General features: G+C 37.8%; 44 protein-coding genes, 1 pseudogene and 1 other annotated feature (1 of these 46 only partly in view). Of the genes and pseudogenes, 43 read left to right on the top strand and 2 right to left on the bottom strand.

The features are described from left to right. The 25 genes and pseudogenes from GZA11_RS16590 to pyrE all read left to right on the top strand — a co-directional run. Positions 1-157, top strand: a pseudogene (locus GZA11_RS16590) (group II intron reverse transcriptase/maturase); the annotation flags it as partial. A gap of 440 nt (positions 158-597) precedes the next feature. Beyond that, a complete protein-coding gene (gene spoIIGA / locus GZA11_RS03375) occupies positions 598-1,536 on the top strand; it encodes a sigma-E processing peptidase SpoIIGA (protein WP_038540909.1) in 939 nt (312 codons plus the stop codon). Positions 1,537-1,581: 45 nt separating this feature from the next. Beyond that, complete coding sequence (gene sigE, locus GZA11_RS03370) at positions 1,582-2,301, top strand: RNA polymerase sporulation sigma factor SigE (RefSeq protein WP_038540911.1); 720 nt, start codon at positions 1,582-1,584, stop codon at positions 2,299-2,301. Between the two features lie 164 nt (positions 2,302-2,465). Further along, complete coding sequence (sigG, locus tag GZA11_RS03365; RefSeq protein ID WP_163182882.1) at positions 2,466-3,245, top strand: RNA polymerase sporulation sigma factor SigG; 780 nt, start codon at positions 2,466-2,468, stop codon at positions 3,243-3,245. A 222-nt stretch (positions 3,246-3,467) separates the two neighbouring features. Beyond that, positions 3,468-3,728, top strand: a complete 261-nt coding sequence (locus tag GZA11_RS03360) for a YlmC/YmxH family sporulation protein (protein WP_038540921.1) — start codon at positions 3,468-3,470, stop codon at positions 3,726-3,728. 81 nt (positions 3,729-3,809) lie between these two features. Beyond that, the gene (pgeF, locus tag GZA11_RS03355) at positions 3,810-4,628 is read left to right on the top strand and encodes a peptidoglycan editing factor PgeF (RefSeq protein WP_163182879.1); all 819 of its coding nucleotides are present in this window, start codon (positions 3,810-3,812) and stop codon (positions 4,626-4,628) included. Between the two features lie 8 nt (positions 4,629-4,636). Continuing rightward, on the top strand, positions 4,637-5,314 hold the full coding sequence (locus GZA11_RS03350) for a YggS family pyridoxal phosphate-dependent enzyme (protein WP_038540927.1): 678 nt from the start codon (positions 4,637-4,639) through the stop codon (positions 5,312-5,314). Positions 5,315-5,325: 11 nt separating this feature from the next. Beyond that, positions 5,326-5,775, top strand: coding sequence for a cell division protein SepF (locus tag GZA11_RS03345; RefSeq protein ID WP_038540930.1), 450 nt, complete (start codon positions 5,326-5,328; stop codon positions 5,773-5,775). A gap of 5 nt (positions 5,776-5,780) precedes the next feature. After that, positions 5,781-6,044: a YggT family protein gene (locus GZA11_RS03340; protein ID WP_038540934.1), complete on the top strand. Its 264-nt coding sequence runs from the start codon at positions 5,781-5,783 to the stop codon at positions 6,042-6,044. A 25-nt stretch (positions 6,045-6,069) separates the two neighbouring features. Next, positions 6,070-6,843 (top strand): YlmH family RNA-binding protein, encoded by a 774-nt coding sequence (locus GZA11_RS03335; protein WP_163182877.1) that lies wholly within the window; start codon positions 6,070-6,072, stop codon positions 6,841-6,843. Positions 6,844-6,926: 83 nt separating this feature from the next. Continuing rightward, on the top strand, positions 6,927-7,442 hold the full coding sequence (locus tag GZA11_RS03330; protein WP_038540940.1) for a DivIVA domain-containing protein: 516 nt from the start codon (positions 6,927-6,929) through the stop codon (positions 7,440-7,442). Between the two features lie 48 nt (positions 7,443-7,490). Next, positions 7,491-7,723, top strand: a binding site (T-box leader). A gap of 72 nt (positions 7,724-7,795) precedes the next feature. Continuing rightward, positions 7,796-10,567, top strand: coding sequence for an isoleucine--tRNA ligase (ileS, locus tag GZA11_RS03325; protein ID WP_163182875.1), 2,772 nt, complete (start codon positions 7,796-7,798; stop codon positions 10,565-10,567). 140 nt (positions 10,568-10,707) lie between these two features. Then, on the top strand, positions 10,708-10,998 hold the full coding sequence (locus tag GZA11_RS03320; protein WP_038540946.1) for a hypothetical protein: 291 nt from the start codon (positions 10,708-10,710) through the stop codon (positions 10,996-10,998). An 80-nt stretch (positions 10,999-11,078) separates the two neighbouring features. Further along, a complete protein-coding gene (lspA, locus tag GZA11_RS03315; protein ID WP_163182873.1) occupies positions 11,079-11,570 on the top strand; it encodes a signal peptidase II in 492 nt (163 codons plus the stop codon). Beyond that, positions 11,542-12,453 (top strand): RluA family pseudouridine synthase, encoded by a 912-nt coding sequence (locus GZA11_RS03310; RefSeq protein ID WP_163182871.1) that lies wholly within the window; start codon positions 11,542-11,544, stop codon positions 12,451-12,453. Before lspA ends, GZA11_RS03310 begins: the two co-directional genes overlap by 29 nt. Positions 12,454-12,636: 183 nt before the next feature. Beyond that, entirely contained in the window at positions 12,637-13,179 is a 543-nt protein-coding gene (gene pyrR, locus GZA11_RS03305) for a bifunctional pyr operon transcriptional regulator/uracil phosphoribosyltransferase PyrR (RefSeq protein WP_163182869.1), read from the top strand. A 166-nt stretch (positions 13,180-13,345) separates the two neighbouring features. Further along, the gene (locus GZA11_RS03300) at positions 13,346-14,650 is read left to right on the top strand and encodes a solute carrier family 23 protein (protein WP_163182867.1); all 1,305 of its coding nucleotides are present in this window, start codon (positions 13,346-13,348) and stop codon (positions 14,648-14,650) included. Positions 14,651-14,816: 166 nt separating this feature from the next. After that, positions 14,817-15,758, top strand: coding sequence for an aspartate carbamoyltransferase catalytic subunit (locus GZA11_RS03295; protein ID WP_038542253.1), 942 nt, complete (start codon positions 14,817-14,819; stop codon positions 15,756-15,758). Further along, positions 15,718-17,004 carry a dihydroorotase gene (locus GZA11_RS03290; protein ID WP_038540959.1) on the top strand — a complete coding sequence of 429 codons (1,287 nt, stop codon included), beginning with the start codon at positions 15,718-15,720 and terminating at the stop codon, positions 17,002-17,004. Before GZA11_RS03295 ends, GZA11_RS03290 begins: the two co-directional genes overlap by 41 nt. After that, positions 17,001-18,092, top strand: a complete 1,092-nt coding sequence (locus tag GZA11_RS03285; protein ID WP_038540962.1) for a carbamoyl phosphate synthase small subunit — start codon at positions 17,001-17,003, stop codon at positions 18,090-18,092. Before GZA11_RS03290 ends, GZA11_RS03285 begins: the two co-directional genes overlap by 4 nt. After that, the gene (gene carB, locus GZA11_RS03280; RefSeq protein WP_163182865.1) at positions 18,085-21,291 is read left to right on the top strand and encodes a carbamoyl-phosphate synthase large subunit; all 3,207 of its coding nucleotides are present in this window, start codon (positions 18,085-18,087) and stop codon (positions 21,289-21,291) included. Before GZA11_RS03285 ends, carB begins: the two co-directional genes overlap by 8 nt. After that, positions 21,288-22,061, top strand: a complete 774-nt coding sequence (locus GZA11_RS03275; protein WP_163182863.1) for a dihydroorotate dehydrogenase electron transfer subunit — start codon at positions 21,288-21,290, stop codon at positions 22,059-22,061. The genes carB and GZA11_RS03275 overlap by 4 nt, the downstream gene beginning before the upstream one ends. Beyond that, positions 22,058-22,999 (top strand): dihydroorotate dehydrogenase, encoded by a 942-nt coding sequence (locus GZA11_RS03270; protein ID WP_163182861.1) that lies wholly within the window; start codon positions 22,058-22,060, stop codon positions 22,997-22,999. The genes GZA11_RS03275 and GZA11_RS03270 overlap by 4 nt, the downstream gene beginning before the upstream one ends. Then, the gene (gene pyrF, locus GZA11_RS03265; protein ID WP_163182860.1) at positions 22,971-23,687 is read left to right on the top strand and encodes an orotidine-5'-phosphate decarboxylase; all 717 of its coding nucleotides are present in this window, start codon (positions 22,971-22,973) and stop codon (positions 23,685-23,687) included. Before GZA11_RS03270 ends, pyrF begins: the two co-directional genes overlap by 29 nt. Then, positions 23,684-24,316: an orotate phosphoribosyltransferase gene (gene pyrE, locus GZA11_RS03260; protein ID WP_163182858.1), complete on the top strand. Its 633-nt coding sequence runs from the start codon at positions 23,684-23,686 to the stop codon at positions 24,314-24,316. The genes pyrF and pyrE overlap by 4 nt, the downstream gene beginning before the upstream one ends. A 35-nt stretch (positions 24,317-24,351) precedes the next feature. Here pyrE and GZA11_RS03255 read toward each other — a convergent pair whose 3' ends face one another. Beyond that, complete coding sequence (locus tag GZA11_RS03255) at positions 24,352-26,064, bottom strand: Rqc2 family fibronectin-binding protein (RefSeq protein ID WP_163182856.1); 1,713 nt, start codon at positions 26,062-26,064, stop codon at positions 24,352-24,354. A 191-nt stretch (positions 26,065-26,255) separates the two neighbouring features. Here GZA11_RS03255 and GZA11_RS03250 point away from each other — a divergent pair, with 191 nt between their 5' ends. From GZA11_RS03250 to spoVM, 17 genes are all read left to right on the top strand, one after another. Then, positions 26,256-28,934 (top strand): calcium-translocating P-type ATPase, SERCA-type, encoded by a 2,679-nt coding sequence (locus tag GZA11_RS03250; RefSeq protein ID WP_163182854.1) that lies wholly within the window; start codon positions 26,256-26,258, stop codon positions 28,932-28,934. Between the two features lie 85 nt (positions 28,935-29,019). Next, positions 29,020-29,895: a YicC/YloC family endoribonuclease gene (locus tag GZA11_RS03245; protein WP_038540983.1), complete on the top strand. Its 876-nt coding sequence runs from the start codon at positions 29,020-29,022 to the stop codon at positions 29,893-29,895. Between the two features lie 61 nt (positions 29,896-29,956). Further along, positions 29,957-30,220, top strand: coding sequence for an extracellular matrix/biofilm regulator RemA (gene remA, locus GZA11_RS03240; RefSeq protein WP_038540987.1), 264 nt, complete (start codon positions 29,957-29,959; stop codon positions 30,218-30,220). Between the two features lie 12 nt (positions 30,221-30,232). Next, positions 30,233-30,847: a guanylate kinase gene (gmk, locus tag GZA11_RS03235; RefSeq protein ID WP_038540990.1), complete on the top strand. Its 615-nt coding sequence runs from the start codon at positions 30,233-30,235 to the stop codon at positions 30,845-30,847. Position 30,848: 1 nt separating this feature from the next. After that, positions 30,849-31,067, top strand: a complete 219-nt coding sequence (gene rpoZ / locus GZA11_RS03230; protein WP_038540992.1) for a DNA-directed RNA polymerase subunit omega — start codon at positions 30,849-30,851, stop codon at positions 31,065-31,067. A 142-nt stretch (positions 31,068-31,209) separates the two neighbouring features. Beyond that, entirely contained in the window at positions 31,210-32,424 is a 1,215-nt protein-coding gene (gene coaBC / locus GZA11_RS03225; RefSeq protein ID WP_038540995.1) for a bifunctional phosphopantothenoylcysteine decarboxylase/phosphopantothenate--cysteine ligase CoaBC, read from the top strand. Next, positions 32,421-34,835, top strand: coding sequence for a primosomal protein N' (gene priA, locus GZA11_RS03220; RefSeq protein ID WP_163182852.1), 2,415 nt, complete (start codon positions 32,421-32,423; stop codon positions 34,833-34,835). Before coaBC ends, priA begins: the two co-directional genes overlap by 4 nt. A 54-nt stretch (positions 34,836-34,889) precedes the next feature. After that, positions 34,890-35,372, top strand: coding sequence for a peptide deformylase (gene def / locus GZA11_RS03215; RefSeq protein ID WP_163182851.1), 483 nt, complete (start codon positions 34,890-34,892; stop codon positions 35,370-35,372). Further along, positions 35,373-36,317, top strand: coding sequence for a methionyl-tRNA formyltransferase (gene fmt, locus GZA11_RS03210; RefSeq protein WP_163182848.1), 945 nt, complete (start codon positions 35,373-35,375; stop codon positions 36,315-36,317). It abuts the gene before it with no gap. Position 36,318: 1 nt separating this feature from the next. Next, a complete protein-coding gene (gene rsmB, locus GZA11_RS03205) occupies positions 36,319-37,671 on the top strand; it encodes a 16S rRNA (cytosine(967)-C(5))-methyltransferase RsmB (protein WP_163182846.1) in 1,353 nt (450 codons plus the stop codon). Between the two features lie 15 nt (positions 37,672-37,686). Beyond that, positions 37,687-38,763 (top strand): 23S rRNA (adenine(2503)-C(2))-methyltransferase RlmN, encoded by a 1,077-nt coding sequence (gene rlmN / locus GZA11_RS03200; protein WP_163182884.1) that lies wholly within the window; start codon positions 37,687-37,689, stop codon positions 38,761-38,763. Positions 38,764-38,767: 4 nt separating this feature from the next. Continuing rightward, on the top strand, positions 38,768-39,523 hold the full coding sequence (locus tag GZA11_RS03195) for a Stp1/IreP family PP2C-type Ser/Thr phosphatase (RefSeq protein WP_163182845.1): 756 nt from the start codon (positions 38,768-38,770) through the stop codon (positions 39,521-39,523). Beyond that, on the top strand, positions 39,520-41,493 hold the full coding sequence (gene pknB, locus GZA11_RS03190; protein WP_038541013.1) for a Stk1 family PASTA domain-containing Ser/Thr kinase: 1,974 nt from the start codon (positions 39,520-39,522) through the stop codon (positions 41,491-41,493). The genes GZA11_RS03195 and pknB overlap by 4 nt, the downstream gene beginning before the upstream one ends. Positions 41,494-41,528: 35 nt before the next feature. Next, positions 41,529-42,410 (top strand): ribosome small subunit-dependent GTPase A, encoded by an 882-nt coding sequence (gene rsgA / locus GZA11_RS03185; protein ID WP_038541016.1) that lies wholly within the window; start codon positions 41,529-41,531, stop codon positions 42,408-42,410. Positions 42,411-42,416: 6 nt separating this feature from the next. Further along, a complete protein-coding gene (gene rpe / locus GZA11_RS03180; protein WP_038541019.1) occupies positions 42,417-43,061 on the top strand; it encodes a ribulose-phosphate 3-epimerase in 645 nt (214 codons plus the stop codon). Positions 43,062-43,112: 51 nt separating this feature from the next. Further along, positions 43,113-43,760, top strand: coding sequence for a thiamine diphosphokinase (locus GZA11_RS03175; protein ID WP_038541022.1), 648 nt, complete (start codon positions 43,113-43,115; stop codon positions 43,758-43,760). Between the two features lie 110 nt (positions 43,761-43,870). Continuing rightward, complete coding sequence (spoVM, locus tag GZA11_RS03170; protein ID WP_038541024.1) at positions 43,871-43,954, top strand: stage V sporulation protein SpoVM; 84 nt, start codon at positions 43,871-43,873, stop codon at positions 43,952-43,954. Between the two features lie 268 nt (positions 43,955-44,222). On the opposite strand, the gene rpmB is transcribed toward spoVM, so the two are convergent. Further along, a complete protein-coding gene (rpmB, locus tag GZA11_RS03165; RefSeq protein WP_038541027.1) occupies positions 44,223-44,411 on the bottom strand; it encodes a 50S ribosomal protein L28 in 189 nt (62 codons plus the stop codon). Between the two features lie 281 nt (positions 44,412-44,692). On the opposite strand from rpmB, the gene GZA11_RS03160 reads away from it, so the two are divergent. Then, positions 44,693-44,897: the 5' portion of an Asp23/Gls24 family envelope stress response protein gene (locus GZA11_RS03160; RefSeq protein ID WP_038541030.1), read on the top strand. Its footprint extends 158 nt past the window's final position; 205 of the gene's 363 nt are visible here — the first part of the coding sequence; it begins with the start codon at positions 44,693-44,695; the stop codon falls past the right edge of the window.

Raw genomic sequence — 44,897 nt, 5'->3', positions numbered from 1 at the left:
TGAATGGAAAGCTTATGAATGGGGGAACAGTCGTAAAGGTTATTGGCGAATCTCAAAAAGTCCCATATTACACAGAACCCTTGGAAACTCCTATTGGAGTAACCAAGGGCTTAAAAGTCTACAGAAACGTTATGAATTCTTGCGTCATTTATCTTGATTGAACCGCCGTATACGGAACCGTACGTACGGTGGTGTGAGAGGACGGGGGTTAATCACCCCCTCCTACTCGATTTATAAGAATAGAAAGTATATTTTTATTTAAAGAAGGGTATAGATCAAGCCCCCCCTGACAAGGAGCCAATTTCACACCTTTTCCTTCAATGCATAGTTCCTATTTCTCAGTTGGAGCGCATGACAAAGGAGTTACGGTAGATTAGATATGTTGGACCAAAAGTTGGGAGGATGTGATACGGGGGGAGGCCATTATACTAACGCATTATTAGATTGGAAAATTTTTGACAAATTCTATTGTAAATAGAGAAAATTTCTGTTTTTTTGATTACAGAAAGTGACACACTTCAGCCGATCAACTAAGGTATACTTTTCCGTAACAGAAAGTAGAAGCATGAGGAGCCTTATTATAAAGGGGGAAACTAGTTGACGGTTTATTTGGATGTAATTTGGGCTCTAAATTTTTTATTTGATAGTCTACTTCTCTACTTAACCGGTATATTTCTAAAAAGGGATATTCGGATTTGGCGCATTCTAATAGGGGGATTTATTGGTTCGCTGATTATTTTATTATCATTTACTTCATTTCAAGTTTATTCTGGGCATCCGATTTCAAAGCTATTATTTTCCGTATTGATGATATTAACAGTATTTGGATTCAAGCGAGTTTCATTTTTTATAAAAGCTTTAATGACCTTTTATGTCTCGACTTTCATCATTGGTGGGGCATTAATCGGTATTCACTATTTTATTCAATATGACTCTGTTTTAACGACTAAAGTACTTATGGCAAGTGTAAAAGGATTTGGTGATCCAATTAGTTGGGGGTTCGTACTTATCGGGTTTCCAATCGCATGGCATTTTTCCAGGAAAAATATAGAAAGTATGGAAATGACAAAGATTAAGTATGACCAGTTAGTAGAAGTAAACATTGAAATTGAAAATGAACTTCTTACATTTAAGGGGTTAATTGATAGTGGAAACCAGCTATATGACCCAATTTCTAAGCTTCCAGTTATGATTGTTTCTATAAAAAATCAAATAGATGCTGTTTCTGAACCAATACAAAAATTGGCATCTTCTCCTGAACCTCTCATTAATGGAAATATCGAATTTCCAGTTGAATGGGAATCCAGGATGAGAGTTATTCCTTATAAAGTTGTTGGTCATAACCATCAATTGATTATCGCGATAAAACCAGATCGTATCATCATTAAACATGATGGAATTGGGTATCTGTGTGAAAAAGGGCTAATATCCTTCACTATGCAGCAGCTCTCTGCTGATGATACATATGAGTGTATTGTTCATCCGAAGATGTTGACAGGACAAAGGTTGCAAGGAGAATCAGTGAAGGTAAGCTAATAATACTATACTCAAAAAAGCAAAATTTTAGAAGGAGGAATACAAATGAAAAAATGGAAACTTCGCTTATCCTACTATTGGTATAAACTATTAATGAAGTTAGGTCTTAAAACCGATGAAGTATTTTATATTGGTGGAAGCGAAGCCCTGCCACCTCCTTTAAGCAAAGAAGAAGAAGAAATACTCCTACAAAAACTTCCTGCAGGTGATAAAGCGGCAAGATCAATATTAATTGAAAGAAACTTGCGGCTTGTAGTTTATATTGCACGCAAGTTTGAGAATACAGGAATCAATATTGAGGATTTAATCAGCATTGGCACTATTGGTTTAATTAAGGCTGTTAATACCTTTAATCCCGAAAAAAAGATCAAATTGGCTACATATGCATCTAGATGTATTGAAAATGAGATACTTATGTACTTAAGGCGAAATAATAAAATTAGATCAGAAGTCTCATTTGATGAGCCGCTTAACATTGATTGGGATGGAAATGAACTTTTGCTGTCAGATGTGTTAGGGACTGAAGATGATATTATTACAAAGGATTTAGAAGCCAATGTAGATCGAAAGCTATTAACAAAAGCACTCCATCAGCTTTCGGATCGAGAGAAACAAATTATGGAGCTTCGTTTCGGTCTATCAAACGGTGAGGAAAAAACGCAAAAGGATGTTGCTGATATGCTAGGGATATCACAGTCCTATATTTCTAGGTTAGAAAAACGAATTATCAAAAGATTAAGAAAAGAGTTTAATAAAATGGTTTAAAAGAAAAAAAGAAAATTTTTTCCATAAAAAAACTATTGATTTTATTGTTATCATCGCATTTCAGATAATATGCACCTATCTCTGAAAAAAGGATAGGTGCATATTTTTCCTTCCCAAGGAGATACTGTTTTTTGTACAGCAGCTCTCTCGAGGAGGGAAAAGAATTGACTCGAAATAAAGTTGAAATATGCGGTGTAGACACATCAAAACTTCCTGTTCTTAAGAACGAAGAAATGAGAGTACTTTTTAAGCAAATGCAAGAAGGAGACCTTAATGCAAGGGAAAAGTTGGTAAATGGAAATTTGCGTCTTGTATTGAGTGTCATTCAACGATTTAATAACAGGGGCGAGTTTGTTGATGACTTGTTTCAGGTTGGCTGTATTGGACTGATGAAATCGATTGATAATTTTGATTTAAGTCAGAATGTAAAGTTTTCAACTTATGCGGTGCCTATGATTATAGGAGAAATTAGAAGGTATTTACGTGATAATAATCCTATTCGTGTATCCCGCTCCCTAAGAGACATTGCCTATAAAGCATTACAAGTAAGGGAAAAATTGATGAGTGAAACTTCACGTGAACCTACAGCTGAGGAAATTGCCAAAGTTTTGGAAGTACCTCATGAAGAAATTGTGTTTGCGCTGGATGCCATACAAGATCCTGTATCCCTATTTGAGCCTATATATAATGATGGCGGAGATCCTATTTATGTAATGGATCAATTGAGCGATGAAAAAAATAAAGATGTACATTGGATCGAAGAAATCGCTTTAAAAGAGGGGATGCGAAGATTAAATGAACGCGAAAAATTAATTTTAAGGAAACGGTTTTTCCAGGGGAAAACCCAAATGGAGGTTGCCGATGAAATTGGTATCTCCCAAGCACAAGTTTCCCGACTCGAAAAAGCAGCAATTAGACAAATGAATAAAAATATACAAAGTTAACAGCTGTCCAATTGGACAGCTTATTTTTATTTAAGAATGTAACTTAGGTAGATACACTATCCTTCAATCTTTATACGATAAGCCATCCAAACGCCTATGGCAGCAAACCATTATGCATCGCTATCCAGCGCTTGCTCTTTTCTAATGGATTTATCCCCTTATACTATTTAGTTGGATACATACATATATTTTTTATAGAACATGTTACAGGGAGTGGTATCGGTGGTCACAATCTCTGAGTTTCAAATTAAAGATGTCGTTAATGTATTTGATGGAAAAAGGTTAGGTAACATTGGGGATATTGAAATTAATTTAACAACTGGAAAAATTGAAGCAATCGTCATTTCAGGAACCAGTAAAGTTCTTGGCTTTTTTGGGAAAGATGAAGAGATTATCATTCCATGGAAAAACATCATCAAAATTGGTCAGGATGTTATTTTAGTAAGATACAAAGGCGTGGAAGATCAACATATTGAAGAGTGATAAAATGTTCTAAATTCAATTCTTCCGATGAACATTTTATTTTTTCATGGTAAACTAAAGAAAAAAATAAGAGGTAGAGTAATGGAACCTTTTGTAAAGAAAAATCAATCCTATTTTTCTATTGAAAGCTGGATGAGCCAATTCCCTGGACTGATTGCCGGGATGACTACCAAATTAGGAGGTGTTAGTAAAGCGGAGTTGGCATCTTTAAATATGGGCTTTCATGTTGGAGATGATAAGGAAGCAGTATGTACAAATCGCGAAAGAGTTTCAACACTTCTGCAATTCCCATTAAATCATTGGGTAGGAGCTGAGCAAACACACGATACAGTGATTAGAAAAATATCTAAACATGATCGTGGTAGAGGAGCCAGTGCATATGAAACTTCCTTTAAAGGAACTGATGGGTTTTATACAAATGAAACGGGTATTCTTTTAACGCTTTGCTATGCTGACTGTGTTCCTCTCTATTTTATCGCTCCAGAAAATAACATGATTGGAGTGGCACATGCTGGCTGGAAAGGAACGGTTTCCCAAATTGGGAGAAAAATGATTGACTTGTGGGTAGAAGAGGGAATACGACCAGATCAGATTTCTGTAGGAATAGGACCATCAATCTGCGAAAAATGTTATATTGTGGATAATCTTGTCATAAAGTTAGTTGAAAATATACTAGAAGATGTCGACGTAAAACCATATAATTTAATTAATGAGAATCAATATTCATTGGATTTACGTATGTTAAACCGACTGATACTTCTAAAGGCTGGTGTACCTGATAAAAATATAAGTGTAACTAATTTTTGTACCAGCTGTCATGACGATGTGTTTTTTTCTCATCGTCGGGATCAGGGGAAGACTGGAAGAATGTTAAGTTATATTGGCTGGAAGGAGTATTAGATTCTGTTATGAAAGTTGCAACAAAGTATGAACACATAAAAAAGCAAATAAATGAGGCATGCCGGAAAGTTGGAAGAGATCCGCATGATATTACAGTTATAGCAGTTACGAAATATGTCAGTACAGAAAGGGCAATAGAAGCAATAGAAGCCGGAATAGAACATCTTGGGGAAAATAGGGACACTGGTCTTCTAGAAAAGTGGAATATTTTAAAAGACAAGCCTTGCTGGCATTTTATCGGAACACTTCAAACACGAAAGGTGAAAAATATTATTGATAAAGTGGATTATATTCATTCACTTGATCGCCTTTCATTGGCTGAAGAAATTAACAAAAGAGCCAATCATAAAATAAAATGTTTCGTACAAGTGAATGTTTCAAAAGAGGAGTCCAAACATGGATTAGCTCCTAAAAATGTAGTGGATTTCATTCAATCTCTTCGTCCGTTTGAAAACATTATTGTTGAGGGATTGATGACTATGGCTCCGTTTACGGATGATGAGAAGGTTCTTCGAAAATGTTTTAAAGAATTAAGAGAACTTCGCAATCAAGTTCAAGCTTGTCAGTTGGATTTCGCTCCATGTACAGAACTATCGATGGGAATGTCCAATGATTTCATGATTGCCATCGAGGAAGGAGCCACGATGGTAAGAATAGGAACAGCACTTGTTGGTGAAGATGGTTAGGAGAGAAAAAAATGACGATCAAATCTAAAATAAAAACGTTTTTCATGTTAGAAGATGAATTTGAAGATAATGAAGCTGTAAAAGAGCCTGTAGAATTAGTAAAACCAAAAAAAACACCTGTAAAGCCTCAAAATGTAGTTAATTTGCAAACTGTGCAAAAGGTTTCAAATACCAATAAGCCTTCTAAAGTTGTGTTAGTAGAACCACATTCCACTTCAGAGGCTACTGAAATTGCTGATCATATAAAAAATCGCCGAGCTGTTGTAGTAAATTTACAGAGGATTGATAGTGAATCAGGCAGGCAAATCGTTGATTTTTTAGGCGGGGTTGTTTATGCACTTAATGGTGAAATTTCAAAAATAGGGACAAGTACTTTTTTATGCACCCCGGATAATGTTGAGATTTCTGGCAATATCTCGGACATGTTTCCTGAGCGGGAACAATTAAACACGAGGTGGTAGTAGATATGGGCTTTGTTATTGGTATCTTACAGCAAATATTATATATTTATTCATGGGCATTAATTATTTATATTTTAATGTCCTGGTTTCCAAATGCTAGAGAATCGACGGTTGGACAGTTTTTGGCAAGGATTTGCGAACCATATTTAGAACCATTTAGAAGATTTATACCTCCAATCGGAATGATTGATATTTCACCAATTGTAGCTTTTCTTGTGCTCAATTTCGCTAGCAGAGGGCTTGGTAGTTTGGCCGTTTGGCTTTCATAAAAATTGATTAGATAGGAACATCTTTATGAATATTTATCAACATTTCCGCCCAGAAGAGCGAGAGTTCATAGACTTAGTATTACAATGGAAAAGTTTTGTTGAATTTAATTATGCGCCAAAATTAACCGATTTTTTGGATCCTAGGGAGCAACATATTTTAAAATTAATTATTGGTGAACATGGTGAAGTAAAATATCATTTTTTTGGCGGATACGATCAAGCGGAGAGAAAGAGAGCTTTATTATATCCAGAATATTTCACACCAAGTGAGGATGAATTTCAAATCAGTTTATTTGAAATTCATTATCCTAAGAAATTTGTTAAAATTGAACACCCACAAGTGTTAGGTACACTTATGTCATTAGGATTGAAACGTGGGAAATTTGGCGATATCTTGATTAATGATGAACAAATTCAATTTTTTACAGCTAAAGAAGTGAGCTTCTATGTTAGTAGTAATATCGAAACAATTGGACGCACTGGCGTAAAATTATCCGAGCAGCCATTTGAAAACGTGATTGCGTCAAATGAGAAATGGGAGGAAAATGATTTAACAGTATCTTCTTTACGTTTGGATACTGTTATTTCAGGTGTTTATCATATATCTCGTCAAAAAGCACAGGATTTAATTCAACATAATTTTGTTAAGGTAAATTGGACTTTGACAGAAAACACTTCTTTTCTTTGTGAAATAGGTGATATGATTTCTGTTCGAGGATTTGGTAGAGTCAAATTGATTAGAATTGACGGAAAAACAAAAAAAGAAAAGTGGCGAATAACAGTAGCGAAACAAAAATGATTGAATTTTTTGCAGGAAATTCGATGAACTTGTCGAATTATACCTAATACATATTGCAGTACAGTTTGTATGGAGGTGGCTTTATGCCGTTAACGCCGTTAGATATTCATAATAAAGAATTTAATAAAGGTTTTAGAGGATATGATGAGGATGAAGTAAATGAATTCCTTGATCAGGTAATCAAGGACTATGAATTAGTACTTCGTGAAAAAAAAGAATTAGAAGAACGTTTACAAGAAATGCAAGAACGTTTAAATCACTTTTCAAATATCGAAGAGACATTAAACAAATCAATCGTAATTGCACAAGAAGCTGGTGAAGAAGTAAAGCGTAATGCACAGAAAGAAGCAAAATTAATCATTAAAGAAGCGGAAAAAAATGCAGATCGAATTGTGAATGAATCTTTATCAAAAGCCAGAAAAATTGCTTTGGAAATTGAAGATTTAAAGAAACAATCAAAGATTTTTCGCACTCGTTTTAAAATGTTAATTGAAGCTCAGCTCGATATGTTAAATACGGATGATTGGGATCACTTATTAGAATATGAAGTAGATGCAAGTGATTTAATATTGCAGAAAGAAGAAGATTCACTAGCTTGACGAATTGTGTCTAGTAGCATATAATTTCATAACAAGTTATATAGAGCGGAATTGACGATGAAAGGGACAGTACAATTTTCAAAGGAGTTTTAAGCAGCGAGCCAGGGATGGTGGAAGCCTGGTAAAGCTCGAAAATTGGAAAATCACCCTTGAGTTCTGAGGTCGAACTTCTAAAGAAAAGTAGACTGATGCGTGTAATTCACGTTACGAATGATAAAGAGGATGGAATGAAGTTCCATCTATCAGGGTGGTACCGCGGGAAAAACCTTCTCGTCCCTATATTGGGATGAGAAGGTTTTTTATTTGATTTAAAGTCATTCTGTTCAATAAAAATAATGGAGGAAAAGAAGAAAATGGAATACAAAGACACACTATTGATGCCGCAAACAGATTTTCCGATGCGCGGCAATCTTCCAAAAAGAGAACCAGAAATCCAGGCAAAATGGGATGAAATGAATATTTATCAAAAAGTACAGGAGCGTACAAAACAGCGTCCTATTTTCGTCCTTCATGATGGACCACCATATGCCAATGGAGATATCCATATTGGGCATGCCTTAAATAAAATTTTAAAGGATTTTATTGTCCGCTATAAATCCATGAGTGGCTATCATGCACCTTATGTACCCGGCTGGGATACCCACGGACTTCCAATTGAACAAGCTCTAACCAACAAGGGAGTCAAACGTAAGGAAATGTCTGTTGCTGAATTTCGTAAGCTTTGTGCGGAATATGCTCTTGAACAAATTGATAACCAAAGAACCCAATTTAAGCGTCTTGGTGTTCGTGGAGATTGGCAAAATCCTTATATTACACTTAAGTCAGAGTATGAGGCGCAACAGATTAAGGTCTTCGGAGAAATGGCGAAGAAAGGTTATATTTACAAAGGACTTAAGCCTGTTTATTGGTCTCCATCTAGTGAATCTGCACTTGCGGAAGCTGAAATTGAATATAAAGATAAACGCTCACCATCTATTTATGTTGGTTTTAAGGTAAAAGACGGGAAAAATGTACTAGATCAAGATACTCAAATTGTAATCTGGACAACAACACCTTGGACCATTCCGGCAAACCTTGGTATTTCTGTACATCCAGACCTTACTTATGTGGTTGTTTCAGTAAATAATCAAAAATATGTTGTAGCCGAAGCTTTACTAGAAGCAGTGAAAAAAGAAATCGGCTGGGAAGAAACAACTATTGTTAAGAAACTTAAAGGTACTGATTTAGAGTATGTGGTTGCGGCCCATCCTTTATATGACCGCGACTCTCTTGTAATGCTTGGGGAACATGTAACGACTGATGCCGGTACTGGATGTGTTCATACAGCTCCTGGTCATGGGGAAGATGACTTCCTTGTAGGTCAAAAATATGGATTAGATGTCTTGAATCCAGTGGATGATAAAGGATATATGACAAGTGAAGCACCAGGGTTTGAAGGGTTATTCTATGATGAAGCAAATAAACCTATCACACAGGCGTTGGAAGAAGCAGGTGCTCTGCTTAAGCTATCCTTTATTACTCACTCCTATCCACATGACTGGAGAACAAAAAAACCGGTTATTTTTAGAGCAACTGCTCAATGGTTTGCATCGATTAAAGACTTCAGAAATGAACTGTTAGATGCTATTAAGGAAACAAAATTTGTACCTGCATGGGGAGAAATTCGCCTGTTTAACATGGTTCGCGATCGCGGGGATTGGTGTATTTCTCGCCAGCGTGTTTGGGGAGTTCCGATTCCTGTATTTTATGCGGAAAATGGAGAAGCAATTATTACTGATGAAACAATTAACCATGTTTCTGACCTATTCCGTCAATATGGTTCAAATGTATGGTTTGAACGGGAAGCTAAGGACCTATTACCGGAAGGCTTTACCCATCCTGGAAGTCCGAATGGCATATTTACAAAAGAAACAGATATTATGGACGTATGGTTTGACTCTGGTTCCTCTCATCAGGCTGTTTTGCATGAAAGAAGCGATCTCGTCCGACCTGCCGATCTTTACTTGGAAGGTTCTGACCAATACCGCGGCTGGTTTAACTCTTCGCTTTCAACAGCTGTAGCGGTGACAGGTAAGGCACCATATAAAGGTGTTTTAAGTCATGGTTTTGTTCTCGATGGCGAGGGTCGAAAAATGAGTAAATCTTTAGGAAATGTCGTCGTCCCTGCAAAGGTTATGAATCAATTAGGAGCAGATATTTTACGCCTATGGGTTGCATCAGTTGATTATCAAGCAGATGTTCGTGTTTCTGATGCCATTCTTAAACAAGTGGCTGAAGTGTATCGGAAAATCCGTAATACCTTCCGTTTCTTATTAGGTAACTTGGCAGACTTTGATCCAACTAAAGATAAGGTCTCTTACGAAAATTTACGTGAAGTCGATCAATTCATGCTTGTTAAACTGAACAAACTTATTAAAACTGTACGTAATGCTTATGAAAAATATGAGTTTGCCGGCATTTATCATGCAGTAAATAATTTCTGTACTTTGGATTTAAGTGCTTTCTACTTAGATTTTGCAAAAGATGTCCTATATATTGAAGCTGTTGACCATCCGGAACGCCGTGCAATTCAAACAGTTTTATATGAATCATTACTTGCATTAACCAAATTAGTTTCACCTATTCTTCCTCATACAGCTGATGAGGTATGGAGTTATATTCCTCATGTGGAAGAAGAAAGTGTTCAATTAACCGATTTTCCTGAATACCAAGAGCTTGAAGGTGCTCAGCAGTTAGAAGAAAAATGGACAGCATTTATGAAACTTCGGGATGATGTGTTAAAAGCACTAGAAGAAGCTAGAAATGCGAAATTAATTGGAAAATCTTTAACTGCAAAGGTAACACTATATGTGAATGAAAAAACGAAAGCACTTTTAGATTCCATTAATGAGAATTTACAACAACTCTTTATCGTTTCAGGCTTTGAAGTAGCAGGTTCTTATGATGAAGCACCTGAAAATGCGTCTAAATTAGATACAGCTGCGATTGTAGTTACGAAAGCCGAAGGGGAAACTTGCGAACGATGCTGGGTAGTTACTCCAGATGTTGGCCATGATAAGGATCATCCAACACTTTGTCCTCGCTGTGCCCGTGTGGTAAAAGAAAATTATAGTCATTTAGCCTAATTTCAAGCCCTGTACCTATGTACAGGGCTATGATATTTTTTGCATGGCAATAGTTGAGATTGATGTTAAATGTTGTCCAGAGTCACATACAGGGCTAGGGGAATAATAAGATCAATATCTCAAGCGGAGGGAGTAACACTATGAATGCCATGCAGGAAAAGCTGTTTCTTGAACTCCGTCAAAACAAAGAAGAAATTGAACAATCGTTGGCAAACAAAAACGAAAAGGACTGGTTGACTGATATATTAAAGGATGAGTTACGGGATATAGAAGTAGCATTGAGAAAGCTTAAAGAAGGAAATTTTGGTCAATGTGAAATTTCTGGAGAATTACTACCCGAAAAATTATTAACAATGATTCCTACACTAAGGTCGAAAAGAGATTCAGATTTCTTGGAGTATTTTTGGAAAAAGTCGATACCACTATCTTAAATAATTGTTCGTTGTCGCATAGCGGTTAAGTATGCTAAAATGCTAGGAGTAAATAATGACTTATGTGGGGGTATTTTTTAGTGTTTTATTACTTAACCGCGCTTTTCATTATCATTTTAGATCAAATTACAAAATGGCTTATTGTTAAAAATATGTATATTGGTGAAAGTATACCAGTCATCGATGATTTTTTATACATAACATCTCATCGGAATCGTGGTGCTGCGTGGGGTATCCTCCAAGGTCAAATGTGGTTCTTTTATGTGATAACAGTAATTGTCATAATTGGTCTTATTTATTATCTTCATAAAGCAGCGAAGGGTAAAATGCTGTTGGGTATTTCATTAGCTTTCATGCTTGGGGGAGCAATAGGTAATTTTATTGATCGTGTTTTTCGTAAAGAAGTCGTGGATTTTATACATTCGTATATTTTTAGCTATAATTTCCCGGTATTTAATATTGCCGATTCTGCATTAGTAATAGGAGTTGGCTTATTAATGATTCAAATGATACGTGAAGAAAGACAATCGAAGGAGAAAACATATGGAGAAAATGGAACACACCATTCTTGAGGCGCAAAAAGGAGATCGAATAGATAAAGTTATCTCCGGGTTAAATAATGAATGGTCCAGAACTCAAGTTCAACAATGGATTAAAAATGGACAAATTCTTGTGAATGGTCAAGAGGTAAAGACAAATTATAAGTGCAATCTGGGAGATCAAATTGAGATTCAAATTCCTGAACCAGTAGAACTTGAAGTGGTTCCGGAAGAAATGGATTTAGATATATATTATGAGGATAAAGATGTCCTTGTTGTGAATAAGCCAAAGGGTATGGTAGTTCACCCTGCCCCTGGTCACATGACAGGAACGCTTGTGAATGGATTAATGGCTCATTGCAAGGATTTATCCGGCATTAATGGGGTACTTCGACCAGGCATCGTGCACCGGATAGATAAGGATACATCTGGTCTTTTGATGGTAGCAAAAAATGATTTAGCACATGAAAGTCTTGTTAATCAATTAGTGGAAAAATCGGTAACAAGAAAATATATAGCCATTGTTCATGGTGTAATTCCCCATGATTTTGGAACGATTGATGCTCCTCTCGGAAGAGATCCAAAGGATCGACAAAGTATGGCCGTAGTGGATAATGGAAAACATGCGGTAACCCATTTTCAAGTGCTGGAACGTTTCAAGAACTTTACATTTGTTGAGTGTCAATTAGAAACAGGCAGGACTCATCAAATTCGTGTCCATATGAAATACATTGGCTATCCGCTTGTGGGGGATCCAAAATACGGTCCGAAAAAAACTTTAGATCTAAACGGCCAGGCATTACATGCGGGTGTTCTGGGATTTACACATCCGAGAACTGGTGAATATCTGGAATTTGAGGCACCTCTTCCAGAATATTTTGAGCAGCTGATTATTCAACTACGAAATAATCATTGACATGGTGAATAAATTACTGTATGCTAACAATAGCTAAATAAGCCTTTAATTCAGTCCCGTGAGGCTGAGAAGGAACGGTCAATATTGTAATGTATGTTTATTTGCAATTTTGTTACTATGAACTGTTACCCTCTCGCCAATATCGGTGAGAGGTTTTTTATTACTTAGAAGCAGGTGAAGAGGATGAACCAAAAAGCACTTGTTCTTGATGAGCAGGCAATTAACAGGGCATTGACAAGAATCGCTCATCAAATTATTGAGAAAAATAAAGGAATTGAGGATTGCGTATTGGTGGGTATCCGTACAAGAGGCATTCATATTGCCAAACGGTTAGCTGCCAAGATTGAACAAATTGAAGGAACCCCCATTCCTGTAGGGGAATTAGATATAACACTTTACCGAGACGATTTAACAAAGAAAACGGATAATCAAGAACCTCTTGTTAAAGGATCGGATATTTCATTTAACATAAGTAATAAGAAAGTTATTCTTGTTGACGATGTATTATATACCGGAAGAACAGTAAGAGCAGGACTAGATGCTTTAATGGATTTAGGTCGTCCATCCGCTATTCAGTTGGCAGTATTAGTTGACAGAGGACATCGCGAACTTCCAATCAGAGCAGATTACGTTGGAAAAAATATTCCGACTTCAAGTTCCGAAAAAATTGTGGTCGAATTAGTGGAAGTTGACCAAGTTGATCAAGTTAGCATTTATGAAAAATAAATACCAGCCCTTTTAAATGCAGTCCAGTGAGGCTGACAAAGGGGAATTGAGCCGATTGCAATTTTATCGGATTTCCATACCCTCTTTGTACCATCATGGACAAAAGAGGGTTTTTTATTTAGAAAATGAAAATAATACAAATACATTTCTACCAGGAGAGAGAGCAATGAATACCAAACCTATCCTAGCTGTTAATGAAACACCTAAATTTTCACAATGGCTTACTTTAAGTATACAACATCTTTTTGCGATGTTTGGAGCTACAATCCTTGTACCATATCTCGTTGGATTGGATCCGGCAATTGCTTTAATTTCAAGTGGACTTGGAACATTAGCCTTTTTACTCATTTGCAAATGGCAAGTTCCAGCGTATCTAGGATCTTCATTTGCCTTTATTGCTCCAGTTATTGCTGCAAAAACGGCTGGTGGGCCTGGTGCAGCAATGGTTGGAACATTTTTGGCAGGACTTGTCTACGGGACTGTTGCATTAGTTATTAGTAAAGTAGGACATCGCTGGATAATGAATTTACTTCCTCCCGTGGTTGTTGGACCAGTCATCATCGTAATTGGCTTAGCAATTGCTCCAACCGCGGTTGGAATGGCTATGAATAATCCAGATGGACAATATAGTACGCTTCACTTTTCAGTTGCATTGGTTACACTAGCCGCTACGATCCTTTTCTCGATTTATGCTAAAAAAATTCTTAGTATTATTCCAATTCTCGCTGGTATAGTAGTCGGGTATGTTTACGCCTTATTCATCGGGATCATTGATTTTAAACCTGTCCTAGAAGCCCAATGGTTTGAAATGCCGAAATTTATCATTCCATTTGTCAGCTATGAAGTAAAATTCACATGGAATATTTTTTGGTTAATGGTTCCGGTCGCGGTGGTAACGCTATCCGAGCATATCGGGCACCAGCTTGTTCTAAGCAAGGTGGTAGGACGGGACTATATTAAAGAGCCAGGACTTCATCGTTCGATTCTTGGGGATGGAACTGCAACAATGATTTCTGCCCTTATTGGAGGTCCTCCGAAGACAACATACGGTGAAAATATTGGTGTATTGGCAATCACCCGTGTGTACAGTGTCCATGTTCTTGCTGGTGCTGCAGTTTTAGCAATAATCTTTGGATTTGTTGGGAAAATTACAGCATTAATTAATACTATACCTACACCGGTTATGGGTGGCGTGTCCATACTATTATTTGGAATCATTGCCTCCTCTGGATTAAGGATGTTGGTAGATAGCAAAATAGATTTTGCAGATAAACGAAATCTGGTCATCTCATCTGTGATTCTAATCCTTGGAGTTGGTGGAGCGATTTTAAAACTTCCTATTAAAGATATTGAAATTCATGGAATGGCACTGTCTGCAATTTTCGGGGTTTTATTAAATCTAATCCTTCCAGGCAGACAGAAAGTAAATGAAAATTTGTTTGAAACTGAAGAAAATCGAAAAACAGCATAATCCATATTAAATACCTTTTAAATGAAGTCCAGAGAGGCTTACAAGGGTGTATAAATCGGATTGGCTTCGAATGAAGCCAAAAACGGAGATAGGTAAGATTTGTTACACCCTGATCTTTTTGGATCAGGGTGTTTTTTATCCAAACGGAGAGGCGGGACAATAGATGTTGCAACACTTATTAACTACAAATGAGTTGAAAGTGGAAGAGATCTATCAAATTTTACAGGATGCTCAGCGTTTTGCAGATGGTATGACTTGGCGTCCAAATGGAAAGCTGTTTTCTGCCAACTTATTTTACGAAAATAGCACCAGGACGAAATGTAGTTTTGAAATAGCTGAGAGAAAATTGGGATTACATGTTATTCCTTTTGAAGTCCAAACTTCAAGTGTTCAAAAAGGGGAAACGCTCTACGATACGGTTAAAACCTTGGAAACTATCGGTGTTCATACAATTGTTATCCGCCATAGCCAGGACCGTTATTTTGATGATTTGGTTGGAAAGGTAAACGTGCCAATTATTAATGGCGGTGATGGTTGTGGGCATCATCCAACACAATCCCTTCTTGATCTATTGACGATTTATCAAGAGTTTGGAGGATTTAAAGGATTGAAAATCGCTATTATTGGCGACATAAGACATAGCAGGGTAGCTCGATCCAATGCAGATACACTAACAAGATTAGGAGCAGAAGTAATGTTCTCAGGCCCAGAGGAATGGTTTGATAGCCATAGTTTACATTCCTCGCGTTTTTTACCGATTGATTACGCTATACCTCAAGCAGATGTTGTCATGCTACTTCGAGTGCAGCATGAGAGGCATCAAAAGAAAGGAAGCTTTACGGCATCAGAGTACCATCAAAAATTTGGTCTTACAATCGAAAGAGAAAAGAAAATGAAACCTGGAAGCATTATTATGCATCCTGCGCCAGTCAATCGTAACGTTGAAATTGCTGATAGCCTTGTAGAATGCAGCCGTTCAAGAATTTTTAAGCAAATGAAAAATGGTGTATTTGTCAGGATGGCAGTTTTGAAGAGATCTTTAGAAAGTATAAATGGAGGGTATATCAATGAAAATACTTATTCAGAACGCCAATTACATAGCATCTAACGGTGAAAAAAAACATGCTGATATTTTAATAGAAAACGGAACTATTACAAAAATTAGTGACCAAATTGATTCAAGTGCAGATCGAAAAATTGATGCTAAAGGATTGCTTGTTTCACCTGGGTTTATCGACCTTCATGTCCATCTCCGTGAACCTGGCGGTGAGAAAAAAGAAACCATTGCTACTGGTACATTAGCAGCTGCAAGAGGAGGTTTTACTACCGTTGCTGCTATGCCGAATACAAGACCAGTACCTGACACCCAAAGGAACATGGAGGACTTGCAAAATAAAATAAAACAATCAGCAAAGGTTCGAGTTTTACCGTATGCCTCCATTACTACTAGATTACTTGGTGAGGAATTGACGGACTTTGAAGCATTAAAAAAGGCAGGTGCATTCGCCTTTACAGATGATGGTGTCGGAGTGCAATCGGCAAACATGATGCTAGAAGCGATGAAGAGAGCAGCAGAACTTAACATGGCAATCGTTGCACACTGTGAAGATAATACTTTGGTAAATAAAGGTTGTGTTCATGAAGGATCTTTTGCGAGAATACATGGATTAAACGGGATTCCTTCAGTATGTGAATCCACTCAAATAGCTAGGGATGTCCTACTAGCTGAAGCAGCCGGCTGTCATTATCATGTATGTCACGTAAGTACAAAAGAGTCAGTCAGAGTGATTAGAGATGCGAAACGAGCTGGTATTAAAGTTACTGCAGAAGTAACACCACACCATTTGCTCTTAACTCAAGATGATATCCCGGGACTTGATGCGAATTATAAGATGAATCCGCCGCTTCGTGATGCTGCCGATAAGGCTGCTTTGATCGAGGGACTGCTGGATGGAACAATTGATTTTATTGCAACTGATCATGCGCCCCATACGATGGAAGAAAAAAGTGAAGGAATGCAATTAGCACCGTTTGGAATTGTCGGTCTAGAAACAGCATTTCCACTCCTTTATACAAACTTTGTTTTAACTAAAATGATCTCTTTTGAACAGTTAATCGCACTATTATCGAAGAAACCGGCAGAAAGTTTTTCACTTCCTTATGGTGAAATCAAAGTTGGAGCACCAGCCGATCTTGTCCTCTTAAACCTAAATGAGGAAAGAGAAATAAATCCAGATGAATTTTTATCAAAAGGAAAAAATACACCATTCGCAGGCTGGAAGTGTAAAGGCTGGCCTGTGATGACAATTGCTGAAGGACAAATAGTTTGGGAAAAAGGATGTGTGACAGCATGAAAGCTCAGTTAATTTTAGAAGATGGAACAATTTTTATTGGAGATGGTTTTGGAAGCCATATCGATACCATTGGTGAAGTCGTATTTAATACAGGTATGACAGGGTATCAAGAGATTCTTTCCGATCCTTCTTATTGTGGTCAAATTGTAATGCTAACATATCCATTAATAGGAAACTATGGAATTAATCGAGATGATTTTGAATCGATTAATCCATCAATCAAAGGAATGATTGTTAAAGAGGTTTCTGACTTCCCTTCTAACTGGCGAAGTGAATTTACCATCGACGAATATTTTAAAATGAAAAAAATTCCCGGTATTTCGGGAATTGATACCCGTAAATTGACAAGAATCATTCGTCAATATGGAACATTAAAGGGAGCCATTTGCAGCATTGATAATGATCCGGATGATGTTTTAAGAAAATTGAGGCAAATAAGACTACCGAACGATCAGGTACGAACAGTTTCAACGAAAAATCCGTATCCAAGCCCTGGTCGAGGTAATAGAATTGTTGTCGTTGACTTTGGAATGAAACATGGTATATTGCGCGAATTAAATAATCGAGGTTGTGACGTCATCGTTGTTCCATATCATACGACTGCAGATGAAATCTTAAAACTGCGTCCAGACGGAATCATGCTTACAAATGGACCGGGTGATCCAAAGGATGTTCCTGAAGGAATCCAAATGATTAAAGAAGTCCTTGGTATTGTTCCGATATTTGGTATTTGCCTTGGACACCAACTATTTGCACTTGCATGCGGTGCTGACACGGTAAAGATGAAGTTTGGTCATCGTGGTTCAAATCACCCTGTCAAGGATTTAACAACAGGTAAGGTTCTTATTACTTCACAAAATCATGGCTATACAGTAGATCCAAAATCAATAAAAAATACTAGATTAGAGATTACTCACATTGCTCTGAATGATGGAAGCATTGAGGGATTAAAGCATTTAGTTTACCCAGCCTTTACAGTCCAATACCATCCGGAGGCATCTCCTGGTCCGGAAGATGCAAACTGCTTATTTGATCAATTCCTTGCAATGATAGAAGCAAATAAACGGGAGGTTACAACAAATGCCTAAACGTAAAGAGATACACTCCATATTAGTTATTGGCTCAGGTCCGATTGTTATTGGGCAGGCAGCAGAATTTGACTATGCTGGTACACAAGCTTGTATCGCGTTAAAAGAAGAAGGATACCGGGTCATTCTAGTAAACTCTAATCCAGCAACAATTATGACAGATACGGAAATTGCGGATGCTGTTTATATCGAACCACTGACAGTAGAATTTGTCAGCCGAATCATTCGCAAGGAACGACCGGACGCACTATTAGCCACTCTTGGAGGCCAGACAGGTCTTAATCTTGCTGTGGAATTGGCAGAATCAGGTGTTCTTGAAGAATACGGTGTTGAAATATTAGGAACAAAGCTATCTGCCATTAAACAAGCAGAAGATCGCGAATTATTTAGAAGTTTAATGAATACGTTAAACGAACCGGTGCCAGAAAGCGAGATTGTCCATGAATTGGAAGAGGCAATTGCTTTTGTTGAGAAAATTGGTTTTCCAATTATTGTACGCCCTGCGTATACATTAGGAGGTACTGGTGGAGGCATATGCCACAACATGGAAGAACTTAAGGAAATTGTGACGAGCGGATTAAATAACAGTCCTGTTCATCAATGCTTGCTCGAAAAAAGCATAGCCGGCTATAAGGAGATTGAATATGAAGTCATGCGTGACGCGGGTGATAACGCAATTGTTGTATGTAATATGGAGAACATTGACCCGGTTGGTATCCATACAGGTGATTCTATTGTTGTAGCTCCAAGCCAGACGCTGAGTGATCGCGAATATCAGATGTTAAGAAATGTGTCATTAAAAATTATCCGTGCCCTCGGGATTGAAGGAGGTTGCAATGTTCAGCTAGCTTTAGATCCTAATAGCTTCAAATACTATATTATCGAAGTGAATCCAAGAGTAAGCCGTTCTTCAGCCCTTGCATCTAAAGCAACTGGCTATCCAATTGCCAAGCTTGCTGCCAAAATTGCAGTTGGCCTAACACTAGATGAAATGATGAACCCAGTAACTGGAAAAACATATGCCAGCTTCGAGCCGGCACTTGATTATGTTGTTACAAAAATCCCAAGATGGCCGTTTGATAAATTTGAATCTGGGAACCGTTCACTCGGTACACAAATGAAAGCCACAGGCGAAGTGATGGCGATTGGGCGAAATTTTGAGGAATCTTTATTAAAAGCTATTCGTTCATTGGAAGCGGGTGTTTATCATTTTGAATTAAATGGTGCCTCTGAAATCGATGATGAATTGCTTGAAAAGAGAATTCGAAAAGCTGGTGATGAACGACTCTTCTATATTGCGGAAGCCATTAAACGCGGGATTTCAATTGAAGTGATTCATGAGTGGAGTAAAATTGATCGTTTCTTCCTCAAAAAAATGGAGGGCATCATTGAATTAGAAGCTAAAATTTCTGAGAACCTGTTTGATCCAGAAATTCTTAGGGAAGCAAAACAAAAGGGATTTACAGATAAAAAGATTGCTGAACTATGGAGGACGAGTGAATCAGAAATTTATAGTTTCAGAAAAATGAAGGGGATCATACCTGTCTATAAGATGGTTGATACTTGTGCCGCTGAGTTTGAATCGGAAACACCTTATTACTATGGTACTTATGAAGAAGAAAATGAGTCGGTTATAACCGGTAAAGAGAGTGTGATCGTTCTAGGGTCTGGTCCAATTCGCATTGGTCAAGGAATAGAGTTTGACTATGCTACTGTTCACTCTGTTAAAGCCATCAAAGAAGCAGGTTATGAAGCGATCATTATTAACAATAACCCTGAAACGGTTTCTACTGATTTTAGTATATCTGATAAACTCTACTTCGAACCGCTAACGATTGAAGATGTCATGCATATTATCGAATTAGAAAAACCGATCGGAGTGGTGGTTCAATTTGGCGGTCAGACGGCTATTAATCTAGCAGCAGGACTTGCAGAACATGGAGTGAGAATCCTAGGTACAAGTCTTGAAGATTTGGATCGTGCAGAAGACCGCGATAAATTTGAATATACATTAAATCAATTGGGTATCCCTCAGCCGCTTGGAAAGACAGCACTTTCTGTTAAGGAAGCTATGAGGATTGCTGAGGAAATTGGTTATCCTGTCCTCATTCGTCCTTCTTATGTACTGGGCGGCCGAGCCATGGAGATTGTTTATCATGAAGATGAACTTCTTAGATATATGGAAAATGCGGTCAAGATTCATCCGGAACATCCTGTCCTAATTGATCGATATCTAACAGGTAAAGAAATAGAAGTGGATGCAATATCGGATGGGAAAAATGTCTTGATCCCAGGGATTATGGAGCATATTGAACGTGCTGGTGTTCATTCGGGAGATTCCATTGCAGTCTATCCGCCACAAACACTATCTACGGAAATTAAACAAAAGATTGTTGAATATACAGAGAAATTAGCACTTGGTCTTAATATTGTTGGCCTACTGAATATTCAATATGTTGTTACAGACGGGGAAGTATTTGTATTAGAAGTAAATCCACGTTCAAGCCGAACGGTGCCGTTTTTAAGTAAAATCACAAATATCCCAATGGCAAAACTTGCGACAAAAGCTATTCTTGGTATATCTCTTCCGGAACAAGGATATTCAACTGGAATTGTTCCTGAAAAGAATGGGGTCTTTGTAAAAGTACCTGTATTCTCATTCGCGAAATTAAGAAGTGTTGACATTTCTCTCGGACCGGAAATGAAATCCACTGGTGAGGTAATGGGAAAAGATATTACTTTGGAAAAGGCTCTATATAAAGGCTTGATTGCTTCAGGAATGACCATACAGAAGTTTGGTACAGTCTTATTCACTGTTGCAGATAAGGATAAAGCAGAAGCGTTAGAACTAGCTAAGAAATTTGCTGCAAATGGATATCGAATCATGGCGACAAAAGGAACCGCTGAAGTACTAAAAGCAGCAGGACTTCAAGTCAATGTTGTAGGTAAGATTGGTTCCGAAGGGACTACATTACTTGATGTGATCCATCGCGGTGAAGTGCAGTTAATCGTCAATACGTTAACCAAGGGGAAACAACCTCAGCGTGACGGTTTTAGAATCCGACGCGAAGCAGTTGAGAATGGGGTTCCATGTTTAACATCACTGGATACAGCTAATGCACTCTTAAAAATTATCGAATCTATGAATTTTTCTGTGGAAGCAATAGAGTCGGCGCATAGGGAGGCAGTTTTTGCATGATTACAAAAGAAATGTGCCAAATAGTCAGCCATAAAGAAATAGCGGCAGACATTTTTGAGCTAACTGTTGAAGCCAAATTCGTAGGGCAAATAAAAGCGCCGGGGCAATTTGTGCATATTCGGGTCTCTAATGGTTGGGACCCACTTTTACGAAGACCAATTAGTATTTCTTCTTTTGATAAAAAGAAAAACCAATTAACAATGATTTACCGAAGGGATGGAAAGGGAACACAGCTTCTTTCCCAGCTAGATACCGGAGAGGTTGTCGATATTCTTGGGCCATTAGGAAATGGATTCCCGGTTGGTGAAGTGGATAAAGGACAAATTGCATTGCTAGTAGGGGGCGGAATTGGAGTGCCCCCCCTTTATGAACTTTCTAAACAGTTGACAGAAAAAGGTGTAATCGTAAAACATGTCCTTGGATTTCAATCTGAGTCGCATGTATTTTATGAAAAGGAATTTTCTAATTATGGTGAAACCATCGTTACGACAGTCGACGGTTCGTATGGTGTTAAGGGTTTAGTGACGGATGTTATAAAGAATTTATCGTTTGATTGTATATTTACTTGTGGTCCTACTCCTATGTTAAGAGCCATTAAGCAAGAGTATTCAAATAAAAAAGTCTTTCTATCATTGGAGGAACGGATGGGCTGTGGAATAGGTGCTTGTTTTGCCTGTGTATGTAAAACTGGAAATGATCCTTCAGGAAATTCTTATAAAAAGATTTGTAGTGATGGACCTGTTTTCCGAGCTAAAGAGGTGTTAATATGAGCCGTCTAAATGTAGAATTACCTGGTTTAAAGTTAAAAAATCCGATTATGCCTGCCTCAGGATGTTTCGGATTTGGTAGAGAGTACAGCCAGTTGTATGATTTGAACCTTCTGGGCGCGATTATGATAAAAGCAACTACGGTAAAAACGCGATTTGGAAATCCTACACCACGAGTAGCAGAGACACATGCAGGAATGCTAAATGCAATTGGCCTTCAAAATCCGGGGTTGGATAAGGTGATTTCTGAGGAGTTGCCATGGCTTTCACAATATGATGTTCCAATAATTGCTAATGTTGCAGGTTCAGTAGAAGAAGAATATGTCGAGGTAGCAAGAGAAATCTCCAAATCTCCTAATGTCCATGCCCTTGAATTAAATATTAGTTGTCCGAATGTAAAAACCGGAGGGATCGCTTTTGGGACGATTCCTGAGGTGGCTAAACAATTAACCCGCAAAGTGAAGGAAGTTTCAGAGGTTCCGGTATATGTGAAGCTATCGCCGAATGTAACCAATATAGTAGAAATGGCTAAGGCTGTCGAAGCGGGAGGCGCTGATGGATTATCGATGATAAATACATTAGTTGGGATGAAGATTGATATAAAAACTGGAAAACCGATCTTAGCCAATCGAACGGGAGGTCTTTCCGGTCCTGCGATTAAGCCAATTGCTATTCGCATGATTTATGAAGTAAGCCAGGTGACTAACCTGCCGATCATAGGAATGGGTGGCATACAATCGGCAGAAGATGTCATTGAATTCTTTTACGCGGGAGCGAGTGCCGTTGCAGTGGGGACAGCAAATTTTGTGGATCCGTTTGTTTGCCCTTCCATTATTGAACAGTTGCCTGAACTATTGGAAAAATTAGGATTTGAACATATAAGTGAATGTACAGGAAGGAGCTGGAAACAAAATGGACAACTCGCTTATCATCGCTCTTGATTTTGCAAATAAAATAGAGGTTGAACAATTCCTACAGCCGTTTGGTGATAGGCAGCTTTTTGTAAAGGTTGGTATGGAGCTCTATTACCAGGAAGGTCCTTCTATTATTTATTTGTTAAAAGAAAAAGGTCATCGAATTTTTCTTGATTTAAAACTACATGACATTCCAAATACAGTAAAAAATGCCATGAAGGGGCTTGCCCGCCTCGATTGTGATTTAGTCAATGTACATGCTGCAGGAGGAAAGGAAATGATGCAGGCAGCATTGGAAGGTTTGGAAGCAGGAACCTCAATGGGGAGAAAACGACCATATTGTATAGCTGTTACCCAGTTAACAAGCACATCTGAAGAACAAATGAATAAAGAACAGTTGATTCCTGTAAGTCTTATTGATTCTGTCCTCCATTACTCGGTGCTGACAAAAAAAGCTGGTTTGGATGGAGTGGTGTGTTCGGCATGGGAAGCTGAACGGATTCGTGAAAAAGTAGGCCAGCCATTTTTAACGGTTACACCGGGGGTACGATTGAAAGAGGATCAAGCTGGTGATCAGAAGAGGATTGCCACTCCTGATTTTGCTAGAAATGCAGGGGTAAGTGCAATTGTTGTCGGGCGCTCCATTACTCGATCAGCTGATCCAGTTCAAACGTATCAAAAATGGATGGAAATATGGAAGGGAGTACATTCATGAAAAAGATCATTGCTGAAAAATTATTAGAGATAAATGCTGTTGCTTTACAGCCGAAAGAACCTTTTACTTGGACATCAGGTCTTCGTTCTCCAATTTATTGTGACAATCGTTTGACCTTGTCATACCCAACCGTTCGAAGGGCAATAGCGCAAGGTTTGCAAAAAGTAATTGTTGAAAACTACCCCCATGTTGAAGTAATAGCTGGGACAGCAACTGCAGGCATACCTCATGCAGCTTGGGTCAGTGAATTAATGGATTTGCCTATGTGTTATGTTCGGTCAAAAGCAAAGGGCCACGGTAAAGGAAATCAAATTGAAGGCAAGGTTAATGTGGGACAAAAGGTTGTAGTTGTTGAAGATTTAATTTCAACCGGCGGAAGTGTAATAACAGCGGTCAAAGCTTTAAGGGATGCGGGATGTGAAGTAATTGGTGTTGTATCCATATTTACATACGGCTTGGAAAAGGGAAAACAAGAGTTTGCTAAAGAAGGAATTAAGAGTGTATCGTTAACAGATTTTGCGACACTTGTTGAAACAGCCATTGAAAAAGGATACATCAGTGAAAATGACCAAGAAAGTCTACTAGCTTGGAGTAAGAATCCAACTGAATGGAGCAGGCAGTACGTATAGTTGCATAGAAAAAAGCCCCAAATATTGGGGCTTAATTAATTTTTCTTTAAATTTAGTACGAGTTCCTCGTCAGGTGTAACATAAACAGTTTGCTGATGATCATAAATGACAAATCCAGGTTTTGCACCACTTGGTTTTTTTACATGCCGGACTTTGGTGAAATCAACAGGAACAGAGCTAGAATGTCTGGCCTTGCTAAAATATGCAGCTAGTTTTGCTGCTTCTAGTATCGTTTCCTCCGATGGATTTTTACTGCGTATTACGACATGGGAACCTGGTATATCTTTCGTATGAAGCCAAATTTCATCTCTTGCGGCTAGCTTGTTAGTTAAATAATCATTTTGCTTATTATTTTTCCCGACAATAATCTCAGTTCCATCTGAAGATTGGAAGTAATCAAGCAAAGGTTTTGTGTTTTGAATCTTTCTTCCATTCCGCTTTTGCCGTTCTCGAAGATACCCTCCCTCGACAAGCTCCTCCCGAATCTCTTGTAAATCTTTCGGGGAAGCCGTTTGTACCTGATGAAGTAGATTATCAAAATAAGCAACTTCTTCTTGAGCTTTTTTGATTTGTTCTAAGGTGATAGTTACTGCGTTTTTAGCCTTCTGGTATTTAGAAAAATATTTTTGAGCATTTTCAGAAGGAGACTTTCTCGGATCCAATGGGATCACAACCATACCACCGGATTCATCATAATAGTCAAGTACTTCAATTTCCTTCATACCTTTTTTTACTGCGAATAGATTGGCTGTCAATAATTCTCCGTAATGTTTAAACTGATCTGCTTTTTCTGCTTCTTTTAATGTAGCCTCAAGCTTTTTGATTTTCTTTACATTTTTTTCTTTTTCATTAGTGATGAATCGTTCTATATCTTGACCTTGCTGTTTCACGCGGTCTCTCTCAGCTTTTTTGTAATAAAAGCGGTCTAGCATTTCACTAAGTGAGGTAAATTCCTTCACTTCACCTTTTAGATGCTCCAGAGGAAACAAGTAAAAGGCTTCTTTTCCATCATTAGTTATTATGGATGGTGACAGATCGCCAGTCTTAATTTTATTCACAAGTTTAATAAACGTTTTTGGTACCGTGGTTCGGTTTGCCAGACCACTTTGATATAGGACTTCCTTAGCAAAAATCGGTGAAACCCCTGCAAAATGATTAACTAACTGTTGATCCAACTTTTCGGCATTAAAATCAATTGATCGTAGTACATCCTCTTCATTTGCCAAGAAAGGATTTTTTTTATTTTGTTCTGGAGGGAAGACATACGGTTGACCAGGGAGTATTGCCCTATGAGTGTTAACCGCAAAAGAAATATGTTTAATACTGTCTAAAATAAGATTTCGTGTTTTATCAATTAAAATGATGTTGCTATGTCTGCCCATAATTTCAATGATTAGCTGTTTGTAGCTTACATCCCCAATTTCATTACGGCCCTTTATCTCAAAAATAATCATTCTGTCATTTCCAATTTGATAGAGATCTTCCAAAATAGAGCCTTCAATGTGCTTTCTAAGCAGCATACAAAACATTGGAGGTTCACTAGGATTTTCAAAAGATTCATTGGTTAGTTGAACTCGGGCATAGCTTGGGTGAGCCGATAACAACAGTTTGTGATTGGTTCCAGCTGCACGAATGGTCAAAATGATCTCATTTTTATATGGCTGATAAACTTTATTAATTCGACCGCCTTTTAATTGTTGTTTAAGCTCATCAGCCATCGATTTAGTAAATAATCCGTCAAATGACATGGAAAACATCCTTTTCTTCCAACATATTTTTCATTTTAAGTATACTCTAGGTGTGAATTTTATGCAGAATTTTTACATCCACCTTAGTATTTTATACCCCATAAAAATGATAATAGCATTTTTTTGGACGACCCTGAATAAGCTTTCTTAGAGTATGTCTGAATGATTAAAGGGGGAAGTGAGATGGTCGGATGAAGTTCCATGAGATGGAGATTAAACAAGTTGAAAAGGCTCTAGAAACCGACTTTTCGAGTGGATTGACACAGGAAGAAGTAGAAAAACGAATAAAACAATACGGATTGAATGAATTAGAGGAAGGTGAAAAACAGTCTGCCCTTCTCCTCTTTTTCAGTCAATTTAAAGATTTTATGGTTTTAGTTTTGCTAGCCGCCACATTGATATCCGGCTTGTTAGGAGAATATATTGATGCTATTGCTATCATTGCCATTGTAATCATTAATGGGTTTCTTGGTTTTTTTCAAGAACATCGTGCGGAAAAGTCACTTCAGGCTTTGAAAGAATTGTCCGCTCCGCAAGTAACTGTATTGCGTGAAGGACAATGGATGAAGATCCCTTCAAAGGAAATTGTCCTAGGCGATATAATGAAATTTGCTAGTGGAGATCGAATTGGTGCTGATGTAAGGATTATTGAATCAAAAAGCTTAGAGATTGAAGAATCGGCATTAACTGGTGAATCCGTGCCCGTTGCTAAACATACAGATCGTTTGACAATTCCTAATCCTGGGATTGGTGATATGGAAAATACTGCCTTTATGGGTACGATGGTTACTCGGGGAAGTGGTGTAGGTATTGTTATTGCGACAGGAATGAAAACAGCAATGGGTCAAATCGCTGGATTACTCCAAAGTGCTCAATCTCAGGAGACCCCACTACAGCGCCGCTTAGAGCAATTAGGGAAAATTTTAATAACAGTTGCATTGTTGTTAACCGTATTAGTGGTTGTTGTCGGTGTATTGAACGGTCATGATATTTATACAATGTTTTTAGCTGGTGTTTCACTTGCAGTAGCTGCAATACCGGAAGGACTCCCTGCCATAGTAACAGTGGCTCTTTCTCTGGGTGTTCAAAAAATGATTAAACAGAATGCAATTGTTCGTAAACTACCTGCAGTTGAAACGCTTGGTTGTGCTTCTGTTATTTGTTCTGACAAGACTGGAACGATGACACAAAACAAAATGACTGTTACCCACCTTTGGAGCGGTGGTCAAACTTGGACTGTTGATGGAGTGGGATATGAGCCGCGGGGCGATTTTTACCGAAATAACCAAAAAGTACAATTAAGCGATGAAAAAGCTTTACAGCAAATGCTCATATTCGGGATGCTTTGTAATCATTCTGAGTTAAAACGCAAGGATGATGAATATTTCCTAGATGGTGATCCAACGGAAGGGGCACTTTTAGTTAGTGCAATGAAGGCCGGTTTCCATCGTCCAAAACTTCTTGAAGATTTTACAATATTAAACGAATTTCCGTTCGATTCCGCTAGAAAAATGATGAGTATGCACGTTAAAGATAAGCACGGCCGGCATTTTATCGTTACAAAAGGAGCACCAGATGTTATTTTAGGCTTGAGTGAATCCATTCTATGGGATGGGCAAACTCGACTTTTAAATATGGAAACAAAAACGAAGGTACAGAACGCAATCGATCATCTTGCTTCACAAGCTCTTCGTACGATAGCCATTGCTTATAAACCAATTTCAGCTAATACCATAATTTTAAGTGAGAAAGAAGCAGAAAGTAAATTAACCTTTATTGGTATTCAAGGGATGATTGACCCTCCAAGACCAGAGGTTCAAGATGCTGTGAGAGAGTGTAAGGAAGCCGGAATAAAAACAGTAATGATAACCGGGGACCACGTGATTACGGCTAAAGCAATTGCCGCTCAGCTAGGAATTCTCTCAAAAAATAGCAAAGTCCTAGATGGGAAGACTCTATCACAAATGACTGTAAAAGATTTAGAAGACGTCGTCGAAGATGTATCTGTCTTTGCAAGGGTTTCGCCTGAACATAAGTTAAAAATCGTTAAAGCCTTACAAAACAAAGGTCATATCGTAGCGATGACCGGAGATGGTGTCAATGATGCACCTGCAATCAAAGCGGCCGATATCGGTGTTGCCATGGGGATTACTGGGACAGATGTTGCAAAGGAAGCTTCATCACTTGTTTTATTGGATGATAATTTTGCAACGATTAAAGCTGCTATTAAAGAAGGAAGAAATATATATGAAAATATTCGCAAGTTTGTCCGCTACCTATTGGCTTCTAACGTAGGAGAAATATTAGTAATGTTGTTTGCCATGATATTAAGCCTTCCATTGCCATTAGTTCCGATCCAAATACTCTGGGTAAATCTTGTCACAGATGGTCTGCCAGCAATGGCATTAGGATTGGACCGTCCGGAGGAAAATGTGATGAAACGCGGTCCGCGAAGTCCGAATGAAGGAGTTTTTTCCCGCGGTCTTGGATGGAAGGTCATTTCACGAGGGTTCTTAATCGGACTTGTCACCTTACTTGCTTTTATGCACATTTATCATAACGATCCTTCACAGCTGCAATATGCTCAAACTGTTGCTTTTGCAACACTGGTGATGGCACAATTGATTCATGTATTTGATTGCCGTAGTGAAAAATCGGTGTTATCAAGAAATCCATTTGGGAACCAATATCTTGTATGGGCAGTTATTTCGTCTTTATTAATGGTACTGGTTGTCATTTACTATCCACCACTTCAGCCTATTTTCCATACCCTCCCAATAGCTGCAAAAGACTGGTTATTGATAATTGGCTTGTCTTCTATACCAACTTTTTTACTGGCTGGCTCATTTTTATTAAGAAAAACAAAATAAATTGTGTTATAATCCAAAAGGTAATAGAATCCAATCTATTACCTTTTGGACTTTTATTATTCCAAGAATGGATGTGCTATAAGTTATGGTCATGAGTATGACAGGCTTTGGCAGGGGTAAAGCAGAATCTTCATTCTTTACTGTTAATGTAGAGGTGAAAACAGTAAATCATCGATTTTGTGAAATTAATATTCGTATGCCAAGACAGCTGTTAAAAATAGAAGATAAAATAAAAAAGAAACTCAACGAGCATATCCGCCGAGGAAGAGCGGAAGTATATATTAGTATTGAAGGGGAAGGAGCCATTACCCGCAAACTTCATGTGGATTGGAATCTAGTAGAGGATTATTTTCAATTCATTACCGAATTAAAAGAAAAATTTTCCATTAATGGTTCCGTCACATTAGCGGATATTTTAAACCGTCAGGATTTAATACATATTGAAGAGTGTGAATCAGGCAATGAAGAGCTCGAGGAATTGGTTCTTACAGCTGTAAATGATGCTGTTCTCAAATTAGTTGAGATGCGGAAACTTGAAGGGGAAGTATTAAAAAAAGAATTGCTCGATATTATTGCTCGCGTAGAAACACATTTAATGGAACTGCAAACCCATGCTCCAATGGTCGTGCAAATGTATAAAGACCGGGTAATCAAAAGAATGCAAGAGTTTGTAAATGGACAGTTGGATGAAACGCGAATATTAACTGAGGTGGCTATCTTTTCCGAAAAAGCTGATATTAATGAAGAAATTACAAGATTGAGAAGCCATATCGGGCAATTTATTCAAGCCTTAAATGAAAAGGATCCAATAGGTAGAAAACTCGACTTTCTTATTCAAGAAATGAACAGAGAAACCAATACAATTGGATCGAAAGCAAATGATTCAAATATTGCAAAAAAAGTAGTGGAAATTAAAAGTTTGCTTGAGAAACTGAAAGAACAGGTTCAAAATATAGAATAGTATTGGTTTATAAAAGGGATCACACGGTCAAACTAAACTATTGATGATTGGGTGAATGATCATGGCAATTAAATTAATCAATATTGGGTTTGGGAATATTGTTTCAGCAAATCGAATTATTTCAATTGTAAGCCCTGAATCTGCGCCGATCAAAAGAATCATTCAAGATGCCCGAGACAGGGGATCTTTAATAGATGCTACATATGGAAGGAGAACGCGCGCAGTTATTGTTATGGACAGCGATCATGTAATTTTATCCGCTGTGCAGCCGGAAACAGTCGCCCATCGGTTAACGGGCCGTGAGGAAACAAATGAGGAAGGGTAGGATTTTATAAATATGCAAGAAAAGGGATTATTAATTGTACTTTCTGGACCATCTGGGGTTGGGAAAGGAACGGTTCGAAAAGCCATTTTTTCACAACCAGATACTTCCTTTGAATACTCCATTTCAGTAACTACCCGTAAACCCCGAGAAGGTGAAGTAGATGGAGTAGATTATTTTTTTAAAACAAGAGAAGAGTTTGAAGAAATGATTGAACAGGGTAAATTATTGGAGTATGCTGAGTTTGTCGGAAACTATTATGGGACCCCTGTAGATTATGTTCAGGAAACATTGAATAAAGGTAAAGATGTATTTTTAGAGATTGAAGTAAAGGGTGCCCGTCAAGTCCGTGAGAAATTTCCGGAAGGGTTATTTATTTTCCTAATGCCTCCAAGTTTATCCGAATTAAAAAACCGGATTGTTACACGGGGGACTGAAACGGAGGATATTATCCATAATCGATTGCAAACAGCTCGCGAAGAAATTGAAATGATGGAACTTTACGATTATGTTGTTGAAAACGATCAGGTTGAGCTCGCCTGCGAACGAATTAAAGCCATTGTTAAAGCAGAGCATTGCCGCAGGGAAAGAGTTGAACATCGATATAAAAAGTTGTTGGAGGTTGAATAAAATGTTATATCCATCTATTGATTCACTTCTTGATAAAATTGATTCAAAATATTCACTTGTCTCAGTTGCCGCAAAGCGTGCCCGTGCCATGTCCCAAGCGGGTGATGAAAGACTGCCGAAATATGTTTCTCATAAATATGTAGGTAAAGCACTTGAAGAAATCTATAGTGGAGAACTTACTTACCGGATTGCTAATAAAGCAGAAACCTCAGCGGAATAAACAAGGCATGGACAAAAGGTCTGACAATTTGTGTCAGCCTTTTTATTTTTGTACATAAATCATGTCGGAAACAGGTGAAAATTCTAAGTGGTTCTAGCATAATAGAGAAAAGAACTGTATTAAAGATTCGGGGGAAGAAATCATGATGACCGATAAAAAAATATTATTATGTGTAACTGGCGGAATTGCCGTTTATAAGGCAGCTGCTCTAACAAGCAAGCTTGTTCAGGCAGGAGCCGATGTGAAAGTGATAATTAGTGAATCAGCGGCTAAATTTGTTACCCCGTTGACTTTTCAAGCTTTATCTCGAAATGAAGTATACATGGATACTTTTGATGAAAAAAATCCACAGATTATTGCCCATATTGACCTTGCAGATTGGGCAGATCTTATTCTCGTTGCTCCGGCAACAGCAAACACAATAGCCAAATTAGCAGGTGGAATTGCCGATAATATGATAACAACGACCTTGCTTGCAACAAGGGCTCCTGTTTGGATTGCCCCCGCCATGAATGTTCATATGTATGATCATCCTGCAGTGAAAAAGAATATATCCATTTTAGCGGAATATGGGTACCAATTTATTGAGCCTAGTGAAGGATATTTAGCATGCGGGTATGTAGGAAAAGGACGATTAGAAGAGCCGGAAAAAATCGTAGAGTTGATCCAGTCTTTCTTTGTAGCTAATTCAAAAAAACAATTAGATGGTAAAACCGTTTTGGTAACAGCAGGACCTACGAGAGAAAAAATTGACCCAGTTCGGTTTATTTCTAATCATTCGAGCGGAAAAATGGGCTATGCTCTTGCTGCGGAAGCAAAAAGACAAGGGGCAAATGTTATTTTAGTCTCTGGTCCAGTTGGGATCACACCGCCGGACGGTGTGGAGCTTATTAAGGTCGAAAGTGCGGAAGACATGTTTAACGCAGTAATGGAAAATTTTGAATCGGCCGATGTTATCATTAAGACTGCAGCTGTAGCTGATTATCGACCTAAATATGTCTATGACCAAAAGGTTAAAAAACAAGACGGGGATACGACGATTGAACTTGAAAGAACAAAAGATATCTTATTTGAACTTGGACAAAGAAAGAAAAATCAATTATTAGTTGGATTTGCCGCTGAAACAAATAATGTTGTAGATTATGCCAAGAAAAAACTGATTAAGAAAAATGCCGATATGATTATTGCTAATAATGTGAAGGTTGAAGGTGCCGGATTTGGAACAGATACCAACATTGTTACCATTGTTAAAAAAGACGGTTCCATCACTGAACTGCCACTAATGAGCAAGTCAGAAGTGGCAGAAAAAATTATTGAGGAAGTAAGTTTATTGCTTAAAGGTTTGGAGAAAAAATGAAGATTGCCAGTGTAATTGTTGACGTACCTGCAAAACAAACCGATAAAGCATTTGATTATCTGGTTCCAAAACAATGGGAAGATATGATTCAGCCAGGTATGAGAGTCATTGTTCCTTTTGGGCCAAGAAAGATTCAAGGATTTGTGATAGAGGTAAAATCCACTTCTGAGGTAAAGAAACTAAGAGAATTGGTTGAGCCGATGGACCTTGAGCCAGTACTCAATGATGAATTATTAAAGCTTGGTGATTGGCTAGCTGAAAATACCCTTAGTTTTAAAATTTTTGCCTTCCAAGTAATGCTGCCTGCAGCGTTAAAAGCGAAATATGAGAAAAAAGTAAAACTGGCTGAAGGTGTCGATCTTTCGGATTTGCCATTGAAACTTCATCCGTATTTTAAAAATGGTGGAATGTTAGATTGGGATGACGCAATAAAAAACGGAATTGTACCTCATCTCCAAAGAGAAGCGGCAAAAGGGTTATTAGAAGTCGTTTATCTTGTAAAAGAACGAGTCAAGAAAAAACAAATGAAGTTTATCACTCCCCTTGTCAGTAAGGAAGACTTATTGGCTGAAATCCAACGTCTTCCTGCTAATGCTCAAAAACAAAAACAAGTACTTGAGTATTTTATCAGCCATCATCATGAGGTTGAGATGCAGAAGCTAAGTGCAGAATTAAATGTTTCTTTATCAACCATAAAAGCACTTGCCACCAAAAATCTATTAGTAGAAACAGAAAAGGAGACATACAGGGATCCGTTTAAAGATCGTCATTTTGAAAGAACGGGACCCCTTCCATTAACAGAGGCTCAGAAAAAGGCCATAACCCCTATTTTACATGCCATTCAACACCGTGAGCATGAAGTATTTTTACTATATGGTGTGACAGGGAGTGGCAAAACAGAAATATACTTACAATCGATTCAAGAAGTCATTAATAACGGAAAAGAGGCTATTGTTTTAGTCCCTGAAATCTCACTTACGCCGCAAATGGTAAACCGATTTAAAGGAAGATTCGGAGACATGGTTGCTGTTTTGCACAGCGGTTTGTCAGCAGGGGAAAAATATGATGAGTGGAGAAAGATCCAGCGGAAAGAAGTCAAAGTAGTTGTTGGTGCGAGGTCTGCCATATTTGCTCCTTTTGAAAATATTGGTATCATCATCATTGATGAAGAGCATGAAACAAGTTATAAGCAAGAGGAAATGCCGCGCTATCATGCTAGGGATGTTGCCATCAAAAGGGCTCAAACCTATAACTGCCCTGTTGTTTTGGGGAGTGCCACCCCATCCTTAGAGTCATTTGCTAGGGCGAAAAAAAAGGTATACCAGTTATTATCCCTGCCAGTTCGTATGAATAATAAAGCATTGCCGACAGTTGAAATTGTTGATATGCGGGAAGAACTACGAGCAGGAAACCGTTCCATGTTTTCTAGAAAGCTTTTTGAATTATTGAAAGATCGGTTAGAAAAAAAGCAGCAATCGGTATTATTTTTAAATAAACGAGGGCATTCATCGTTTGTTATGTGTCGGGATTGCGGATATGTAGTTAATTGTCCGAAGTGTGATATATCACTTACGTATCATCGTGCAGGTGTGCAGATGAAGTGTCATTATTGTGGTTATGAAAGTGTTGTGCCAAGGGCTTGCCCTGAATGCAATAGTGAATATATTCGCTTCTTTGGGACAGGGACACAAAAAGTGGAGGAGGAATTAGGAAAAATTCTTCCAGAGGCAAAAGTCATTCGGATGGATGTGGATACCACGAGTAGAAAAGGCTCACATGAAAGATTGTTAAAGGAGTTTCAAGACGGAAAAGCTGATATATTATTAGGAACACAGATGATAGCGAAAGGACTTGATTTTCCAAATATAACATTGGTTGGGGTGCTGTCAGCTGATACAATGCTTCATTTGCCCGATTTTCGTTCTTCTGAAAAAACATTTCAATTGTTGACTCAGGTCAGTGGGCGAGCCGGCCGCCATCAGTTGCCTGGTGAAGTAATCATACAAACCTATACACCTGAACATTACAGTATCCAGTTGGCTGGGCAACAGGATTACACCCAATTCTTTCAACAGGAAATGATGGTGAGAAGGGCACACCATTACCCGCCATATTATTTTCTCACTTTAATAACTGTTAGTCATGAACAACTGTTAACCGCTGTATCGACAACTGAGAAAATAGTGAGATATGTTCGATCACAGTTATCTAGTGAAGCAGTTGTTTTGGGACCTTCTGTATCGCCGATTGCAAAGATTAATAATAGATATCGATATCAATGTCTGATAAAATACAAGCGGGAACCGAACCTTACAAAAACGTTAAAAATGATACTGGATCAGTATCAAAAGGAAGCGACAAAAGATGGGCTTCTAGTATCCGTGGATGTGAATCCGTTTATCTTAATGTAAATTAGTGAAAAATGAATAGTATATATGTTTTTTTTATGAGATGGAGGAACCAAATTGGCTGTTAGAAAAATTGTACATTATCCAGCAGAGATTCTTGAAAAGAAATGTAAAGAAGTGGAAGTTTTTGACAAAAAACTTGCCAGATTACTTGATGATATGTATGACACGATGATTGAACATGATGGAGTAGGTCTTGCAGCCCCTCAAATTGGACTAGATCTAAGAGTGGCGATTGTAGATATTGATGATGATTCAGGCACAATCGAAATGATTAATCCCCAGATTTTAAAACAGGAGGGTGAACAAACAGGGCCAGAGGGCTGTCTAAGCTTTCCTGGTTTATATGGGGAAGTCACAAGACCAAACTATGTGATGATTGAAGCATTTGATCGTAAAGGAAGAAAATATAGATTAGAGGCTGAGGGATTCCTTGCAAGAGCGATTCAGCATGAAATAGATCATTTGGACGGAATTTTATTTACATCAAAGGTTACGAGATACTATGAGGAAGATGAGTTAAAAGGAGAAGAGGAGTAAATGACGAAAATTGTTTTTATGGGTACACCTGATTTCTCTGTACCAATTTTAAGACAAGTCATTGCTGATGGCTATGAAGTAATCGGGGTAGTTACCCAGCCAGATCGCCCTGTGGGGAGAAAAAAAGTATTAACACCTCCACCGGTTAAAGTGGAAGCCTTGAAGCATGGCATCCCTGTTTTTCAACCTGAAAAAATTCGAAATCCAGAGGAACTTAGCAAAATCCTAGAATTAAAGCCGGATTTAATTGTCACTGCTGCATTTGGACAAATTTTACCAAAAGAATTACTAGAAGCACCAAAATATGGATGTATTAATGTTCATGCATCTCTTCTTCCAGAACTTCGAGGTGGTGCACCGATACATTATGCAATTTTGCAAGGGAAAAAGAAAACTGGTATTACAATCATGTATATGGTGGAGAAACTCGATGCTGGGGATATGTTAACAAAAGTGGAAGTTCCGATCACCGAAGAGGATACTGTAGGGACACTGCATGATAAGCTAAGTATTGCTGGAGCAAAGCTTCTATCAGAAACATTACCTTTATTAATAGAAGGGAAACTTAAAGCAACTCCGCAAAATGATTCTGAAGCTACCTTTGCCCCTAATATTAAACGCGAACAGGAAAAAATCAATTGGTCCAAAACCGGTACAGAAATTTATAACCAAATTCGAGGGTTAAATCCATGGCCAGTTGCATTTACAACCTTGAATGGCCAAGTAATCAAAATTTGGAAGGCTGAAAAAGTCATTGTTTCCAAATCTCATGAATCTGGATCGATCATTAATATTGAACATGATGGAATTACGGTTAGTAGTGGAGATGGGGTAGCCATCAAAATTTTAGAACTCCAGCCTTCTGGTAAAACCAAAATGAGTAGTGAACAATTCTTAAGAGGAGCAGGCTCAAAATTATCAATAGGAATGAAACTAGGAGACTAACATGACCACAACGAAAGCAAAAAATGTACGTGAAACCGCATTAGAACTCCTGATTACAATTGAAAAAAATCAATCCTACAGTAATTTGCTGTTAAATCATGCAATTAAGAAAAACGAAATTCCACAAAAAGATGTGGGATTATTAACAGAATTAATTTATGGAACATTACAACGAAGAAAGGCTTTAGACTTTTATTTAAAGCCTTTTCTCAAAAATAGTAAAAAAATAGAAAATTGGGTTCTCCACTTACTTAGGCTGACACTTTATCAAATGGTCTACCTTGATAAAATACCTGACAGAGCAGCAATTCATGAAGCGGTAGAAATTGCAAAAAAACGCGGACATAAGGGAATTGCTGGTTTAGTAAATGGGGTATTAAGAAATCTGCAACGCAATGGTCTACCATCATTGGACCAGTTGAGTGACCCTATTGAAAAACTAGCCATTGAAACGAGTCATCCAGAATGGTTAGTAAAAAGATGGGTCGATCAATTTGGGTTTGAAAAAACAAAAGCCATGTGTGAGGTCAATCTGACTGCCCCTCTGCAAACAGCAAGAGTCAATTTAACGAAAATTTCACGCGATGAATGCGTGACACTTCTTGAAAAGGAAGGTTTCCAAATTGAGAAAAGTCCTGTTATCCCTGAGGCAATTAAGGTTTTAAAAGGGAATTTAGCGTCTTCTAAAGCATTCAAGGAAGGTCTTTTAACAATACAGGACGAAAGCTCTATGTTAGTGGCCCATGCTCTTGGCATTGAACAAAACGAATTGATTTTAGATGCTTGTGCAGCCCCTGGAGGAAAAACAACTCATATTGCTGAAATGCTTAACAATACTGGGGAAGTTATATCTCTTGATCTTCATGAACACAAAGTAAAATTAATCAATGAAAATGCCTCTCGTTTAGGACTGAGTAATGTAAAACCGATAGTAATGGACTCTAGACAGGCAGTTTGTCATTTTAAAAAGGAATCTTTTGATAAAGTGTTGCTTGATGCTCCATGTTCAGGGCTTGGGGTCATGAGAAGAAAACCGGATATGAAGTATACGAAGAAGGAACAAGATGTGTTTCAGTTAAGTCATATTCAGCAGGATCTTTTAAGTGCTGTAGCGCCTCTTGTTAAAAAAGGAGGTACTCTTGTCTATAGCACATGTACAATAGATAAAGAGGAAAATGAACAAAATGTACTGCGATTTTTACAGGACCATCCAGAATTTGAAGGTGATCACTCTTTTAAAAAGCGGATGCCTGAGGCGGTACAGCCGCTTATTAATGGATATGATTTGCAAATCTTCCCTCAGGACTTTGGCTCAGACGGATTTTATATAGCAGTATTAAAAAGGAAGGTGTAAAGTTTGGAACAATCAATGACAACCGGGACGAATACAGCATTGGAAAAAAAGAAATCTATTTACTCCCTTGAATTACACGAATTAAAAGAGTGGCTTAAAGAACAAGGGGAAAAGCCATTTCGCGTTGATCAAATCTTTGACTGGCTTTATAAAAAAAGAGTAGGCTCTTTCGAAGAGATGAGCAATTTATCTAAAAGCTTGAGAGAGAAGCTTGCGGCTCATTTTCAAATTACCACATTAAATACGGTCGTTCAGCAATCATCTTCCGATGGCACGATAAAATTCTTGTTTGAGCTACAAGATGGTTATTCCATTGAAACGGTTCTTATGCGTCATGATTATGGAAACTCTGTATGTGTCACTACACAGGTTGGCTGCCGAATTGGATGTACATTTTGTGCCTCAACACTTGGAGGATTAAAACGCCATTTGGAAGCAGGGGAAATCGTGGCACAAGTTGTAAAAGTCCAAAAGGCGCTGGATGAAACAAATGAACGGGTAAGTTCTGTAGTCATCATGGGAATTGGTGAACCTTTTGATAATTATGATAACATGCTTTCGTTTTTAAAAATTATTAACCATGATAAAGGACTTAATATCGGTGCCCGTCATATTACAGTTTCTACAAGTGGTATTATTCCAAAAATTTATCAATTTGCAGACGAAAATATGCAAATTAATTTTGCAATTTCCTTACATGCACCGAACACAGAACTCAGAACTAGATTAATGCCAATCAATAAAGCATATAAACTAGATGACTTAATGAAAGCTGTAAGGTATTATATCGATAAGACTGGACGTCGTGTTAGCTTTGAATATGGACTCTTTGGTGGCGTTAATGATTCAGTAGCACATGCGGAGGAATTAGCTGATCTAATCAAGGGGCTAAAATGCCATGTAAATCTTATTCCGGTTAACTATGTACCGGAAAGGGATTATGTACGAACACCAAGAGATCAAATTTTTGCTTTTGAAAAGACACTTAAAAAACGCGGGATTAATGTAACTATTCGCCGTGAGCACGGTCATGATATCGATGCAGCTTGTGGACAGCTTCGTGCAAAGGAGCGAAAAGAGGAGACGATGTAATAGTATGAAAGCGGTATATCAAACAGACCGAGGGAAAGTTCGCGCTCATAATGAAGATGCAGGGGGCTTCTTTCTAAATCAAGATGGAAGCCTATTGGCTGTTGTTGCAGATGGAATGGGCGGTCATCGTGCAGGAGATGTCGCCAGTGAAATGTGTGTATCTAAGTTAAAAAAAGAATGGGAAGCCTCAACTGGTATCAAGACGGCCGATGATGCTGAAAAATGGTTAAAAGCTCAAGTAACGGCAGTAAATGAACTATTGTTTGATCATTCTAAATCACATGTGGAATGTGAAGGTATGGGAACGACACTTGTCGCAGCCATTACAACCAATCATTTTGCAACGATTGTGAATATCGGTGACAGTCGTGGGTATTTACTAAATGAATCAGGGTTCAAACAAATCACGGAAGACCATTCCTTAGTCAATGAATTAGTTCGAAGTGGACAAATTTCTAGAGAGGATGCAGAAAATCATCCGCGAAAAAATGTATTACTCCGTGCTTTAGGAACGGAAAAAACAGTGGAAATGGATATTAAAACCGTTATTTTTGAAGAAGGAGATATCCTTTTATTATGTTCAGACGGACTTTCTAATAAAGTTCCTGAAGAAGAGTTGAAAGAGATTTTATTAAAAGAAGAGGGGCTTGAACAAAGGGCAGAGACATTGATCTCACTCGCAAATGAAAATGGTGGAGAAGATAACATTACTTTGACTATTGTAGAGTTTTCTAAGCCCAGTGAGGGTGGTAATGAATGATGATTGGAAAAAGATTAAGTGGCCGCTATAAAATAATAGATATGATCGGCGGCGGTGGGATGGCCAATGTCTACTTAGCCCATGATATGATCCTTGATCGTGATGTTGCTGTCAAAATGCTGCGCATGGACTTTGCTAATGATGAAGAATTTATTAGAAGGTTTCGAAGAGAGGCTCAGTCGGCAACAAGTCTTGCCCACCCTAATATCGTTAATATTTATGATGTTGGTGAAGAAAACGATCTTTACTATATTGTCATGGAATATGTTGATGGACAAACATTGAAACAATACATACAACAAAATTCACCTCTCAGGGTGGAAAAGGCACTTGAGATCATGAAGGAGCTTGCCTCCGCCATTTCACATGCTCACCAAAATCAAATTATTCACCGTGATATTAAACCGCAGAACATTCTCATTGATCATAATGGGAATGTGAAAATTACTGATTTTGGTATCGCCATGGCTCTAAGTGCAACAACCATTACTCAAACGAATTCAGTTTTAGGTTCCGTTCATTACCTTTCTCCGGAGCAGGCCAGAGGAGGTATGGCTACTCGAAAATCGGATATTTATTCCCTTGGGATTGTGATGTTTGAGTTACTAACCGGCAGGCTTCCATTTTCAGGTGAATCTGCGGTTTCTATTGCGCTAAAACATCTTCAATCGGAAACACCTTCTGTTAGAAGATGGAATCCCAATATACCACAAAGTGTAGAGAACATCGTTTTAAAAGCAACCGCAAAAGATCCATTCCATCGCTACAATAGCGTGGAAGAAATGGAAGAAGATTTATCAACAGCTCTTGACCCGGAGAGAATCAATGAACCAAAGTTTGTGATCCCTGTAGATGATGAAGCAACAAAGGCTATACCGGTTATTACAGATGACAAACCATTAAAAAATCTTGATCAAACTATTGTACACAGTAGTGAAAAAATAAGTGATTCACCTGAAAATAATGAGAAAAAAGAAAAAAGTGTCAAGAAAAAAAGAAAAAAATGGCCCATTGTTTTGGCATCTATATTTTTAATTGTGCTAATAGGCCTCTCTGCACTGTTATTACCTGAATTCTTCTCAGCAAAAGAAATTAAAATTCCTGATGTTTCAGGGATGAATGAAGGAGACGCGGTCTCAAAGTTAAAACTTGAAGGTCTAGACGTTGGTAAAAAAATAGAAATAAACGATGAGAATATTGATAAAGGCCTGGTTATTAAAACCGATCCTAAAGCCGGTACAACCGTGAAGGAAAATGCGAAGATTACCCTTTATATTAGTTTAGGAAAAGAAGAATTCGAACTATCCGATTATACAGGGCAACAATATGAGGATGTACTTCGTATATTAGAAAAGGAAAACTTCAAGAATATAGAAGTTACGGAGATCCATGATGAGAGTGCGCCTGGAACGATAATAAGTCAAAGTCCTTCCCCAGGGGAAAAGGTAATTCCGGAAGAAACGGATTTAGAATTTGAGGTTAGTAAAGGGCCGGAAAAAATTATTCTTAGGGACTTGACTCAATACAATTTAAAGGGTGCTCAAGACTATGCTTTTTCGGAGGGATTAGAATTATCTGTATCGCAAGAGGTATATCATGATACCATCCCACAAGGCATGATTATTTCTCAATCGCCTGAACCGGGGACAGAACTAAATAAGGGTGACAAGGTAACAGTCGTGATATCAAAGGGAAAAGAAGAAAAACCACCTAAAGAAATTACGAAAGAAATAACGATTGATTACGAGCCACCTGTACCTGGTGAACCGGGACAACAGCAAGAGGTTATTATTTATATCGACGATTTGAATCACAGTATGACGGAACCGGCAGAAACATTTTTTATAACAGAAACAACAAGAAAACAAATTAAGCTGATAATTCCTTATGGAAAGAAAGCCGGATACAAGGTGATTAGAGATTCCAAAGTAATTGCGGAAGAAGTCATTAATTATGATGATACGGAGTAAACCTTTATGCGAAACAAAACTCAAGGAGGGTTGCTATGCCTGAAGGGAAAATTGTTAAAGCATTAAGTGGTTTTTATTATGTACTTCATAATGATCAATTAATCCAATGTCGTGGTAGAGGAGTATTTAGAAAAAATAAAATTACACCTCTTGTTGGGGATGAGGTAGTCTTTCAAGCAGAAAATGAACAGGAGGGCTATATTTTAGAAATAAAGGATCGGAAAAATGAACTTGTTCGTCCTCCTATTGCTAATGTCGATCAAGCAATTCTCGTGTTTTCTGCAGTAAAACCTGATTTTAGTACAGCCCTATTAGACCGCTTTCTTGTTTTAGTTGAATTTAACCATATCGAACCCATTATTTGCATTTCCAAAATGGACTTAACAAATGAAGAACAAATGGAAATGATATCGAAGTATGCTGATCAATATCGCGCAGCAGGATATAAGGTTATGTTAACCTCTTCTGAAACAGAAACAGGTATTGAACAGTTAATTCCACTTTTAGAAAATAAAATCTCTGTTTTTGCAGGGCAGTCAGGTGTGGGGAAATCTTCATTACTGAATGTCCTTCGACCTGATCTTGATTTAAAAACAAATGATATCTCCTCTCATTTGGGCAGAGGGAAGCACACTACAAGGCATGTAGAATTAATTTCTATCGGAAATGGATTAGTAGCAGATACACCGGGCTTTAGTTCATTAGATTTTACCAATATAAATGCGGAGGATTTAACTGCTTGTTTTCCGGAATTGTTAAAGGCAAGTGAAAATTGTAAATTCCGCGGCTGTCTTCATATACATGAACCAAAATGCGGAGTAAAACAAGGGGTGGAGTCAGGCGTGATTCCCTCCTATCGTTATGAACATTATGTGAATTTCCTGCAGGAAATTAAAGATAGAAAGCCGAGGTATTAAACAATTATGGTTAAAATTGCACCATCTATTCTATCAGCTGATTTTTCAAAATTAGGGGAAGAAATTTTAACAGTTGAAAAAGCAGGGGCGGATTATATCCATGTGGACGTGATGGATGGACATTTTGTGCCGAATATAACGATTGGTCCTTTAATTGTTGAGTCCATTCGCCCCATTACAAAACTACCTTTAGATGTTCATTTAATGATTGAAAATCCAGACCAATATATTGAAGCTTTTGCGAAAGCTGGAGCGGATTATATTACTGTTCATGTAGAAGCATGCCGCCATCTTCATCGAACGATCCAAAACATTAAATCATTTGGGGTCAAAGCGGGGGTGGTATTAAACCCAGCAACCCCGGTGGAATCGATTCAGCATATCATTGGGGAAGTCGATATGGTTCTCTTAATGACCGTAAATCCTGGCTTTGGAGGACAGAAATTTATCCCTGAAGTTCTTCCGAAAATTAAGAAGGTGAAAGAATTAGCCGAGAGTAAAGGTTTAACAATTGAAATCGAAGTGGATGGCGGAGTAAATCCTGAGACTGCAAAACAATGTATCGAAGCAGGTGCTACTGTTTTAGTAGCTGGCTCAGCGATATACAATCAAGAGGATTATCATGAGGCCATCTCATTAATTAGAGGATAATTAGCTGGGGTAATGACCCGGCTTTTTGCCTATAGAGAAGGAGTTTTACATATGATCATTCATATTCTTGCAGGGGGGCCTAAGGACCTTCTACCGGATTTAACCGAATATACGGATCAAAATGTTGTTTGGGTTGGTGTTGACCGAGGAGTATTTAATTTATTACAAAATAGTATAAAACCTGTCATCGCATTTGGAGATTTTGATTCTATTTCAAAGGAAGAAATGGCATTTATTGAGAGTATTGGAACAGAAATAAAACGGTTTAAACCTGAAAAAGACGAGACAGACATGGAACTTGCCCTAAATTGGGCACTAGCTCAAAATCCAAAAATGATTAGAATCTTTGGAGCGACTGGGGGAAGACTTGATCATCTTTTAGCCAATATTCAACTACTCGTTCCTTCTCTAAAAGAAAACAAAGAAATTGAAATTAATTTAATCGATCGCCACAATATTGTATTTTTAAAAGGACCGGGAAAATATAAGATTCATAAATTAAAAGAAAAAAAATACGTATCATTTGTTCCTCTTACACTTACTGTCTCAAATCTCACGCTTAAGGGCTTTAAATATCCTTTAGAAAATCGGCATATTTCACTAGGCTCCACACTATGTATAAGTAATGAACTTATTAGTGATCATGGTACTTTTTCATTTTCTGATGGCATATTAATAGTGATAAGAAGTGATGATTAATTGGACTTTCTAATTGGTACTGATTTCGTTTCCTCGAATATTATGGTAAGGGCTAGTAATTAGTTTGAATGAATAAGATTAGAGACGTGAGATTTGTGAGGAGGGACAGTATGAAATTTTATACGATTAAACTGCCAAAGTTTTTAGGCGGAATTGTCCGTGCGATGATTGGTGTGTTTAAGAAGAACGAATAAATATGGTAATAAATGTTCTAAAATGCTCCTATTTATCTCATAAGTAAAGAGCAATTAATAAAAAACACAATCCTTCTTGTGTAGACAGTTAGGAAAAAGCTTATAATGTCTCATAGGAGGGATTTTTTTATGAAAAAAATCGTTCTAAAATAAAATATCGATTCAAATGAATATAAATTTATGTTCGAAAAAAGAATAATGGTCAGGAACAATTTGATTGAGAAGGTTTGCGAAAAAAAGAGCACCCACTAATGGATGCTCTGATTTTTTAAACGCGTTCAACTTTACCAGATTTTAAAGCTCTTGCTGAAACCCATACACGCTTTGGCTTTCCATCAACAAGAATACGTACTTTTTGTAGGTTAGCACCCCATGTACGCTTATTTGCGTTCATAGCGTGAGAACGTGCGTTACCAGTGGAAGTTTTCTTTCCAGTTATAACACATTTACGTGGCATAATGATTTCCCTCCTTAACTATCAAAAGCTATACCAATCTTTACAATTTTTTCATTTGATTATAGAAAAATGGCATAGCCAAATTTTCTAGTCTTAAGATACTTTAATAATTTATCACACAACTTATATGATTGCAATAGTTGTGTTTCAAGAAAAAATCCTTGACATTAATAGTGTATAAATGCTCTTATAGTAAAGGCAAGTATGACTTCCTTTATTTGAATTGCTATAGTAAAATTGACTGTAGTCAAGGAGCAATCAAATAACAGGGGGAACGATTCATGTCCATCGAATTACAAACCAAGTACGGTCAAATTGATATTTCAAATGAAGTAATCGCCACCATAGCTGGAGGTGCAGCGGTCGAATGTTATGGAATTGTCGGCATGGCCTCTAAGAATCAAATCAAAGACGGAATCACTGAAATTCTAAGAAAAGAAAATTTTACCCGTGGAGTTATCGTCCGCCAGGATAATGAAGCAATAC

Origin of the sequence: Neobacillus sedimentimangrovi, assembly GCF_010614825.1 — a bacterium.
Classification (GTDB): Bacteria; Bacillota; Bacilli; order Bacillales; family Cytobacillaceae; genus Neobacillus; species Neobacillus thermocopriae.
This window is presented reverse-complemented; position numbering and strand designations above follow the sequence as displayed.

Coding starts and splice junctions, on each gene's coding strand:
- sigE (WP_038540911.1), top strand. CDS start 1,582: ATGAAAAAATGGAAACTTCGCTTATCCTACTATTGGTATAAACTATTA.
- pgeF (WP_163182879.1), top strand. CDS start 3,810: ATGGAACCTTTTGTAAAGAAAAATCAATCCTATTTTTCTATTGAAAGC.
- GZA11_RS03350 (WP_038540927.1), top strand. CDS start 4,637: ATGAAAGTTGCAACAAAGTATGAACACATAAAAAAGCAAATAAATGAG.
- GZA11_RS03345 (WP_038540930.1), top strand. CDS start 5,326: ATGACGATCAAATCTAAAATAAAAACGTTTTTCATGTTAGAAGATGAA.
- GZA11_RS03340 (WP_038540934.1), top strand. CDS start 5,781: ATGGGCTTTGTTATTGGTATCTTACAGCAAATATTATATATTTATTCA.
- GZA11_RS03335 (WP_163182877.1), top strand. CDS start 6,070: ATGAATATTTATCAACATTTCCGCCCAGAAGAGCGAGAGTTCATAGAC.
- GZA11_RS03330 (WP_038540940.1), top strand. CDS start 6,927: ATGCCGTTAACGCCGTTAGATATTCATAATAAAGAATTTAATAAAGGT.
- ileS (WP_163182875.1), top strand. CDS start 7,796: ATGGAATACAAAGACACACTATTGATGCCGCAAACAGATTTTCCGATG.
- GZA11_RS03320 (WP_038540946.1), top strand. CDS start 10,708: ATGAATGCCATGCAGGAAAAGCTGTTTCTTGAACTCCGTCAAAACAAA.
- GZA11_RS03310 (WP_163182871.1), top strand. CDS start 11,542: ATGGAGAAAATGGAACACACCATTCTTGAGGCGCAAAAAGGAGATCGA.
- pyrR (WP_163182869.1), top strand. CDS start 12,637: ATGAACCAAAAAGCACTTGTTCTTGATGAGCAGGCAATTAACAGGGCA.
- GZA11_RS03300 (WP_163182867.1), top strand. CDS start 13,346: ATGAATACCAAACCTATCCTAGCTGTTAATGAAACACCTAAATTTTCA.
- GZA11_RS03290 (WP_038540959.1), top strand. CDS start 15,718: ATGAAAATACTTATTCAGAACGCCAATTACATAGCATCTAACGGTGAA.
- GZA11_RS03285 (WP_038540962.1), top strand. CDS start 17,001: ATGAAAGCTCAGTTAATTTTAGAAGATGGAACAATTTTTATTGGAGAT.
- carB (WP_163182865.1), top strand. CDS start 18,085: ATGCCTAAACGTAAAGAGATACACTCCATATTAGTTATTGGCTCAGGT.
- GZA11_RS03275 (WP_163182863.1), top strand. CDS start 21,288: ATGATTACAAAAGAAATGTGCCAAATAGTCAGCCATAAAGAAATAGCG.
- GZA11_RS03270 (WP_163182861.1), top strand. CDS start 22,058: ATGAGCCGTCTAAATGTAGAATTACCTGGTTTAAAGTTAAAAAATCCG.
- pyrF (WP_163182860.1), top strand. CDS start 22,971: ATGGACAACTCGCTTATCATCGCTCTTGATTTTGCAAATAAAATAGAG.
- pyrE (WP_163182858.1), top strand. CDS start 23,684: ATGAAAAAGATCATTGCTGAAAAATTATTAGAGATAAATGCTGTTGCT.
- GZA11_RS03255 (WP_163182856.1), bottom strand. CDS start 26,064: ATGTCATTTGACGGATTATTTACTAAATCGATGGCTGATGAGCTTAAA.
- GZA11_RS03250 (WP_163182854.1), top strand. CDS start 26,256: ATGAAGTTCCATGAGATGGAGATTAAACAAGTTGAAAAGGCTCTAGAA.
- GZA11_RS03245 (WP_038540983.1), top strand. CDS start 29,020: ATGGTCATGAGTATGACAGGCTTTGGCAGGGGTAAAGCAGAATCTTCA.
- remA (WP_038540987.1), top strand. CDS start 29,957: ATGGCAATTAAATTAATCAATATTGGGTTTGGGAATATTGTTTCAGCA.
- gmk (WP_038540990.1), top strand. CDS start 30,233: ATGCAAGAAAAGGGATTATTAATTGTACTTTCTGGACCATCTGGGGTT.
- rpoZ (WP_038540992.1), top strand. CDS start 30,849: ATGTTATATCCATCTATTGATTCACTTCTTGATAAAATTGATTCAAAA.
- coaBC (WP_038540995.1), top strand. CDS start 31,210: ATGATGACCGATAAAAAAATATTATTATGTGTAACTGGCGGAATTGCC.
- priA (WP_163182852.1), top strand. CDS start 32,421: ATGAAGATTGCCAGTGTAATTGTTGACGTACCTGCAAAACAAACCGAT.
- fmt (WP_163182848.1), top strand. CDS start 35,373: ATGACGAAAATTGTTTTTATGGGTACACCTGATTTCTCTGTACCAATT.
- rsmB (WP_163182846.1), top strand. CDS start 36,319: ATGACCACAACGAAAGCAAAAAATGTACGTGAAACCGCATTAGAACTC.
- rlmN (WP_163182884.1), top strand. CDS start 37,687: ATGACAACCGGGACGAATACAGCATTGGAAAAAAAGAAATCTATTTAC.
- GZA11_RS03195 (WP_163182845.1), top strand. CDS start 38,768: ATGAAAGCGGTATATCAAACAGACCGAGGGAAAGTTCGCGCTCATAAT.
- pknB (WP_038541013.1), top strand. CDS start 39,520: ATGATGATTGGAAAAAGATTAAGTGGCCGCTATAAAATAATAGATATG.
- rsgA (WP_038541016.1), top strand. CDS start 41,529: ATGCCTGAAGGGAAAATTGTTAAAGCATTAAGTGGTTTTTATTATGTA.
- rpe (WP_038541019.1), top strand. CDS start 42,417: ATGGTTAAAATTGCACCATCTATTCTATCAGCTGATTTTTCAAAATTA.
- GZA11_RS03175 (WP_038541022.1), top strand. CDS start 43,113: ATGATCATTCATATTCTTGCAGGGGGGCCTAAGGACCTTCTACCGGAT.
- spoVM (WP_038541024.1), top strand. CDS start 43,871: ATGAAATTTTATACGATTAAACTGCCAAAGTTTTTAGGCGGAATTGTC.
- rpmB (WP_038541027.1), bottom strand. CDS start 44,411: ATGCCACGTAAATGTGTTATAACTGGAAAGAAAACTTCCACTGGTAAC.